The 53,921-nt window shown below is 61.5% G+C and carries 63 protein-coding genes (2 of these 63 cut by a window edge); 24 read left to right on the forward strand and 39 right to left on the reverse strand.

The window, feature by feature from the left end; all coding sequences use genetic code 11:
- The 11 genes from ACR0IR_RS07750 to ACR0IR_RS07800 form a co-directional block, all read right to left on the reverse strand.
- Positions 1-240, reverse strand: the 5' portion of a protein-coding gene (locus ACR0IR_RS07750; protein ID WP_170363238.1) for a phage tail tape measure protein. The gene continues 423 nt to the left of window position 1, outside the view; 240 of the gene's 663 nt are visible here — the first part of the coding sequence; its start codon is at positions 238-240; the stop codon falls past the left edge of the window.
- A complete protein-coding gene (locus ACR0IR_RS07755) occupies positions 218-436 on the reverse strand; it encodes a rcc01693 family protein (protein WP_170363237.1) in 219 nt (72 codons plus the stop codon). The genes ACR0IR_RS07750 and ACR0IR_RS07755 overlap by 23 nt, the downstream gene beginning before the upstream one ends.
- A complete protein-coding gene (locus ACR0IR_RS07760) occupies positions 433-753 on the reverse strand; it encodes a gene transfer agent family protein (protein ID WP_170363236.1) in 321 nt (106 codons plus the stop codon). Before ACR0IR_RS07760 ends, ACR0IR_RS07755 begins: the two co-directional genes overlap by 4 nt.
- Complete coding sequence (locus ACR0IR_RS07765; RefSeq protein ID WP_170363235.1) at positions 753-1,166, reverse strand: phage major tail protein, TP901-1 family; 414 nt, start codon at positions 1,164-1,166, stop codon at positions 753-755. Before ACR0IR_RS07765 ends, ACR0IR_RS07760 begins: the two co-directional genes overlap by 1 nt.
- Before the next feature lie 20 nt (positions 1,167-1,186).
- The gene (locus tag ACR0IR_RS07770; RefSeq protein ID WP_170363234.1) at positions 1,187-1,600 is read right to left on the reverse strand and encodes a DUF3168 domain-containing protein; all 414 of its coding nucleotides are present in this window, start codon (positions 1,598-1,600) and stop codon (positions 1,187-1,189) included.
- Positions 1,597-1,935 (reverse strand): head-tail adaptor protein, encoded by a 339-nt coding sequence (locus ACR0IR_RS07775; protein WP_170363233.1) that lies wholly within the window; start codon positions 1,933-1,935, stop codon positions 1,597-1,599. The genes ACR0IR_RS07770 and ACR0IR_RS07775 overlap by 4 nt, the downstream gene beginning before the upstream one ends.
- A complete protein-coding gene (locus ACR0IR_RS07780; protein ID WP_170363232.1) occupies positions 1,932-2,531 on the reverse strand; it encodes a head-tail connector protein in 600 nt (199 codons plus the stop codon). The genes ACR0IR_RS07775 and ACR0IR_RS07780 overlap by 4 nt, the downstream gene beginning before the upstream one ends.
- 177 nt (positions 2,532-2,708) lie before the next feature.
- Positions 2,709-3,887 (reverse strand): phage major capsid protein, encoded by a 1,179-nt coding sequence (locus ACR0IR_RS07785; protein WP_170363231.1) that lies wholly within the window; start codon positions 3,885-3,887, stop codon positions 2,709-2,711.
- 34 nt (positions 3,888-3,921) lie between these two features.
- Positions 3,922-4,467 carry an HK97 family phage prohead protease gene (locus ACR0IR_RS07790; protein WP_170363230.1) on the reverse strand — a complete coding sequence of 182 codons (546 nt, stop codon included), beginning with the start codon at positions 4,465-4,467 and terminating at the stop codon, positions 3,922-3,924.
- Positions 4,468-4,493: 26 nt separating this feature from the next.
- Positions 4,494-4,718 carry a GTA head formation protein, RCAP_rcc01685 family gene (locus tag ACR0IR_RS07795; RefSeq protein WP_170363229.1) on the reverse strand — a complete coding sequence of 75 codons (225 nt, stop codon included), beginning with the start codon at positions 4,716-4,718 and terminating at the stop codon, positions 4,494-4,496.
- Positions 4,711-5,883 (reverse strand): phage portal protein, encoded by a 1,173-nt coding sequence (locus ACR0IR_RS07800; protein WP_170363228.1) that lies wholly within the window; start codon positions 5,881-5,883, stop codon positions 4,711-4,713. The genes ACR0IR_RS07795 and ACR0IR_RS07800 overlap by 8 nt, the downstream gene beginning before the upstream one ends.
- Positions 5,884-6,075: 192 nt before the next feature.
- Between ACR0IR_RS07800 and ACR0IR_RS07805 the strand changes: the two genes are divergently transcribed.
- A complete protein-coding gene (locus ACR0IR_RS07805; protein WP_170363227.1) occupies positions 6,076-6,918 on the forward strand; it encodes an SDR family NAD(P)-dependent oxidoreductase in 843 nt (280 codons plus the stop codon).
- Here ACR0IR_RS07805 and ACR0IR_RS07810 read toward each other — a convergent pair whose 3' ends face one another.
- Positions 6,919-8,289, reverse strand: a complete 1,371-nt coding sequence (locus tag ACR0IR_RS07810) for a DNA-packaging protein (RefSeq protein ID WP_170363226.1) — start codon at positions 8,287-8,289, stop codon at positions 6,919-6,921.
- Between the two features lie 593 nt (positions 8,290-8,882).
- Here ACR0IR_RS07810 and ACR0IR_RS07815 point away from each other — a divergent pair.
- Positions 8,883-9,182, forward strand: coding sequence for a hypothetical protein (locus tag ACR0IR_RS07815; protein WP_170363224.1), 300 nt, complete (start codon positions 8,883-8,885; stop codon positions 9,180-9,182).
- 309 nt (positions 9,183-9,491) lie between these two features.
- Complete coding sequence (locus tag ACR0IR_RS07820; RefSeq protein ID WP_170363223.1) at positions 9,492-10,742, forward strand: DEAD/DEAH box helicase; 1,251 nt, start codon at positions 9,492-9,494, stop codon at positions 10,740-10,742.
- A 116-nt stretch (positions 10,743-10,858) separates the two neighbouring features.
- Here the strand turns inward: ACR0IR_RS07820 and mltG are convergent, their stop codons facing one another.
- The 7 genes from mltG to fabD all read right to left on the reverse strand — a co-directional run bounded on the left by mltG (position 10,859) and on the right by fabD (position 17,187).
- On the reverse strand, positions 10,859-12,019 hold the full coding sequence (gene mltG / locus ACR0IR_RS07825) for an endolytic transglycosylase MltG (RefSeq protein ID WP_170363222.1): 1,161 nt from the start codon (positions 12,017-12,019) through the stop codon (positions 10,859-10,861).
- Positions 12,020-13,285 carry a beta-ketoacyl-ACP synthase II gene (gene fabF, locus ACR0IR_RS07830; protein ID WP_170338075.1) on the reverse strand — a complete coding sequence of 422 codons (1,266 nt, stop codon included), beginning with the start codon at positions 13,283-13,285 and terminating at the stop codon, positions 12,020-12,022.
- Between the two features lie 195 nt (positions 13,286-13,480).
- Positions 13,481-14,224, reverse strand: a complete 744-nt coding sequence (locus ACR0IR_RS07835) for a 1-(5-phosphoribosyl)-5-[(5-phosphoribosylamino)methylideneamino]imidazole-4-carboxamide isomerase (RefSeq protein WP_170363221.1) — start codon at positions 14,222-14,224, stop codon at positions 13,481-13,483.
- A 123-nt stretch (positions 14,225-14,347) separates the two neighbouring features.
- The gene (locus tag ACR0IR_RS07840) at positions 14,348-14,887 is read right to left on the reverse strand and encodes a GNAT family N-acetyltransferase (RefSeq protein WP_093962408.1); all 540 of its coding nucleotides are present in this window, start codon (positions 14,885-14,887) and stop codon (positions 14,348-14,350) included.
- Positions 14,888-15,025: 138 nt separating this feature from the next.
- Positions 15,026-15,259 carry an acyl carrier protein gene (locus tag ACR0IR_RS07845; protein WP_005982462.1) on the reverse strand — a complete coding sequence of 78 codons (234 nt, stop codon included), beginning with the start codon at positions 15,257-15,259 and terminating at the stop codon, positions 15,026-15,028.
- A gap of 210 nt (positions 15,260-15,469) precedes the next feature.
- Positions 15,470-16,207 carry a 3-oxoacyl-[acyl-carrier-protein] reductase gene (gene fabG, locus ACR0IR_RS07850; protein ID WP_170338567.1) on the reverse strand — a complete coding sequence of 246 codons (738 nt, stop codon included), beginning with the start codon at positions 16,205-16,207 and terminating at the stop codon, positions 15,470-15,472.
- Positions 16,208-16,248: 41 nt separating this feature from the next.
- On the reverse strand, positions 16,249-17,187 hold the full coding sequence (fabD, locus tag ACR0IR_RS07855) for an ACP S-malonyltransferase (protein ID WP_170363220.1): 939 nt from the start codon (positions 17,185-17,187) through the stop codon (positions 16,249-16,251).
- Positions 17,188-17,359: 172 nt separating this feature from the next.
- Here fabD and ACR0IR_RS07860 point away from each other — a divergent pair, with 172 nt between their 5' ends.
- Complete coding sequence (locus tag ACR0IR_RS07860; protein WP_170363219.1) at positions 17,360-18,589, forward strand: cytochrome b/b6 domain-containing protein; 1,230 nt, start codon at positions 17,360-17,362, stop codon at positions 18,587-18,589.
- A 66-nt stretch (positions 18,590-18,655) separates the two neighbouring features.
- On the opposite strand, the gene ACR0IR_RS07865 is transcribed toward ACR0IR_RS07860, so the two are convergent.
- Positions 18,656-19,228 carry a YceI family protein gene (locus ACR0IR_RS07865; RefSeq protein ID WP_093962996.1) on the reverse strand — a complete coding sequence of 191 codons (573 nt, stop codon included), beginning with the start codon at positions 19,226-19,228 and terminating at the stop codon, positions 18,656-18,658.
- Positions 19,229-19,355: 127 nt separating this feature from the next.
- Complete coding sequence (locus ACR0IR_RS07870) at positions 19,356-19,865, reverse strand: hypothetical protein (RefSeq protein ID WP_244952357.1); 510 nt, start codon at positions 19,863-19,865, stop codon at positions 19,356-19,358.
- 280 nt (positions 19,866-20,145) lie between these two features.
- On the opposite strand from ACR0IR_RS07870, the gene rpsF reads away from it, so the two are divergent.
- The 6 genes from rpsF (at position 20,146) to ACR0IR_RS07900 (ending at position 23,907) form a co-directional block, all read left to right on the forward strand.
- Positions 20,146-20,499 carry a 30S ribosomal protein S6 gene (rpsF, locus tag ACR0IR_RS07875; protein WP_093962413.1) on the forward strand — a complete coding sequence of 118 codons (354 nt, stop codon included), beginning with the start codon at positions 20,146-20,148 and terminating at the stop codon, positions 20,497-20,499.
- A 28-nt stretch (positions 20,500-20,527) separates the two neighbouring features.
- On the forward strand, positions 20,528-20,755 hold the full coding sequence (gene rpsR / locus ACR0IR_RS07880) for a 30S ribosomal protein S18 (protein WP_005608650.1): 228 nt from the start codon (positions 20,528-20,530) through the stop codon (positions 20,753-20,755).
- A 12-nt stretch (positions 20,756-20,767) separates the two neighbouring features.
- Positions 20,768-21,388: a 50S ribosomal protein L9 gene (rplI, locus tag ACR0IR_RS07885; protein ID WP_170338059.1), complete on the forward strand. Its 621-nt coding sequence runs from the start codon at positions 20,768-20,770 to the stop codon at positions 21,386-21,388.
- 149 nt (positions 21,389-21,537) lie between these two features.
- Positions 21,538-22,020, forward strand: coding sequence for a lytic transglycosylase domain-containing protein (locus ACR0IR_RS07890; RefSeq protein ID WP_170363218.1), 483 nt, complete (start codon positions 21,538-21,540; stop codon positions 22,018-22,020).
- 226 nt (positions 22,021-22,246) lie between these two features.
- Complete coding sequence (locus ACR0IR_RS07895; protein ID WP_170338055.1) at positions 22,247-22,948, forward strand: helix-turn-helix transcriptional regulator; 702 nt, start codon at positions 22,247-22,249, stop codon at positions 22,946-22,948.
- A 95-nt stretch (positions 22,949-23,043) separates the two neighbouring features.
- Positions 23,044-23,907, forward strand: coding sequence for an acyl-homoserine-lactone synthase (locus ACR0IR_RS07900; protein WP_170363217.1), 864 nt, complete (start codon positions 23,044-23,046; stop codon positions 23,905-23,907).
- 227 nt (positions 23,908-24,134) lie between these two features.
- Here ACR0IR_RS07900 and tig read toward each other — a convergent pair whose 3' ends face one another.
- From tig to ACR0IR_RS07915, 3 genes are all read right to left on the reverse strand, one after another.
- Positions 24,135-25,466 (reverse strand): trigger factor, encoded by a 1,332-nt coding sequence (gene tig / locus ACR0IR_RS07905; protein WP_170340026.1) that lies wholly within the window; start codon positions 25,464-25,466, stop codon positions 24,135-24,137.
- Between the two features lie 186 nt (positions 25,467-25,652).
- Positions 25,653-26,774, reverse strand: a complete 1,122-nt coding sequence (locus tag ACR0IR_RS07910; RefSeq protein WP_170363216.1) for a porin — start codon at positions 26,772-26,774, stop codon at positions 25,653-25,655.
- A 308-nt stretch (positions 26,775-27,082) separates the two neighbouring features.
- Positions 27,083-28,675, reverse strand: coding sequence for an NAD(P)H-hydrate dehydratase (locus ACR0IR_RS07915; protein WP_170363215.1), 1,593 nt, complete (start codon positions 28,673-28,675; stop codon positions 27,083-27,085).
- A 169-nt stretch (positions 28,676-28,844) separates the two neighbouring features.
- Here ACR0IR_RS07915 and ACR0IR_RS07920 point away from each other — a divergent pair, with 169 nt between their 5' ends.
- From ACR0IR_RS07920 to ACR0IR_RS07940, 5 genes are all read left to right on the forward strand, one after another.
- Positions 28,845-29,183, forward strand: coding sequence for a P-II family nitrogen regulator (locus ACR0IR_RS07920; protein ID WP_093962420.1), 339 nt, complete (start codon positions 28,845-28,847; stop codon positions 29,181-29,183).
- 31 nt (positions 29,184-29,214) lie between these two features.
- The gene (gene glnA / locus ACR0IR_RS07925) at positions 29,215-30,621 is read left to right on the forward strand and encodes a type I glutamate--ammonia ligase (RefSeq protein WP_170363214.1); all 1,407 of its coding nucleotides are present in this window, start codon (positions 29,215-29,217) and stop codon (positions 30,619-30,621) included.
- Positions 30,622-30,763: 142 nt separating this feature from the next.
- A complete protein-coding gene (locus tag ACR0IR_RS07930) occupies positions 30,764-31,600 on the forward strand; it encodes an amino acid ABC transporter substrate-binding protein (RefSeq protein ID WP_170363213.1) in 837 nt (278 codons plus the stop codon).
- Positions 31,601-31,616: 16 nt separating this feature from the next.
- Positions 31,617-32,411 carry a lytic murein transglycosylase gene (locus tag ACR0IR_RS07935; RefSeq protein WP_093962423.1) on the forward strand — a complete coding sequence of 265 codons (795 nt, stop codon included), beginning with the start codon at positions 31,617-31,619 and terminating at the stop codon, positions 32,409-32,411.
- A 198-nt stretch (positions 32,412-32,609) separates the two neighbouring features.
- Positions 32,610-33,518: a hypothetical protein gene (locus tag ACR0IR_RS07940; RefSeq protein WP_367647646.1), complete on the forward strand. Its 909-nt coding sequence runs from the start codon at positions 32,610-32,612 to the stop codon at positions 33,516-33,518.
- Between the two features lie 37 nt (positions 33,519-33,555).
- Here ACR0IR_RS07940 and ACR0IR_RS07945 read toward each other — a convergent pair whose 3' ends face one another.
- Positions 33,556-34,299, reverse strand: a complete 744-nt coding sequence (locus ACR0IR_RS07945) for a heme-dependent oxidative N-demethylase family protein (RefSeq protein ID WP_170363212.1) — start codon at positions 34,297-34,299, stop codon at positions 33,556-33,558.
- A 123-nt stretch (positions 34,300-34,422) separates the two neighbouring features.
- Between ACR0IR_RS07945 and dddP the strand changes: the two genes are divergently transcribed.
- Positions 34,423-35,766, forward strand: coding sequence for a dimethylsulfonioproprionate lyase DddP (dddP, locus tag ACR0IR_RS07950; protein ID WP_170363211.1), 1,344 nt, complete (start codon positions 34,423-34,425; stop codon positions 35,764-35,766).
- A gap of 3 nt (positions 35,767-35,769) precedes the next feature.
- Here dddP and ACR0IR_RS07955 read toward each other — a convergent pair whose 3' ends face one another.
- Positions 35,770-35,964, reverse strand: coding sequence for a hypothetical protein (locus tag ACR0IR_RS07955; protein WP_170363210.1), 195 nt, complete (start codon positions 35,962-35,964; stop codon positions 35,770-35,772).
- Between the two features lie 236 nt (positions 35,965-36,200).
- Here ACR0IR_RS07955 and ACR0IR_RS07960 point away from each other — a divergent pair, with 236 nt between their 5' ends.
- Complete coding sequence (locus ACR0IR_RS07960; RefSeq protein ID WP_170363209.1) at positions 36,201-37,439, forward strand: bifunctional alpha/beta hydrolase/OsmC family protein; 1,239 nt, start codon at positions 36,201-36,203, stop codon at positions 37,437-37,439.
- A 22-nt stretch (positions 37,440-37,461) separates the two neighbouring features.
- On the opposite strand, the gene ACR0IR_RS07965 is transcribed toward ACR0IR_RS07960, so the two are convergent.
- The 3 genes from ACR0IR_RS07965 to ACR0IR_RS07975 form a co-directional block, all read right to left on the reverse strand.
- Positions 37,462-37,821, reverse strand: a complete 360-nt coding sequence (locus tag ACR0IR_RS07965) for a hypothetical protein (RefSeq protein WP_170338034.1) — start codon at positions 37,819-37,821, stop codon at positions 37,462-37,464.
- Between the two features lie 10 nt (positions 37,822-37,831).
- Positions 37,832-38,386 carry a hypothetical protein gene (locus tag ACR0IR_RS07970; protein WP_254428878.1) on the reverse strand — a complete coding sequence of 185 codons (555 nt, stop codon included), beginning with the start codon at positions 38,384-38,386 and terminating at the stop codon, positions 37,832-37,834.
- A gap of 111 nt (positions 38,387-38,497) precedes the next feature.
- Complete coding sequence (locus ACR0IR_RS07975; protein WP_170363208.1) at positions 38,498-38,830, reverse strand: hypothetical protein; 333 nt, start codon at positions 38,828-38,830, stop codon at positions 38,498-38,500.
- Positions 38,831-38,917: 87 nt separating this feature from the next.
- On the opposite strand from ACR0IR_RS07975, the gene purB reads away from it, so the two are divergent.
- From purB to ACR0IR_RS08000, 5 genes are all read left to right on the forward strand, one after another.
- Positions 38,918-40,222 (forward strand): adenylosuccinate lyase, encoded by a 1,305-nt coding sequence (purB, locus tag ACR0IR_RS07980; RefSeq protein WP_170338031.1) that lies wholly within the window; start codon positions 38,918-38,920, stop codon positions 40,220-40,222.
- A gap of 127 nt (positions 40,223-40,349) precedes the next feature.
- Positions 40,350-40,502: an adenylosuccinate lyase gene (locus tag ACR0IR_RS07985; RefSeq protein ID WP_141138470.1), complete on the forward strand. Its 153-nt coding sequence runs from the start codon at positions 40,350-40,352 to the stop codon at positions 40,500-40,502.
- A gap of 101 nt (positions 40,503-40,603) precedes the next feature.
- On the forward strand, positions 40,604-41,143 hold the full coding sequence (locus ACR0IR_RS07990; protein WP_170363207.1) for a tetratricopeptide repeat protein: 540 nt from the start codon (positions 40,604-40,606) through the stop codon (positions 41,141-41,143).
- 66 nt (positions 41,144-41,209) lie between these two features.
- Positions 41,210-42,310 (forward strand): flagellar motor switch protein FliG, encoded by a 1,101-nt coding sequence (locus ACR0IR_RS07995; protein WP_170363206.1) that lies wholly within the window; start codon positions 41,210-41,212, stop codon positions 42,308-42,310.
- A gap of 118 nt (positions 42,311-42,428) precedes the next feature.
- Positions 42,429-43,352: a lysophospholipid acyltransferase family protein gene (locus tag ACR0IR_RS08000; RefSeq protein ID WP_170363205.1), complete on the forward strand. Its 924-nt coding sequence runs from the start codon at positions 42,429-42,431 to the stop codon at positions 43,350-43,352.
- A gap of 8 nt (positions 43,353-43,360) precedes the next feature.
- On the opposite strand, the gene ACR0IR_RS08005 is transcribed toward ACR0IR_RS08000, so the two are convergent.
- A complete protein-coding gene (locus tag ACR0IR_RS08005) occupies positions 43,361-44,062 on the reverse strand; it encodes a DUF1223 domain-containing protein (RefSeq protein ID WP_170358715.1) in 702 nt (233 codons plus the stop codon).
- 226 nt (positions 44,063-44,288) lie between these two features.
- On the opposite strand from ACR0IR_RS08005, the gene acnA reads away from it, so the two are divergent.
- Both acnA and ACR0IR_RS08015 read left to right on the forward strand, forming a co-directional pair.
- On the forward strand, positions 44,289-46,979 hold the full coding sequence (acnA, locus tag ACR0IR_RS08010) for an aconitate hydratase AcnA (protein WP_170358713.1): 2,691 nt from the start codon (positions 44,289-44,291) through the stop codon (positions 46,977-46,979).
- A gap of 110 nt (positions 46,980-47,089) precedes the next feature.
- Positions 47,090-47,791 (forward strand): SDR family NAD(P)-dependent oxidoreductase, encoded by a 702-nt coding sequence (locus ACR0IR_RS08015; RefSeq protein WP_170363204.1) that lies wholly within the window; start codon positions 47,090-47,092, stop codon positions 47,789-47,791.
- Between the two features lie 8 nt (positions 47,792-47,799).
- On the opposite strand, the gene ACR0IR_RS08020 is transcribed toward ACR0IR_RS08015, so the two are convergent.
- From ACR0IR_RS08020 to secD, 9 genes are all read right to left on the reverse strand, one after another.
- Positions 47,800-48,339: a DsbE family thiol:disulfide interchange protein gene (locus ACR0IR_RS08020; RefSeq protein WP_170338525.1), complete on the reverse strand. Its 540-nt coding sequence runs from the start codon at positions 48,337-48,339 to the stop codon at positions 47,800-47,802.
- Complete coding sequence (ccmD, locus tag ACR0IR_RS08025) at positions 48,332-48,490, reverse strand: heme exporter protein CcmD (protein ID WP_170363203.1); 159 nt, start codon at positions 48,488-48,490, stop codon at positions 48,332-48,334. The genes ACR0IR_RS08020 and ccmD overlap by 8 nt, the downstream gene beginning before the upstream one ends.
- Positions 48,487-49,260, reverse strand: a complete 774-nt coding sequence (locus tag ACR0IR_RS08030) for a heme ABC transporter permease (RefSeq protein WP_170363202.1) — start codon at positions 49,258-49,260, stop codon at positions 48,487-48,489. The genes ccmD and ACR0IR_RS08030 overlap by 4 nt, the downstream gene beginning before the upstream one ends.
- A 59-nt stretch (positions 49,261-49,319) precedes the next feature.
- On the reverse strand, positions 49,320-49,976 hold the full coding sequence (ccmB, locus tag ACR0IR_RS08035; protein WP_093962439.1) for a heme exporter protein CcmB: 657 nt from the start codon (positions 49,974-49,976) through the stop codon (positions 49,320-49,322).
- Complete coding sequence (gene ccmA / locus ACR0IR_RS08040; RefSeq protein WP_170363201.1) at positions 49,973-50,587, reverse strand: heme ABC exporter ATP-binding protein CcmA; 615 nt, start codon at positions 50,585-50,587, stop codon at positions 49,973-49,975. Before ccmA ends, ccmB begins: the two co-directional genes overlap by 4 nt.
- A gap of 94 nt (positions 50,588-50,681) precedes the next feature.
- Positions 50,682-51,035 (reverse strand): Mth938-like domain-containing protein, encoded by a 354-nt coding sequence (locus tag ACR0IR_RS08045; RefSeq protein ID WP_170338015.1) that lies wholly within the window; start codon positions 51,033-51,035, stop codon positions 50,682-50,684.
- A gap of 8 nt (positions 51,036-51,043) precedes the next feature.
- Positions 51,044-51,790 (reverse strand): sulfite exporter TauE/SafE family protein, encoded by a 747-nt coding sequence (locus tag ACR0IR_RS08050; RefSeq protein ID WP_170338013.1) that lies wholly within the window; start codon positions 51,788-51,790, stop codon positions 51,044-51,046.
- A complete protein-coding gene (secF, locus tag ACR0IR_RS08055) occupies positions 51,783-52,751 on the reverse strand; it encodes a protein translocase subunit SecF (RefSeq protein WP_170358702.1) in 969 nt (322 codons plus the stop codon). Before secF ends, ACR0IR_RS08050 begins: the two co-directional genes overlap by 8 nt.
- A 1-nt stretch (position 52,752) precedes the next feature.
- On the reverse strand, positions 52,753-53,921 hold the 3' portion of the coding sequence (gene secD / locus ACR0IR_RS08060; RefSeq protein WP_480779048.1) for a protein translocase subunit SecD. It continues 493 nt past the right edge of the window; 1,169 of the gene's 1,662 nt are visible here — the last part of the coding sequence; its start codon lies off the right edge, out of view — the gene reads right to left on this strand; its stop codon occupies positions 52,753-52,755.

Consider the following 53,921-nt stretch of genomic DNA (forward strand, 5'->3'; position numbering starts at 1 on the left):
CACGTCCAGCGCATCCGACAGGTTCTTTCCGTCCAGAACCACGCCGTCGAAGGCCTTGCGAAGCCCGCTCGACATGCCGCGTTCCAGGGTGGCGACATCCTTGCCGGTCTCCTCAAAAGCGGCGCTGATCCGCTTCATCTGGGCGTCGAAGGCCGCCGCCATCGTGGCGGCATCGCCCAGGGCGTCGCCCAGCGCCTCGCCGCGCTCCTGCAGGTCGTCAAACCCGTCCCGATCCGTCATCACGCTCTCCTTGTTTCTTGTCGGGCCAGGCGGCCAGCAGCTTGTCCAGCCGCGCCCGGTTCATCGCCGGCATCCCGCGGCCCTGCCCCAGCATCAGCCGCAGTTCGGCCGGGGTCAGACGCCAGAACTGATCCGGCGTCAGCCGCAGCCCGTGCAGCCCGGCCCGCATCAGGCCGGGCCAGTCAAAGCCGCTCATGACTCACCCGGCACCATGAAGGCCCGCGCCAGCAGCTCGGCCGCCGCCCGCGCCGCGGCCATCGGGCCGCCCTCGATCTCGGCCCGCAGCATGTCGGCGCGGGTCACATCCGTGCCGCCTCCGCGCAGCCCCGCCAGGATCAGCGCCAGCACGTCACCGCTGGAATAGGCGCCGCCCTCGAACCGCTGCACCAGCTCCACCAGCGACCCTGCGCCCAGCTCCTGCTCCAGCTCGGCCAACGTGCCCAGCGTCAGCTTGAGCACCCGGCGCTGGCCATCGATCACCAGCGCCACCTCGCCCGTCCACGGATTGACCATCACAGCGCCGTAAAGGTCAGGGCGCCGGCGCTGGCCAGGCTCATCTCATAGGTCGCCTCGCCATTGTGCGAGCCCGAATACTCGATCCCGGTCACCTGGAACGGTCCTTCGACGATGCCGAAATCGGGGATGATCACCTGGAAGGCGGGTGTTTCACCATCAAAGAACAACTGCCGCGCGCGTTCATCCGTGCCGGCGTCCTTGAACACGCCCGATCCGGAAATCGAGGCCGACTTGACCCCCGCCCCCGACAGCAGCTCGCGCCAGCCGCCTTGGCTCTCCAACGAGGTGACATCCACGCTTTCCGCGTTGAAACTGATCCGCGTGGCCCGCAGCCCCGCGATGGTCTGGAACAGACCCGTGCCGTTCATGTCCACCTTGACCAGCAGGTCCTTACCGTTCTGGGCACCCATTTGCTCTCTCCATTGATTGCTTAGTTGTCTTCCACGCGGGCGCGGAATCTCAGGTCGATCTGCCGGATCGCGCCACCGGTCCCGGTGCGCCGGGCCGAGGCCCGCTCGAACCACAGCCCCACCAGCCGCCCCCGATCCAGCGTCAGCGCGGCCCCGTCCAGCGCGTCGCACACGGCCCCGGCCAGGGTCTTGGCCGCGCCGAACCCGGCCGCCTCGGACACCACCGACACCGCGAAGCGATGCAAAGTGCCCTGCCCCGTCTTGTCCGAAGCCTCGCGCACGTCCTCGGGGCCAAGCGTCACGTAGGTCTGCGGAACCGTCCCCGAAGGCACCTCGTCATAGATCGCGCCGCCGCTCAGCGCGCCCACCTGGGCATCCGCCACCAATTGCTGGAACACCGCCGCCTGCAGCGCCGCCGAAACGCCATAGCTCATGCCGCCACCTCCTCATCCGCGAAACAGGTCAGATAGCGCCCGGCCGGGTCGTATTCGGCCACGGCGCGGATTACGAAAACCCGGTTGCCATCGCGAAACCTCTGATCGGGTGCCGGGCGCATCGACGACCCCTCGGGCGCGCCGCGCACCACGATGCGGTAACTCACGCGCGACACCGGAACATTCGCGACCGCGCGCTCGGTGCCAGTCCGGGCGGTCACCTCGGCCCACAGCGTGCCCAGCGGCGCCCATGTCTCGGCATAGCCGCCCGCACCATCGGCCACCCGCACAGGGGCCTCCAGCAACAGCTGCCGGTTCAGACGGGGCGCGCTCATTGCATCACCCCCGCGCCGAAACGCACCATGCGATAGCGCTGGATCAGGCTGGTCACACCGAAGGGCATGCAGCCGTCGCCCAGGCTGGTCTCGTCGCGATACTCGTAGTAATGAGCCGCCAGCAGCAGCACCGCCTGCCCCAGATCCGCCGGCAGCCCGCCCCAGTCCGCGGCCATCCCGGCGGTGAAGGCGATGGTCACCTCTCCACCTGTGGGAATGGCGGGCAGGCAGGCCCTCATCGGCCGTAGGCAGGGGCGCTGGCTGTCGCGCTCCAGGCGGTAGGTCCCGGGCGCCACCACCTGCTGGGCACCCTGCGCATCGGTCAGCGTGACCGCGTCGATGCTGGTCACCGGCGCGACCGGCAGAACCTCGCCCGCGTCGTTCCGCCAGCGGCTCAGGATCCAGGTGAAACTGCGCGATATCAGCACCTTGCCCGTGCGCGCCTCGATCGCGGCCATCGCCGCCCTCAGGAACCCTTTCAACACGTCATCCTGCAGGCTGGTCTCGGCAAATCCCGTGCCCAGCCGCAGATGCGCCTTGAACTGATCCACAGGCAGCGCCGCATCCGCGATGGCGGTTTCTTCGATCAACATCATCCATTCACTCCGCAATCTCGGACCCCTCCGGGGGCCGCATCCTTGGAAAATGGCGGGCACGTGCCGCCCCACGTTGCTCGGACGGAGGGGAGCAGCTAGACAACGCGGGGGATCTCACCCCGGCCCGCGCCCGCCGCCCGAGGGGCCGGCCCACCGGCCCCCCGGATCCGTCACCGCTTAGGCGGTGCCGAATTTCACCAGCTTGATCGCGGCAAAGTCGTTGATGTCGCCGCCCACGCGCTTGGTTGCATAGAACAGGACATGTGGCTTGGCGCTGAACGGATCGCGCAGCACGCGCAGGTCGGGGCGCTCGGCGATGGTATAGCCGGCCGAGAAGTCACCGAAGGCGATCGAGAAGCTGTCGGTGCCGGGATCGGGCATGTCCTCGGCGATCAGCACCGGATAGCCCATCAGGCGCGCGGGCTCACCCGCGGCTAGGCCGTCCGACCACAGGAAGCGGCCGTCGGCATCCTTCAGCTTGCGGATCACGCCGGCGGTTTTTGAGTTCATCACGAAGGTGCCGTTCACGCGGTACTGCGCGCCCAGCGCATAGACCACGTCCACGATCGCATCCGGGTCGATGCCGCCCGCGACACCGGTGGGCACATAGCCCAGGTTGCCCCAGGTCCAGACATCATTGTCCACCGCCGGATGGCTCAGGATGCCCTTGGGCTTGTCGATGCCGTCACCGTTGATGAAGGCCGCCGCCTCGGCGCGGGCGAACTTGTCGGCGATACGGCCGGCCAGCCAGCCCTCGACGTCAAAGGCACTGTCATCCAGCAGCCGCTGCGAAGCCTTGGGCAGCGCGCTTAGCTCGTGCAGCGGGATCGAGATGCGGTCGATCGACGGGGTGCCGGTCTCGGCGGCGGTGGCGTTCTCGGCAGCCCAGCCCGCGCCTACATCGGTATGATCGATCAGCACGTCGAACGAATTGGCCTCGACATTCACGACCGACGCGATCGAGCGGATCGAGGCGGTGGATTTCAGTACCGACTTGATCATCTCGGCGGTCTGTGGATCGACCAGGTAGCCGCCATCGCTGTTGACGGCCGTCGACAGCGACTTGGCCTCGATTTCCAGCCCACGCAGGGCATCGTCATCGCCCGAGCGTACATAGGCGTCAAAGGCCTTCTGGTGCGGCGCTTCCTCCAGGGTCGAGGCCGCAAGATGCGGGCGCGCCGCGATGGTTGATTTACGATCCAGCATGGTCAGTCGCTCTTCTGTTTGTTGCATTTTCTGTTGAACTTCAGCCTTCAGGCCCTTGAATTCACTCACGAAGCCAGCCATCGCCTGCTTCACCTCCTGAACCAGGGGCACACCCTCTCCGGTCAAGGCCGCGATCTCGGTCTTGCTCATCAGCACTTCCTTTCTGGGTGGGGGTTGAGGCGCGCTAGGGTCGCGCCAGCTCCTGCCGGGCGCTCTGGAACACCTCGGCAATACTGCGCCAGGTGTCCTCGGCATCGGGGTCCGTCCCCTTTGCCGCCACCCGCGCACTGGGCAGCATCGGGAAGGTCACCAGCGACACCTCCCACAGCTCCAGTTCCGTCAAGAGCCGCCGGCCCTTGTCATCCTTCACGGCCCGCTTGGTGCGATAGCCGATCGACAGCCCGTCCAGCGCACCCGCGCGGATCAGCTCGGCCGCTTCGCGCCCCTTCTGGGTGCTCTGCAGCAACCGCCCCTTGACCCACAGGCCGCGCTCATCCTCGCGCACCTCGTCCCACACGCCGATGGGCTGGGCCGGGTCGTGCTGCCACAACATCTTGACCCGCTGACCGGCCGCCTTAAGCCCGGCCAGCGACGCGGCATAGGCACCTTTCTGCACCACGTCGCGGCCCTGATCGACCTGGCCGAACAGGCTGGCATAGCCCTCGATCACCGCGTCTTCGGTCACCGACAGCCCATCGCCGAACCGCGCGAACTTGCGTTCCAAATCCATGAACAACTCCTCGTAAGCCACTGAATTCATGGCGCCACCGTCAGGAAAGCCTGGAACGCCTGCGCCAGGATCACCGCCGCCACGCCATAGACCGTCAGCCACAACCGCCGCTCCAGCCGTTCCATCATTTCCTCGATCTGATCCAGTCGCCTGCACAGATGCGCATGCTGGATCTCGGCCACCCTCTCGTGCGCGGCCAGACGCAGGCCCGGCGCGCAGTCAAAGGGCGGGTATCCCGGCGTGTCAGCCATCCGCCGTCTCCGCCAGCGCCGGCAGGCCCAGCAGAGCACGCTTTTCGGCATCCGTCAGGAAATCGGCGTTGGCCACCCGCGCCCATTGCGCGTCACGCTCCGCCGCCAGCGCCGACACCTGGTCCAGATCGGGCTTCAGCACCAGATCCTCGCCAGTAAAGCCCGACAGCCAGTCCGACAACGCCGCCGCCACCCGCGTCACCAGGGGCAGAACGGTCAGGCGATAGAACGCCCGGTTGGCCTCCTGATAGTTCGAATAGGTCGCGTCACCTTGGATCCCCAGCAGCATCGGCGGGACACCGAAGGCCAGCGCGATCTCGCGGGCGGCGGCTTCCTTGGTCTTCTGAAACTCCATGTCCGATGGGGAAAAGCCCATCGGCTTCCAATCCAGCCCCCCTTCCAGAACCATCGGACGCCCGGCATTCCGCGCCCCGCGATAGTTCGCCTCGATCTCATCGCTCAGGCGGCGGAACTGCTCTTCGGCCATCACGCCCTGCCCGTCGCCGCCCTTCCACACCAGCGCCCCCGAGGGCCGCGCGGCGTTGTCCAACAGCGATTTCGACCAGCGCGAGGCGCTGTTGTGCACGTCGATCGCCATCGCCGCCGCCTGCAAGGGCGAGAAGCCGTAATGGTCATCCTGCGGATGGAACGACTTGATATGGCAGATGGCTTCGGCCGGGAACCGGTGCGTCTTGCCCCCGGCGGTGTAGTCATAGGCCCTGGGCCAGCCATCCGCCCCCGGCACCACGCTCATCCGGTCCGAGCGCAGCACATGCAGCTCGACCGGCAGTCCGCCCTCGGCCTGCACCGCCTCGACATAGGCGTTGCCCGACAACAGCAGCTGCCCGAACAGCGCTTCCAGCAGCTCGGCCTTGCCCTGCGCCGCGTTCGGACGGCGCATCAGGCGCAGAACCGGGTGCGTCTCGTACCGCTGCGCATCGTCCTGCAGGACCAGAGGCAGCGCCGCCGCGGCCTCGGCAATCAGCTTGACCGACCGGAACCCCACCGGGTTGCCCGAAAACCCCGTGCGCGTCAGCGAGGCTGTGTCCCGCGGGCTCCAGGCAACGCGGCCGCCGGTCTGCCAGGCCACCACCGGCCCGGCTGCGCTTGCTTTTGCCTCGGGGGCTTTCTCAGCCGATCCACGACGCAAGAAATCGAATACCATGTCCAGATGCTCCTTTATGCCGCCGCTCTGCCCGGCTTGTTGAAAGGAGTTATGACGGAAAGATCTTTAAGCCTCGGGAATGGGGCGTACGGCGGTTGAGCAACGGCTTGGGAACGTGTGCCCGCAGGATAAACCTCGGCATCCGACAGAAATGCGCTACCCTCTGCATCTGAGCATCACGAGGGAAAAGCCATGTATGAAAGCGCAGTAAAAACCGGAGGGATCGCCGTCGTGACCGGCGCCGCCAGCGGAGTCGGTCGCGTCGCGGCACAGCGTTTTGCCCAGGCCGGGCTGGACGTCATACTGGCCGATCTTCCGGGACAGGCGCTGGACGAAACGACGCAAGACCTGAAGGCAGGCTTTGACGTGGTCAACATCACCGCGGTGCCGACGGATGTGACCTCTCACGCCGACATGGAAAACCTGGCCGACACAGCTTTCGCCGCAGGGCAGGTTGCCGTCTTGATGAACAATGCAGGGATCGGCCTGCCGACGAAAACATGGGAGTCATTCGACAACTGGCAGAAAATTCTCGACGTGAACTTTCTGGGTGTCCTGCGCGGCATCCACGCCTTCCTGCCTCGCATGATCGAGGCTGACCGCCCGGCCGTCGTCATCAACACCGGGTCAAAACAGGGGATCACCTCCCCGCCGGGCAACCCCGGCTACAACGTGTCCAAGGCCGCCGTCAAAACGCTGACCGAACAACTCGCGCACGAGCTGCGCGAGGCCGGCGCGCCCATCACCGCGCATCTCTTTGTTCCGGGCTTCACCTATACAGGAATGATCGCGTCATTCCTGCCTGAAAAACCGGCCGCCGCCTGGACTAGCGAGCAGACCGTTGACTATTTCCTGGACCGCATGGCCCAGGGCGATTTCTACATCCTCTGCCCCGACAACGACGTCGATGCCGAACGCGACCGCCGTCGCGTTCAATGGGCTGCCGAGGACATCATCCACAACCGCCCCGCCCTATCGCGCTGGCACCCCGACTATGCCGAGGCTTTCGCAAAGTTCGAAAAGCCCGAGGGCTGATCACAAAACCCGCACACGCGGCCGCCGGTAAGCCGCCGCCGGCCCCACCACCAGCTCATGCAGTCCCCAGACCAGCGCATCGACCCGGTCGGGCGAGCCCTGCCCCTCAAACCCCCGCGCGGTCATCTGGCACATCTGTTCCTCCAGCGCGTCCAGCCCGGCGACATGGAACACCCGCCCCTGCTCATACAGCGCCGCCACCGGCTCGGCCCGCGCCACCTTCCCGCGCGAGGCCCGCACCGCCCGGAACGGGACCAGAGGGTCCACCTGCCGCACCACCTCTTCGACCAACTGCCCGCCCTGGTTGACCTCGGCCACCAGCCGCTCGGCCCCGAATTCGTCCATCGCGTCAATCGCCGCCCGCGCCCAGCCCGCCGGGCCGACACCCTGCACCGTCCAGTCGGCCAGCACATAGGCGCGCCAGTCCTCGGGCGCCCCCTGCACCTGCGCGCCGACCACCACGATCCCGCAGGCATCCGCACCCGAACCGCCCGTCACCGCCGGGTCTAGCGCCACCACCACGCGGTCCAGTTCGGGCACCGCCTTGACCCGCGCCGCATCCAGCATCGAGCCGGTCCACAACGCCCCCTCGGCATCGGCCAATAGCACCCCGTCCAACTCCTGCCGCCCCAGCCGCGTGCCCGCATAACGCGCGCGCACCTCCTCCAGAAAGGACTCCGCCAGGTTGGCCCGGTTCGCCTCGGTCGGCGCATGGGTCATCACCGTCGACGGCGCCGCCAGCAGATCCTTCAAAGCCTTCACATTGCGCGGCGTCGTAGTCACGCAGACCCGAGGCCGCTCGCCCAGCCGCAGCGCGAATTGCAGCATGTCCCAGGTCTCGCCCGCCTTTTTCCACTTGGCCAGCTCATCCACCCAGGCCGCGTCGAACTGCGGCCCCCGCAGCCCCTCGGGGTCATGCGCCGAAAAGGCCTGCGCCTCGGCCCCGTTGGGCCAGACCAGCTTGCGTTCCGATGTCTTCCACCGCGGCCGCCGGTCGGGGGGAGAGCACTGCAGAATCCCGCTGTCGCCAAAGATCATCACGTCGCGCACCTGGTCAAAGGTCTCGCCCACCAGCGCCACGCGCCGAGCCTCGCCCTCATCAAACGGCGTGGCCCCCTCGACCATCGACCGCACCCATTCGGCCCCTGCGCGCGTCTTGCCCGCGCCACGTCCACCCATGATGACCCAGGACCGCCAGTCGCCCTCGGGCGGCAACTGATGCGGCAGCGCCCAGAACTCGAACAGGAAAGGGAGGGCACACAGCCCCCCCTCCCCGATCTCACTCAGAAATCTGTCCCGCACCGCAGCAGGCGCGGAGGCGAGCCAATCGGCACCCGATCTCAGATCGGGCCCGTTCCAAGTCGAGCGCATAGCCCCCTCGGGCAATTCCCGCTTGTCTGTGACATTGTTCGACAAAGCTTGTCTCCACTTTCTGGCAACTTCGGATCAGCCCCTCTAGCTGCCCGAGTTGTCTGGCTGAACTGGCCAGGTCTGCATCCTCCCCGGTCTCGATCCGCTTGCGCAGGTCTTCCGCCGCTTGCCGCAAACCGCGAATGGACACCTCCAGCGACTGCAACAGCTCGGCCGTCCGGGACATCCGCTCTTCCGGGGTAATCAAAGTCATGTTTGCCTTTTGACCTCATGCGTGAGTGATCTCCGCACGAGAGAAATGAAAAACGGCCGCCGGGTCGCCCCGGGGCCGTTGCCCACTTCTTCTAGCATGACACACCTTATACGCGAAACCGGTCGCTCAGTCAAGCTCCGGCGCAACAGCACGCAACAAGTAACGCACTGCCAGTGTTAACAAAATCCTAATCCAGCTCAGGGACCGCAACCAATTCTGTGATCGGAAAGATTTCCGCGACGGAGTAATTCTCGTCGTGCTTTTCAAAAACGGATTGCACACGCAATCTGCATCAAAACCAAAAACCACAAGCATGCGAAAAACTACTGAAGGACAAAAAATGTACCATCCCCTCAGCTATGTCTCGGTAATCTGTCTGGGCGGCCTGATGCTCTTGGGCACAGTGGCGCAGGCTCAGACAGGGCCGCGTGGGCCTGATCTTGGAAAGACCTCCAGCGAGATTGGCGTTCCGCAATCTGCGCTCCAAAGTTGCCTGGGCGATCGGCCCAAGCCCGGCAAGCGACCCGAGCGCCCGGACGCGGGTAAAATTGCTTCGTGCCTGTCCGAGGCCGGTCACCCCTCCACTGCACAGGCAGTCGAAAAGGCGCTGGCTGCCGCCGCCCGGACGCCTCATCGTTGAACATCCATTTGCAACGAATAGGACACCGGCAGCCTTGACTGCCGGTGTTGGCTTGACATTCACATCAGCAGCGCTCATCTACGCCACAGCGCTGCCGCGTGAGCACGCGGACCGAACCGAGGTCCGAGATAGCGCCCAATTTTCCCAGTTCCCATTCACGCAGGGTTCTTGACGCAAAAGCCGGATGTTGCGGGACTCGCCCGTAAATCCTGAGGCTGCGCACACTCCCTGCCGGTCGTGCAATACGCACGGCCAGCTACTCTTGTTCGCGCACGGCCAATGCCGGCGCGGATCACAAAGGAAGACGACTTGTTCGATTTCGACATGCTCGGCCTCGCGCCGGCACTGAACGACGCGCTCGAACGCGCAAATTTCACTCAACCCACACCGATCCAGAACCAGGCCATCCCGCTGGCCATGGAAGGGCATGACATCCTGGGCCTGGCCCAGACCGGCACCGGCAAGACTCTGGCCTTCGGCCTGCCGCTGATCGACCACCTGCTGGCCCAGCCCGGCAAACCGGCGCCAAAAACCGCCAAGGCCCTGATCCTCGCCCCCACCCGCGAACTGGTGAACCAGATCGCTGAAAGCCTCCGCACGCTTACCAAAAAGACGAAACTGCGCGTGGCCACAGTTGTTGGCGGACAGTCGATCAACAAACAGATCATGTTCCTGTCGCGAGGGACTGATATTCTTGTAGCGACCCCCGGTCGTTTGATCGACCTGATGGAACGTGGCGCGGTCGATCTCGGCTCGGTTCGGCACCTAGTTCTGGATGAGGCTGACCAGATGCTGGACCTCGGCTTCATCCACGCTCTGCGCAAAATCGCGCCGCAACTGGGTACACCGCGCCAGACTATGCTGTTCTCGGCCACCATGCCGAAGCAGATGGAGGAACTCAGCCGCGCCTACCTGACCAACCCGCAACGGGTACAGGTCTCGCCTCCGGGCAAGGCGGCCGACAAGATAACCCAGTCGGTGCATTTCGTTGAAAAGCCGGGAAAACCCACCAAGCTGCGCGAGATCCTTTCGCGTGATACCGACGCCCTGACGCTTGTGTTCTCCCGGACCAAACATGGTGCGGAAAAGCTGATGAAAGGATTGGTGGCTGACGGCTACAACGCAGCATCGATCCATGGCAACAAGAGCCAGGGCCAGCGGGATCGCGCCATCAAGGCCTTCCGCGCCGGCGAGATCACAGTTCTGGTTGCCACCGACGTGGCAGCCCGTGGCATCGACATTCCTGGGGTGGCATATGTCATCAACTACGACCTGCCGGACGTTCCCGACAACTATGTGCACCGCATTGGCCGCACCGCTCGGGCCGGTCGCGAAGGTGAGGCCATCGCCTTCTGCGCACCGGATGAATTTGATCTGCTGCGTCAGATTCAGAAATTGATGAAGATCGAGATCCCGGTCGCCAGCGGAGCGGCACCCGAAGCCGCAGAGGCCGCCAAGCCCGGCAATCGCCAGCGCAATCGACGCCGTGGCCCGAAACCGCAGGGCACAAATGGCCCCGCCAACCGTCGGCGCCGTCCGCGCCGCAAATCGGCCGCATAAAAAAACTGCGCGCATGTCTCCATGCGCGCAGTTTTTTTCCAGGATTTTGACTTTTCATTTCTCAGGCGGGTTGTCCGCCTGATTTATGCCGGCTCTGCTCTCGACCAGCGAGCGGATCAGTTACCCGAATTGTTCCGCTCGGCTTCGATCTCACGCCATTTGGCAACGTTTCGGTTGTGTTCCTGCAGCGTCTTGGCGAAGGCATGGCCGCCGGTTCCATCTGCGACGAAGAACACGAAATCGGTCTCGTCTGGCGCCACGGCAGCTTGCAAGCTGGCCAGACCCGGGTTGGCAATCGGTGTGGGCGGCAACCCATCGATCAAATACGTGTTCCACGGCGTATTCCGCCGAAGCTCGCTGCGGCGAAGGCCTCGACCCAGCGTGCCCTGACCCTTGGTCACGCCGTAGATCACCGTGGGATCTGTCTGCAGCTTCATGCCTTGCTTCAGGCGGTTCACAAAGACGCTGGCAACCTGACCGCGCTCTTCCGGAATGCCTGTCTCCTTCTCGATGATCGAGGCGAGGATCAGCATTTCTTCGGGGCTGGACAGGGGCAACCCGTCTTGACGCGTCTCCCAAACCCGCGCAATCCGCTCTTGCTGCCGGTCCTGCATCTTTTGCAGCAAAGCCGTTCTCTCATCACCCGGTGAGATTTCGTAGCTGTCCGGGGCCAACATGCCTTCAGGCGGAATTTCCGAGACCTCTCCGGTCAGGGCATCCACGGCCTTCAGCCCCTCGACGACCTGCCAACTGGTGACACCTTCGGCCAAGGAAACGCGGTATCGCGTATCAGCTTGGTTCCGCTTTTCCTGATAGACTTCAGGGACTTCGTCCTCACCAACGATAAAAGATGCAACCTCGACGAAATTCAATGTTGCAGGGTCCAGCTCGCGAACCCGTGTCTGAGTTCGGGTCACACCGATGCGGTACTCGACCTCGGTTCCACAGGTGCTGGCGCCGCTGCGGGTGACTTCGTCGATGATTTCCGCCATCGAAGCGCCTTCGGAGATCAGAAAACTACCCGCTTTCAGCTGCTGCGACTTGTCGGTGTAGTCTGCCGCCATACGAAAGATCGTTGCGCTGCTGATCGCGCCCTGATCTTCAAGATCACGGCTAACTTTGTTCATGTTCGAACCACCCTTCACCCGAAGGCAAATGGCGGTATCGAGCGGGCCCTCGGCCTTGTACTGCGACTGCCCCCAAAGGATCAGACCGCCAAGAAGAAACATGGCGACCACAAGAAAGGTCAGCGCATTGGATGCCAGAGCCCGCCACATTTACGATGCTTTCCCGAAAATCACGCTGGCATTGGTGCCACCGAAGCCGAATGAATTCGACAGCGCGACGTTGATTTCCCGCTCGCGCTTGGCATTCGGCGCAAGGTCGATCGGCGTTTCCACCGCCGGGTTGTCCAGATTGATCGTCGGCGGGGCGACCTGATCGCGGATCGCAAGGATCGAGAAGATCGCCTCGATCGCGCCCGCGGCCCCCAGCAAGTGCCCGGTGGCCGATTTGGTCGAACTCATCGTCGCCTTGCTGGCATGTTCGCCCAGCAGCCGTTCAACGGCCCCCAGTTCGATCGTGTCCGCCATGGTCGATGTGCCATGCGCGTTGATATAGTCCAGATCCTTCGGCTCGAGCCCTGCGCTGCGCAGTGCCGCCTTCATCGAGCGTTCCGCCCCGTCGCCATCCTCGGCCGGCGCCGTGATGTGATAGGCATCGCCCGACATCCCATAGCCCAGAACCTCGGCATAGATTTTGGCGCCGCGGGCCACGGCATGCTCGTATTCCTCCAGAACCACGATGCCGGCGCCCTCGCCCATCACGAAACCGTCGCGGTCGACGTCATAGGGGCGGCTGGCGGCCTTGGGGTTGTCGGCATATTTGGTAGACAGCGCCTTGCAGGCGTTGAAACCGGCAATCCCGATCTCGCAGATGCAGCCTTCGCCGCCGCCGGCGATCATCACGTCGGCATCGCCCGATCGGATAATGCGGCTGGCATCGCCGATCGCGTGGGCACCGGTCGAACAGGCGGTCACCACCGAGTGGTTCGGCCCTTTGAAGCCAAAGCGGATCGAAACCTGACCCGAGGCCAGGTTGATCAGCGCGCCCGGGATGAAGAACGGCGACACGCGGCGCGGGCCCTTGTCACGGATCAGGTTGGCGGTTTCCGCGATCGAGCCCAGACCACCGATGCCCGACCCGATCAGAACGCCGGTGCGCAGACGCTCTTCCTCGTCCTCGGGCAACCAGTTCGCGTCCTTGCAGGCCATCTCGGCAGCAGCAATCGAATACAGGATGAAATCCTCGATCTTGCGTTGTTCCTTGGGCGGCATCCAGTCATCGGGGTTGAAGGTCCCGTTGGTCCCGTCACCGCGGGGCACCTCGCAGGCATAGGTCGTGGTGACCCCTGCGGCTTCGGCATCGAACAAGGTGATCGGGCCGGCACCTGACTCTCCGGCCAGCAGCCGCGACCAGGTTTCCTCGACCCCACTGGCCAGTGGAGTGACCAATCCCAGACCGGTTACAACGACTCTGCGCATGAAATGCCTCTTGCCTGCTTCCTGTTTGAGAAACGCTCATACCCCGGCCCGGGGTCCGGGGGCAAGAGCAACAGCGTATTCCGCACCGGCAGCTTGCCGCCTGCCCCCGCGCCATACGCCGCGCTCGGCCAGAGGAGAACTACGCGGGTCGCCCCCGACGACCTGTCAGGGGCGGCTCGGATGGATTAGGCTGCGTTACTGGAACTGTGCCACTGGTTCATGGGCGGTTTTGGCCACTGCCAATGCCTCGGACAGGTCGACCGTCTTACGGAACAGCGCCCGCCCGACCAACGCGCCCGAGATATTGGGAATGTAGGCCAGACGCGAGATGTCGTCGCTGCTGCGCACGACGCCGCTGGCGATCACCGGTGTGCGCGAATGCGCGGCCAGCCCCGAAATCAGGCCCAGCTGCGCCTCGACATCCACCATGTCGCTGTCGATATCGGTGACCAGAATGGCAGCCAGCGGAGCATCGGCAAACGCTTCGATGAAAGCCTCCGGGGTGAACGCACTTTGGGTACGCCAGCCGTCGGTCATCACGTAGCCCTGCCACACGTCCACGGCCAACACGATCTGGTCTGGGTATAGCTTGGCCAACTCTTTGAACAGATGAGGATCACGCGCCGCCAGGGTGCCGATCACGATGCGGCCTGCCCCTTTGTCGATCCAACGCTCGACCTGCTCGCGCGAGCGGAACCCGCCCGCCAACTGAACAGGCAGCTCGGCGCTGCGGATGATCTGTTCGACCAGCGCAGAGTTCGTGTCCCGCCCCTCGATCGCATCGAAATCGGTCAGGTGCATCCACTCGGCACCTGCGGCGGCCCAGCCTTGGGCCGTTTCCACCGGATCGACATGCCAGATCATCGGTTCGTCCAGACGGCCCTTGTCCAGCGTGACACAGCGGCCGTTCTGCAGTTCCATAGTAGGATAAACCCTCATGAGCACACTCCTCCGCTCAATCGTTCCGGATATCCACAATAGCATACTGGTCGCGCGCAGGTTCGCGTTTCTCAGTTTCGGCAAACGACGATCCGTTTGCGGCACCGCAAAAAAAGAAGCGTTTCAGTTCCGGGCCGGAGGGCCGTCGCGTCGAAACAGTTTCACCGGGCTGTCCCGATACTCTGTTTCGCGCAGCAATTTATATCCAAGCTTAGCCGCCAACTTTTGCGAGGCCTCATGATCCGCGTCAATCATCGACACCAAGGGCCCGGGCATGATCCGGTCGAACCAGTCATGCGCGGCCTGAACGGCCTCGTGCCCGTATCCCAGGCCATGCGCCTCGGGCGCCAACACCCAACCGGCCTCGGGGAAGGTGTCGAAATCCTCTCCCAGACAGCGGTTGCCGTAAAAGAACCCGGCCTGACCTATCAATTTGCGATTCGCCTGCAAGAACACGGCCCATTGCCCGAACCCAGCCATCTGCCAGTGTCCCGCATTGCGCAGGAACGCGTCCCACGCCTCGCCACGGGTACGGGGTTTGCCGCCGATATGGCGCACCACGCAGGGGTCGCGCCAAATCTCCGCGAACCTTTCAAAGTCCTCGGGACGCATTGCGCACATCATCAGGCGCGCGGTGTTGATCATCGGGGCGGATCTTTTCATGCCCTTACCCGGTGTTTTGTTGCCTCATCGCAAACAGTGCAAACCGATTTTCCACGAGGCAAGCGGGAATTCGAGCGGGCAAAAAAAAATGGCGCTTCCGTTGCCCGGAAGCGCCGTTTTCGGTCAAATTCAAAGCGATCAGGAAGCTTCGCTGATGAACTTCACGGCGTCGCCGAAGGTTTGGATGGTCTCGGCGGCATCATCGGGGATCTCGATGCCGAACTCTTCTTCGAAAGCCATGACCAGCTCAACGGTGTCCAGGCTGTCCGCGCCCAGATCGTCGATGAAGGACGCGTTCTCGGTGACTTTGTCCTCTTCAACACCCAGGTGCTCAACAACGATCTTTTTAACGCGATCTGCGACGTCGCTCATGTCTATTCCTCATTCCATTTCAGGGCGGTCTGCCCGGTTCTGCCCTTGCCCGCTCGGGGTGGCCTTGGTTTGCCCGATCCGGGCGGTTTGGGTCCCGGGTCTCCGGGAAAGTAGAAGGCCGACCTGAACGACCGGCCCCTGATTACATGCGCCGCCTATAGCACAGACGACGCAAGAGGCAAACGCTTTCGCATCTGCCCCTGGCTGCGCCTACAACATGGCCATGCCGCCGTTCACATGCAAGGTGGTTCCGGTAACATAGCCCGCTTCGGGGCTTGCAAGGTACAGAACGGCCGCCGCAATTTCAGATGGCTCGCCCATCCGACCGGCGGGAACTTGCGTCAGGATGCCGGATTTCTGCTCATCGGTCAGCTTGTCTGTCATCGCGGTCGTAATGAAACCCGGCGCGACGGCATTGGCGGTGATGCCACGGCTCGCGACCTCGTAGGCCAGCGACTTGGTCATGCCGACCATGCCCGCCTTGGACGCGGCATAGTTCACCTGACCCGGGTTGCCGGTTGCACCTACAACGGACGAGATGTTGATGATGCGGCCCCAGCGCGCTTTCATCATGCCCCGCAGCACACCCTTGCACAGCTTGGCGGTAGCGGTCAGGTTCACGTCGATCACGCTCTGCCATTCCTCGTCGGACATGCGCATGAAGATGTTGTCGCGGGTGATGCCTGCATTGTTGACCAGAATATCAACGGACCCCATGGCATCGGCGGCCTGTTTCGGCAACGCGGCCACGGCCTCGGGATCACCCAGATTGCACGGCAGGACATGAGCGCGCTCGCCCAGTTCATCCGCCAGCTTCTGCAGCGGTTCGACGCGCGTGCCGGACAGACCAACGGTAGCCCCTGCGGCGTGCAAGGTGCGTGCGATCTCACCCCCGATCCCGCCCGAAGCCCCGGTGATAAGGGCGCATTTTCCAGTCAAATCAAACATACCGGTATCCTTTTCGAGTGTCCTGTCGGACCAGCTTTGAGTTAATCGCCTGCCTGCAGCGCTTTTTGAACGTCTTCCGGCGTACCAACGGCGGAGCAGGCAATGGACCGGTCGATTTTGCGGATCATGCCCGACAGAGCCTTGCCCGCACCGATCTCCCACGCTTCGGTCACACCCTGCGCCACCATGTACTGAACGGATTCGCGCCACCGGACCGAACCGGTGACCTGTTCGACCAGCAATTGCCGGATCAAGTCGGGGTCGGTCACCGCCTCGGCGCGGACATTGGCAACCAGTGGAACCTCCGGCGCCTTGATTTCGACTCCCGTCAGAGCTTCGGCCATCACGTCGGCGGCAGGCTGCATCAGGGCACAATGGAACGGAGCGCTGACCGGCAGCATCACAGCGCGCTTCGCGCCCTTTTCCTTGGCGATTTCAGCGGCGCGTTCAACGGCGGCTTTGGCACCTGAAACCACGACCTGCGTAGGGTCATTGTCATTGGCAGCCTGGCACACCTCGCCCTGTGCGGCCTCTTCGGCCACGGCGCGAACGGCGTCGAGGTCCAGTCCCAGGATCGCGGCCATCGCGCCCTCGCCCACCGGAACGGCGCTCTGCATGGCTTGACCGCGGGTGCGCAGCAGGCGAGCAGTGTCCGCGACACTCAGCGCGCCGGCTGCGGCAAGGGCCGAGTATTCGCCCAGCGAATGACCGGCCACGAAGGCGGCCCGTGTCACATCGACCCCTTCGGCCTCAAGCGCGCGCATCGCCGCCATCGATGTGGCCATCAACGCCGGCTGCGCGTTCTGCGTCAGAGTCAGGGTCTCGATGTCGCCATCCCAGATCAGGCTGCTGAGGCTTTCGCCCAGCGCTTCGTCCACCTCGTCAAACACGGCCTTGGCGGTCGGATAAGCGTCGGCCAGCGCCTTGCCCATGCCGACGGTCTGGGCGCCCTGCCCCGGAAAAACGAATGCAAGTGTCATTGCAACCTCTTGGATGACGTTAGGTTGCGCCGGGGTGTAAACCGAGTGAGGGTCCGGCACAAGCACTGCCTGCACTCTGCGTGACGGCACCGGGTCTGTGCGCCACACGCTATTGTCTATGTGCGTCACACGGTTACCTTGGCCACAGCAGAAAACCCGGAGCGCAAGATCAATGTCCCTAACCAACACCAATGTCAGCTATGGCAGCGTGACCAAGACATTCCACTGGCTGACCGCATTGTTGATCTTCACCGCCTTGCCCTTGGGGTGGTTCGCCAACAACCTGGCCCATGCAATCTATGACCCGACCATCCCCACCACCGAGGCCGATCTTGCTCAAGCCGCACGGCTGTTTTCCCTGCACAAAACCGTTGGGATCACCGTCTTCTTCGTTGCGCTGGCACGCATTCTCTGGTCGCTCACCCAAACCAAGCCTGGACTGCTGAACGCCGACAACAAGCCCGAGGCCTTTGCGGCCGAGACGGTCCATTGGCTGCTGTACGGGTCCTTGGTTTTGGTTCCGCTGTCTGGTTGGATCGACCACGCTGCTACCGAAGGCTTCGCGCCCATCCTTTGGCCATTTGGGCAGAACCTGCCACTGGTGCCGAAGTCCGAGCATCTGGCCGAGGTGATGGCAACGCTGCACTGGCTTTTCATGCTGGTTCTCGTCGCAGCTTTGACCCTGCACATCGCCGGAGCACTGAAACACCACGTCATCGACAAGGACAGTACTTTGCGGCGAATGTTGCCCGGGGCGTCCTCTGCGCCGGTTCCGCCGGAACAGAAGCACTCGATGGTTCCCGCCGCAGCTGCTGGGCTTGTCTGGGTTGGCGTTCTGTCAGCCGGCCTGCTGACCGGCAGTTTTTCAGACAAGCCTGATGCCGAGGTTGAAACGGCCGAGTTGGCGGCCGTTCAATCGGATTGGCAGGTGGAAGAAGGCACGCTTACCATCACGATCACTCAGTTGGGCAACCCTGTTACCGGTCAGTTTTCAGACTGGACCGCCGCAATCACCTTTGACGACCCCGTCGAACCCGGTCCGGCCGGGTCGGTAGAGGTCACGGTCTCCATCGGGTCTTTAAGTCTGGGTACGGTAACCGATCAGGCCATGGGAGCTGATTTCTTCGACAAGTCGCAATTCCCGACGGCCCAGTTCGATGCCGAGATCTACAAAACCGAAACGGGGTATGAAGCAAGGGGTCCGCTGACCATCCGCGATCAAACACTAGACGTTGTATTGCCCTTCTCTTTGGACATCAAAGGCGAGACTGCCAAAATGTCCGGCAGGATGGACCTCAACCGCCTCGACTTCGGGGTTGGCCAATCGATGCCGAAAGAGGATTCGTTGGCCTTCGCCGTCACCGTTTCGGTCGAGTTGACGGCAACACGCAACGCTCAGTAAGCCGACGACACGAAAAAACCGCCGGGGCATCGGCCACCGGCGGTTTCTCTAGTTCTGAAGCCCGGATCAGTCGGCCTTCTGCGCCTCGATCGAAATCGCGATGGCAACTTCATCTCCGACGAAAGGCGCGAACTTGCCCAGTTCGAAATCGCTGCGCACCAGGGTGGTGGTGGCATCGAACCCGGCCCAAGGCTTGCCCGCCATCGGATGCTCGCCGACCTGATTCAGCTTGGCGTCCAGAACCACTGGCTTGGTCACACCATTCAAGGTCAGGTCCCCGGTGATCTTTGCGGTGTTCTCACCCGTCACCTCGATCGAGGTCGAGGTAAATGTCACCATTTCCTCGGCAGTCGCCGCGAAGAAATCTTCGGACATGAAATGATCTTCACGGGGTTTCCAGCCGGTGATCATCTCGACCACGGGCATCGAAACCGTCACGCTCGACGCTGCTGGATCTTCCTGATCAAACATGATTTCGCCCTCGAAACCCGAGAACATGCCGGTGGTGGTCGAAAAGCCAAGATGGTTGTAGCTGAAAACAACCTGGCTGTGGCTCGGGTCCAGAACGTATTTTTCCGGGGCCGCGATGGCCGAGGTCGCCGCCGTGGCAAGTGCTGCTGCAATAAGGGTGGATTTCATGACAATCTCCGAAAGTTTTCAAAGCGCAAACCGGTTGGGTTGCTCCAAAACAAAGATGTGCCGCCCATGGGCGGCACACAACCTTCATTCTCTCACAAATTCTGTTCCTCAATGAACAGAATAAAATTCAGGCGAAAATTGTTACGCTTCCGCTGAGTTGCCCTTTCAGCGCTCGGCTGACATCCGCCGATTCCAGCGGCAGCTTCATCAGAAGGCTGCCATCGACTTCAAAGAGTTCAACCTGGTCGTCCACGAACCGCGCTCCGCCCAACGTATCGTAGCTGCGGCGCAGTACGGTCTGCGGACGCCCGTTTTCGTTCTTCTGCAGCACCCGAACCTCGCGGCGGATCGGGTCAAAATATGCGTCGGGGCGCGGATCCAGAACCTCGATGGTCAGCAGGCTCACCCCGAGGATCAGGAACATCAGCGACGCGACCAGCTTGATGGTCCAGACGTCGGCCCCGATGACCGAACCCGGCATCAGCCACATCGAAAAGGCCGATACGATCAGAAATGCACCCAGCACACGGAACAGGACCAACCGGGCCTTCCAATTCGGTGCAAAGGAAATAAGCACGGGCACGGATTTGTCGTATGCTGCGCCGGCTGCGGACTGTTGAAATGTGTTCGTGTTCATGACGGCCATCGCTTTTGCCCTGTCCAAGTTTCTTGAGACCCCCCGGGTAACGCCGGGCTTGCAAACAACCTCAAGCCGAAAAGCGTCAGGATTTGGGCGGCCCAAAGGTAATTGGGCGGCGTGAGAAAGGCATTCATGGCAGGGCTTGCCCCCCATCCAGAAACGTGTATACGGGGCCATCCTTCGCAATACGCATGAACCGCGCAGCCTCTCGTGGCAGGGTCGCGAAGGGTTGCTGGCCCCGCCTATGAAATGCGCCTTGATATAAACAGGAGTGAACATGCCACTGTATGAGCATGTAATGATCGCGCGTCAGGATCTGTCCAACGCGCAGGCCGAGGGCCTGATCGAACACTTTGGCACCGTATTGGCTGACAACGGCGGCAAGATCGTCGACAGCGAGTACTGGGGCGTCAAAACGATGGCCTACAAAATCAACAAAAACCGCAAGGGCCACTATGCCTTCCTGAAGACCGACGCTCCGTCGGGCGCCGTTCAGGAAATGGAGCGCCTGATGCGCCTGCATGAAGACGTGATGCGCGTTCTGACCATCAAGGTCGACGAACATCCCGAGGGCCCCTCGGTCCAGATGCAGAAGCGCGATGAGCGCGATGGCCGCCGCGAGCGCCGTTGATCAACGCCTGAGGAAAGGACACCAAACCATGGCCGCAAAACCGTTTTTCCGCCGCCGCAAGGTCTGCCCGTTCTCGGGCGAGAACGCGCCGAAGATCGACTACAAAGACACCCGTCTGCTGCAGCGCTACATTTCCGAGCGCGGCAAGATCGTGCCTTCGCGCATCACCGCCGTTTCGGCAAAGAAGCAGCGTGAACTGGCCCGCGCCATCAAGCGCGCCCGCTTCCTCGCCCTGCTGCCCTACGCCGTGAAGTAAGGAGAGACTGACATGCAAGTTATCCTGCTGGAACGCGTTGCGAAACTGGGTCAGATGGGCGATGTCGTCGACGTCAAGCCCGGCTACGCCCGCAACTTCCTGCTGCCGCAAGGCAAAGCGCTGAGCGCGTCCGAGGCCAACATCGCCTCGTTCGAAGCCCAGAAAGCACAGCTGGAAGCCCGCAACCTGGAAACCAAGAAAGAAGCTGAAGCTCTGGCTGAAAAGCTGGACGGTCAGCAGTTCATCGTGATTCGCTCGGCATCGGACGCCGGCGCGCTGTACGGCTCGGTCACTCCGCGTGACGCAGCCGATGCTGCAACCGCTGCTGGCTTCACCGTTGACAAGAAGCAGGTCGTTCTGGTCTCGCCGATCAAAGAGCTGGGTCTGCACACGGTTTCCGTCAAGCTGCACCCCGAAGTCGAGGTCGAAATCAAACTGAACGTGGCCCGCTCGGAAGAAGAAGCCGAACTTCAGGCATCGGGCAAGTCGATCCAGGAACTGGCCGCTGAAGAAGAGGCCGCCGCAGATTTTGAAATCGCGGAACTGTTCGACGACATCGGCTCGGCCGCTTCGGAAGACGAAGAACTGGTTGCCGCCGATGCTACGACCGAGGAAGACGAACCCAAAGCCTGATCCGATCAGGTCGGTTTATCTTAAAGGCCGCGTTGCATTGCGCGGCCTTTTTCTTTCTACTGGCAATTTTTGGCCACCGCAGCGCGCCGGACTTGCGACCCGGGGCCACTTTCGTATCATCCAGCCGCGTAACAACCCGGAGAAGTTGCATGGCAAAGGTCCTGCGTCGAATATTGCTTTCAGTGCTTCTGGCTGCCCCGATTGCCGCCTGCAGCGACCCATCCGGCAAAGCGACGAAGGAACAGGCATTCGAACCGCCGCTCCACCCAAACGAAACGCCCGAATTGCGCGAGTCGATCAACAAATGGGCTGATCACTATGAACTGCCGCGGGAACTGGTCCACAAGTTGGCGATCCGCGAAAGCACACATCGCCCCTGGGCTACAAACCGGCCATATTACGGCCTGCTGCAGATCCTTCCCGCCACCGCTCGTTCGATGGGCTACAAGGGCGACGCCAAGGGGCTTCTGGATGCGGATACCAATCTGGAATATGCGGGCAAGTATCTTCGCGGGGCCTGGATGCTGGCCGACGGCGACCAGCAGCGCGCGATCTTCCTCTATGCAAAGGGGTACTACCCCGAAGCCAAGGCTCGCGGAATGCTGGTTGAAACCGGCTTGCGGTCCGAATAGCGTGAAAGGGGCAATCGACACCGGTCTAGACAGTGTTCAATTTGACCGAGAATACCTCACAGGATGAAATAATCCGGAGGTTGTCTGTTGCCATTAGCACTCAATAACTCCATGTGATATGCACAAATGGGTTGCGCAATCTGTTCAGATTGACGCAACGTAGGCTGTGATACGGACAGATACGGCATTTTTCGGGGGAAATGCCGATGGGACAAAGGTTGGACGAGTGAAACTTATTGACTTGGCCACAATTGATCATGATGAACGGTCGGCTTACGACATCATCAATTCTGTCTGCAACGAACTTGGGTTCGACTATGCGTCCTATGCGACGACCCATCCTGTGAATGGTGACGTCCAAGGTTACGCGAACTACCCGGACGAGTGGAAGATCCACTACGCCACGCAAGGCTACCATCACCTTGATCCCACCCTGTATCAGTCGGCGCTCAGCATCGCGCCGGTGGACTGGGGCCGTTTCAATCACGACGACAAGTTCAACGCGGTGTTCCGTGACGCTCATGATTTCGGGATCACCGACCGCGGCCTGACGGTTCCGGTTCGGGGACCTTATGGCGAAACTGGCTTGCTCAGCGTGACCAAGGATTGCACGGACGAGGAATGGAAAAAGCTTAAAAAGCACGTGATGGGTGACCTGCAGATGGCCGCGGTTCACGCACATGACACCGTCATGCAATCTGGCCTTCTGGCCAAGGCTCTATACCTTCCGACCCTGTCTTCGCGCGAAAAAGAAATCCTGCAATGGGTCGCCGAGGGCAAGTCCCAGCAGGATATCGGTGATATTCTGTGCATTTCGCACCGGACGGTCGAGGTGCATATGCGTTCCGGGCGAGAGAAACTGGGCGCACTTACGACCGCCCAGGCGATCGGCCGTGCCATTGGTCTGGGGTTAATTTACCCCGGTTAACAATTAAGGCAGAAAAATACGGGATATCCCCAATAGTCTTGTTTCGAAACTTGGTTAATCTGCTCCTTACGGTAACCAAACTGTAGGGGGATGGAATGATCATCGTTATTGATGGCATCAACCAGCATAAGTTCAAAGACGTCTTGGATGAGATGTTCAAGCTGCGAGCACGCGTGTTCGGGGATCGCTTGGGCTGGGAAGTGAACATCCAGGACGGGCGCGAATTCGATCAGTTCGACTCGCTCAATCCTGCACACGTGGTCAGCATCAACGACGAGGGGGACGTCGTTGGGTGCATGCGCCTCTTGCAGACGACCGGCCCGCACATGCTGGCCGACGTTTTCAGCTCAATCCTTGATGGCGAGCCGCCAATCCGCAGCGCCCAGGTGTGGGAAGCCACGCGGTTCTGCGTCGACACGAAACGGCTCGGCCGGGGACGTGGCAAGAATTCCGTATCCTACGTGACCAGCGAGGTCATGATTGGGTCATTCGAATACGCCCAGGAAGCTGGAGTTCTCGACTCGGTCGCGGTCATTGATCCGGTTATGAACCGGGTGCTGCAGCGGTCCGGAAATGCTCCGTACGACTATGTCGGAACGGCCAAGCCGATGGGCAAAGTGGTCGCAATGGCCGCTCTGATGGATTGTTCGGACGAGCGTATTCAATCGATCCGCGAGTATTCGAGCATCGACTACGACGTGTTCCTGACCGACGATCAGGCGATCGAACTGTTCAATTCGGGTCAGCAAGCCAAGCTTGCACAGGCCGGTGCCGCAAATCTTGACCACCAGCCACTGACCGATCTTGAGAAATACTTCGTCGAGCAGATGCACGCTGCGACGACGAAAGAAGAAGTCCAGGCCGTACTCAAATTGATCGAGGGCCTGTCGGACCGCTTCACCCCAGAGCAGAAAACCGCTCTGTTGCAAACCCCCCGTGCTTTTGCTCATGAGGCCTGACCCCCTCACCTCATAAGTCCAAAAGCCACCCATGCGGAGCCGTCTCATTCCAGGCGGCTCCGCTCTAATTTCGGCAACCGATCCGCCGCTGGCGCCATACGTTCCGGTTCTCGGCAGCAACAAAAAAGGCCCTCCGAAGAGGGCCTGATTTCATTTCTTTCTGTCCGGACAATCGCCGTTTGACCGGCCCGGGTGCAGCGGCACCCGGGCCGACCTGAAAACGCGGCTTATTCCTCTTCGAGGGCTTCGATTGCCTTCTGCAGCTCTTCCTTGCTGACTTCCTTTTCGGTCACTTTGGCCAGCTCGACCACGTAGTCCACAACCTTGTCCTCAAAGATCGGCGCGCGCAGTTGCTGCTGCATCTGAGCGTTCTGCTGAACGAACTCGAAGAACTGACGCTCCTGACCCGGGTACTGGCGAGCCTGGTTCATGATCGCCTGGGTCATCTCGGCGTCGGTGACTTCGACTTCAGCCTTCTGGCCCAGCTCGGCCAGCAACAGGCCCAGACGCACGCGGCGCTCAGCCAGTTTGTTGTGCTCTTCGGTCGGCTCGATCTCATCGTGGTTGTGATCGGTCACCTCGGGGTTTTCTTCGTGCCACAGCTGATGTGCGATCTGCTTGGCTTCGGCTTCGACCAGGGTCGGCGGCAGGTCGAACGACACTTTCTCGTCCAGCGCGTCCAGCAGTGCGCGCTTCATCACCGCGCGCGACGCACCCGCGTATTCGGCTTCCAGACGTTCGGCAATCTGTGCCTTCAAAGCAGCCAGATCCTCAGCGCCGAACTTCTGTGCCAGTTCGTCGTTGATCTCGGCGGCAACAGGTTCCTTCACCTCTTTGATTGTGCAGGTAAACACGGCCTCTTTGCCGGCCAGGTGCTCGGCACCGTATTCTTCAGGGAAGGTAACGGTGACGTCTTTGACTTCCTCGGCCTTCACGCCAACCAGCTGATCCTCGAAACCGGGGATGAAGCTGTTCGAGCCCAGCACCAGCGGGTAATCCTCGGCCGAACCGCCTTCGAAGGCCTCGCCGTCAACCTTGCCGACGAAATCGATGACGACCTGATCGCCCTCTTTCGCCTTTGATCCCTTGCGGCGGGCTTTGAAGTCCTGAGCGGTTTCAGCCAGGTTCTGCAGGGCTTCTTCCACGGCAGCGTCGTCCGCCTTGACGACCAGCTTTTCCAGCTCGACCGATTTCAGATCAACTTCGGGGATTTCCGGCAGGGCTTCATAGGACATTTCGACGTGAACGTCGTCGCCTTCTTTCCAGTCTTCGTTGGTCATTTTGACCTGAGGCTGAAGCGCCGGACGATCACCACTGTCTTCGAAGTGCTTGTTCATCGCACCATCGATGGTTTCCTGCATTGCTTCGCCCAACAGGCGCTGGCCAAACTGCTTTTTCAGCAGTGCCATGGGAACCTTGCCCTTGCGGAAGCCTTTCATCTCGATTTCCGGCTGAGCTTCGATCAGTTTCTCATTGACCTTCTCGTCCAGCTCGGCGGCGGTAACAACGATGTTGTAGCCGCGTTTCAGACCCTCGTTCAGCGTCTCGGTAACCTGCATTCTGGTAGTCCCCATAGGATTCGGGGCGCGCAAAACGGGCGCGCCGGGCAAATTTGACGCCTTCTATTTGCCTAGCCGCCGAAGGGCAAGGGGCAAGGTGCCAGATTGGCCTTGTTTTGCCACCCTGCCGTACAAAAAACGCCCCGGACAGAGCCGGGGCGCCATGAATTCACAACAACATCAGGATCAGAACTTCCAGCGGGCCCCCAGGACCCAAGCTTCGTTCTTGTCAAAAGACGTTCCGTCGTTGAAGTCGTGGTTGCGATACTTCAGGTAGGCATCGGTGTTGATGCTGTCGATGCGCTGCACCACTGCGATACCCCAAGACTCGGTGCTGGACCCGTCCGTGTTGAAATCGGAACCATCATAGTAGTCGATGCCGATACCAGTCTTACCCCAGGACACCCAATTATCCTCGTAGGCGATCTTGGTGTACCAGAAGTTGGGATCGCTTTCGCCCGACACGTTGTTTCGAGTACCGGCAGCAGCGGTGAAGCTGAAGCCGCTGGGCAGCAGCACCGATGCCGAGCCGATCGTGTCTTCACGGTCGCCGGAACCATCGTCGAAATCACGCACTGCATAGGCCACGCTTGCCGCGAACTCGACGCCACCGGCAAAGGTGTTGTTGTAGTTCAGAGCAACGTCGTAATAGTCGTCGTCATCACTGCTGGACAGGATGTTCTGACCATAGGCGAAGCTTGCCGAAAAGCCGCTGAAATCCGGCGTGTCATACCGCACGCGGCCACGACGCGCGCCGTCAAAGTTGCTGCTGGAGTCGCCGACGGTGATGTCGCTGAGGGTTCCGTCGGTTCCGCGGTAGAAGAAGCCCGAGTTTTCATCGTTGGTGAACGAATACAGCGCGGTGCCGACATAAGACAGGTCAGTTTCCGCTGCACCGTCAGACGCCATGCTGCCCTGACCGGCCGAGAATTTACCCCAGCCACCTTTCAGCGCAAAATCCACGTGACGAATGTCTTCCCGGGTCCAGCCGCTGAAATCGGTGCCCAACTGGTTCCACTCACTGGAGTTAGGCAGACCCAGCGCGGTTTCAAAGCGGAAGGTGAACTCGTTCTGGCCAAACGGCTGCATCAGGCTCAGGCCGACGCGGCTGTTGGACAGGTCGTTGTCCAGCAGGCGGGTATCGGTCTCTTGGCCGTCGTCAACCGAGATGATTGCCGGGTTGAACTGCCCATACAGCAGAACATAGCCACCGCTGTTGTTCTCGTATTTCAGCTCTGCCGCGGCGGGGACGGCCGTGGTGGCCGCCAGAACAGCGGCGACTGAGGAGAGTTTGATATTCAATGTCATAGCACTCACCATGAAAGGTTCGGGTTTCAGGTACTGCCCAGATGTTCAGTGGAACTGTCCGGTTCCAGAGGCCCCTACGCCATTCAGCTCGATCATTGCAAATCCGCCACAAAGACAGAGTGGCAGCAAAGCAAAATGTCCGTGTTATCAATATTTTAACAACAAACGTGTGCAGGCTTCAGACGGCCCACAAGAGAATTCTGCCATCCGGCCATGCGTTTGGCAAACACTCGCTATGCATTTGCGCGGTCTTGACAGCAAAAACCCGCCGATATTTTAGCCTTGCGCCTTGGGAACACGCAAGAACTTCAGACCTGAAACCGCTTGAGCACACCGGGCAGTTGCTCGGGAAGGTCTTCCGCGATCAATCCCGGGCCAAAAGCGCGCGCGCACTCCACGTGAAGCCAGACGGCGGTTTCGGCGGCTTTCAGCGGGTGTAATCCACGTGCCAGTAGCCCGGTCAAAAAACCCGCCAACACGTCGCCCGCGCCTGCAGTCGCCAGCCACGGCGCGGCCCGATCATAGTGGGCTGAATGGATCGAGCACCGACCGTCCGGACCCGCAATCACGGTGTCCGGTCCCTTGAAAAGAACCACGCACCCTGCCCTGCCGGCCGCCTCGCGCACGGCATCAACCTTTGAGAAAGCTGGTCCATCCTTGGGATGTAAGGAAAGCTTTGCCGAGATGTCGGGGAACAGACGGGCGAATTCACCGCCGTGAGGTGTCAGGACGCAGTTTTCATGCAGGATCGCCATCAGTGACGCTGGATCCTCGGCAAATGCTGAAAGAGCGTCGGCATCCAGCACGGTTGCCCTTCCGGACTCCAATGCCACGGGGACCAGCGATCGTGCCTTGTGCAGGCCCAATCCGGGCCCCAGGCACAGCGCGTTCAGGCGTTGGTCCCGCAATGCAATGGCCAGCCCATCCGCGCCTGCGATCTGCTCAATCATGACCGCGGTGACTTGGCTGGCGACTTCCCGCAATGCGGCGGGAGTGACACCCAGCGTGACAAGACCGGCGCCCACGCGCAACGCTCCGCGGGCAGCCAATCGCGCGGCACCTGTTCTACCTGTGTCGCCTGTCAGGATCAGCGCATGACCGTGACCGTATTTGTGATCGAAAGCCGATTTCCGCAGATCAGGCAGATTTTCGGGGCCCAACAACACGCTCGGCCGTTGATCTGGCGTTTCTTCAACTGACAGAGCCGGCAGACCGATATCGACAATGGATACCCTGTCACAGCACTCTGGTCCCTCGGCCAGATAATGGCCCGGCTTTGCGGTATGAAACGTCACCGTCAGGTTGGCCGACACGGCGCAGTCCTCGGGGGCAAATCCCTCTGACACCAGACGCCGACCACTGTCCGCGCATAGGCCGCTGGGAATGTCCACACAAACGACACGTGGGCAACCACCTTCCGACAGTGACGCTTTCCACTGGCCCAATTTACGCATTGTGCGGGGCAGCCCGGCTACCGGTCTCGTCAGCCCGGTTCCGAACAAGGCATCAACCGCCAGAACAGTATCCGAACAGGCCGCGCCGTAGGCATCGAGCGCGTCATCAGACAGCACATGGCACGAACCCATCGCGCACCAACGCTTGTAGTTCGCCCGCGCGTCTGCAGGCAACTTCTCGGGGTCGCCCAACAGGAAAAGGTCCACGGTCCACCCCCACTCTTTCAGAATGCGCGCCACTACAAAACCGTCGCCGCCATTGTTGCCCGGCCCGCAGAACACAACGGCCCGGCCGGACCCGGCCGCGAGGTCAGGCCAGGTTTCAAAGACGGCCTCGACCACACCGCGACCTGCGCGCTCCATCAGTTCCAGGCCGGTGACAAGGCCGGATTCAATTGCGGCGCGTTCAGCCGCCCTCATCTGGGACGAACTCAACAGTTTTGGCATCCGAAACCCTCGCGCGATTCAAATCTGATTACTTTTTGTGCAACTTGCCTAAAAATTGGCCCGCCGCCCAGAATCCCTTCACCAGCAGACGGTCAATTCGGCAATCGCATTGCCGCCCGATCTTAGACGTGATCACTGCCATTCTGACAACCATGCGAGGTGAGCCCGGATGAAAAAGATCGAAGCGATCATCAAGCCGTTCAAATTGGACGAAGTGAAAGAGGCCCTGCAGGACGTTGGTGTCCAGGGCCTCAGCGTGATCGAAGTCAAGGGCTTCGGACGCCAGAAAGGACACACCGAACTGTACCGCGGCGCGGAATATGTGGTGGACTTTCTGCCCAAGGTCAAAGTCGAGGTCGTTCTGGATGCCGATCAGGTCGATGCGGCCATCGAAGCCATCGTGTCGGCCGCCAAGACCGACAAGATCGGGGACGGCAAGATCTTTGTCTCGTCCGTTGAACAAGCCATTCGCATCCGGACCGGCGAGACCGGCTCGGACGCGCTGTAAAACCAATTCTGCAATCTAGAGGAACATAGTAATGAGCAAGGACGCAGTTCTTCAGCTGATCAAAGACGAGGGTGCCGAGTATGTCGACATCCGCTTCACCGATCCGCGTGGCAAGCTTCAGCACGTGACCGTCATGGCCGACCAGGTCGACGAAGACTTCCTTGAGGAAGGCTTCATGTTCGACGGCTCGTCCATCGCCGGCTGGAAGTCGATCGAAGCATCGGACATGAAACTGATGCCCGATACCGAAAGCGCATATGTCGATCCCTTCTATGCGGAAAAGACAATCTGCCTGCACTGCTCGGTCGTGGAACCCGATACCGGCGAAGCCTATGAGCGTGACCCGCGCGGCACCGCGCAGAAGGCCGAAGCCTACCTGAAGTCTTCGGGTGTTGGCGACGTGGCTTACATGGGCCCCGAGGCCGAGTTCTTCCTGTTCGACGACGTGCGTTTCTCGAACAGCATCAACAAGGTGTCCTACGAAGTTGATGCAACCGATGCATCCTGGAACACCGACACCGAATACGAGATGGGCAACATGGGCCATCGTCCGGGCGTCAAGGGTGGCTACTTCCCGGTCAACCCGATCGACGAGGCGCAGGACCTGCGCTCGGAAATGCTGTCGACCATGAAGCGTCTGGGCATGAAGGTGGACAAGCACCACCACGAAGTGGCCTCGTGCCAGCACGAGCTGGGCCTGATCTTCGACAGCCTGACCAAGCAGGCCGACGAGCTGCAGAAATACAAGTACATCATCCACAACGTCGCGCACGCCTACGGCAAGTCGGCCACTTTCATGCCGAAGCCGATCGCGGGTGACAACGGCACCGGTATGCACGTCAACATGTCGATCTGGAAGGACGGCAAGCCGCTGTTTGCAGGCGACAAATATGCCGATCTTTCCGACGAAGCCCTGTGGTTCATCGGCGGTATCCTCAAGCACGCCAAGACCCTTAACGCTTTCACCAACCCGTCGACGAACAGCTACAAGCGCCTGATCCCGGGCTTCGAAGCGCCGGTTCTGCGCGCCTACTCGGCCCGCAACCGCTCGGGCTGCGTCCGTATTCCATGGACGGAATCGCCGAAAGCCAAGCGCGTCGAGGCCCGTTTCCCCGACCCGTCGGCAAACCCCTACCTGGCGTTTGCGGCCCTGCTGATGGCCGGTCTGGACGGCATCAAGAACAAGATCGATCCGGGCGAAGCCATGGACAAGAACCTGTACGATCTGCCCGCCGAGGAACTGGCCGGTATCCCGACCGTCTGCGGCAGCCTGCGCGAGGCGCTGGAATGCCTGGCGGCCGATCACGACTTCCTGCTGCAGGGCGACGTGTTCACCAAGGACCAGATCGACGGCTACATCGCACTGAAGATGGAAGAGGTCGAAACCTACGAGCACACTCCGCACCCGGTCGAATACGGCATGTACTACAGCTGCTGACCCCGGTCGGAAGTCCAATGAAAAGACCTTGGGGGCGTCCTGTCGGGCGCCCCTTTTCAGTGCCGCAGGGTCCCCATATTTCCCTTTGTGACAGGCGCCTTTGCCGCTAGGCTGAAGATCAATTCAATTATCAGGATTATTCATGCGCCTTCTCGCCCTTACCCTTTCCGCTGCACTTCTTGTTTCGGGCGCTGCTGCGCAGACGATCGACCGGATCAAAGAAACGCGCGAAATCCGATTTGGGTTTCGCACGGATGCTGCCCCGCTTTCGTTCATCAACGACAAGGAGCGTCCGGACGGGCTGTCCGTGATGATCTGCGACCAGGTTGCCCGAGCCATCGCCAGCCGACTGGGTGCGGATGACCTGACCGCACAATTCGTTCCGGTGCAGTCGGATACGCGCTTTGACATGGTCGCCTCTGGCCAGATCGACCTGTTATGCGGCGCGGCGACAATAACCCTGTCGCGGCGGGAAACCGTCGATTTTTCGATCCCGATCTTCGTAGACGGAACATCGGTTTTGCTGCCTATAGATGCGGAAGTTACGATGGCGTCGCTTTCCGGCAAGAAAGTCGGCATGCGCAGCAGCACGACCACAGAAGAAGCCGTGTTCAACTCATTCGGATCAGCGGGGATCGAGGCAAAGCTCGTTCGGTTCGCCTCGCATCCCGACGGGATCAAGGCTTTGAGGGACGGAGAGATCGACGCCTATTTCGCCGACCAATCCATTCTTTTGGTCAACTATTTGGCAGCCGGATTGAAAGACGACTTCAAAATCTCGCAAGAGATTCTGACGATTGAAAAGCAAGGTCTGGCCCTTGCGCGCGGCGACGATGACTTTCGCCTGATGGTCGATGAGATCCTGTCGCAGATGTATGCCCAAGGCACGATGGAAGAGATCTTTCGCGCCGCACTGCCCGGGATTGAACCCAGCGAGGCCCTGAAAGCCCTGTACGTTATCGCACCCACCCTGCCCTGATTTCCAGGAGGTCCCCATGCGCCTTACGGTCCTGTCCGTTTTCATTGCACTGAGTGCCCCCGTGGCGGCGCAGTCCGCTCCTTGCGGGAACACAGGCGCTGGTTTTGAAGCCTGGAAGGCCGACTTTGCCAAGCAGGCGCGCAAAGCCGGAGTAAAGAAGAAAGGGCTGCAGGCTCTGGCGCAAACCCAATACGCCACACGGACCATCGCTGCGGATCGGGGGCAGAAAAGCTTCAAATACTCCCTCGACAAGTTCATGAAGGTTCGAGGGGCGGATACGATCGTGGCTCAGGGGCGCAAGCGCAAGGCCCGAAACCCGGAATTCTACGCGGCGCTGGAGCGTCAGTACGGTGTCCCGGCCGGCGTACTGATTGCCATTCACGGCATGGAAACCGGGTTCGGAAACTTCATGGGCGACAGCCAGGTTGTTTCCGCAATCACAACATTGGCCTACGATTGTCGACGGTCCGACTTCTTTGTTCCCCATGCCATCGGAGCGCTGAAACTGGTCGATCAGGGGGCGATCACGGTGGCAACAAAAGGGGCAAAACATGGCGAGTTGGGCCACACCCAGTTTCTGCCCGGCAATGCTCTGACCTATGGCGTGGACGCCACGGGTGACGGGCGCGTGGACTTCTACAACATGACGGATGCGTTGGCCTCAACCGCAAATTTTCTTCGGCAGAAAGGGTGGAAACCCGGCCGGGGCTATCAACCCGGCGAACCGAATTTTGCGGTGATCCAGCAATGGAACGCCGCCTCGGTTTACCAAAAATCGATAGCGATCATGGCAGCTCGAATCGACAACTGAGGCTTTGTCAGCAACCTGACCGCCGCACTCAATTCCGCCACATTGCTGCCACAGTGTCGGGCGGAAAGCTCTAGTTTCTTGGTTTCCAAAGCGTAATCAATCGTCGCAAAAATTCATTTTTTTGCAATATGGTCAAAATTTAACCCTCATCACCAACTAGAGTGTTGGTTCAGTATTCGTACGGCAGAGGGCAAGACTGTGACCACGAAGCACAGATACCACGGTGGCTTGCAATTCAACGGCGACACGAACGGCGCGTTGGAGCGGTTCGGCCATATCGTGGTGGCAACTCTTGAGGACTACGGGCATCTTGTGGAACGCAAGACCCTGCTGAGCCAGACCGAGGCAACCATCGTGTCCAGCCAGTACCTTGTCCGTTTGACCCTCGAGTCCGAACCCCGGGAGACAAGCGACCGCTATGGGCGCCTGGACCGGACGGTTGGCCTGAAGACCATGGTGCGCCCATCGGCGGCACGACCGCGCAGCCGATTGGTGATCTCGGTCTCGCCTGTTTCCGGCCTGGTTGATGACCCCGAGATCTCCGAGTTGATGCTTGTCGTCATGCTGTATCGGATGGTCGACATCTGCTCGACGCAACGAGTGGAATGGCTGTCGCCGAAAACCGTTTTGACGATCGAACAGTTCATGGGCGCGTTTGACTCGTTGATGCCACGCAAGCAGCGGAACCGCCGCGAGGCGTTCGAGGCGGTCAGCGGACCCTTCGCGGGCCTTGAAGCCGCAGAAACTGACGACTGCGAGGCAGTCAAAGCACCGGCAAAGCCGCCGCGCCCGATTCAGTTGACCGATGAGCAATTGCTCAGCATCGCTTTCCGTTCCGACGAGGCCGACGCACCCGTTTCCGATGCACCGGCCGCTACGGATGGCGATGAAGACCGGCCCAGTGACGCGTTGCGACTGACCAGCTGGGCCCTGACCGGTGCCGTTGCCAGCCTGTCGGCGCCGATCGCTCTGTCGATGGCCGCTGTGAACCTCATCCGGGGCGAAGACTTTCGCCTTAACACTCAGGTCCTGGCCTACACGGTCGCCATCGTGTCGCTGAACTCAAGTGGCGCCTTTGCCGATGTCGCCAATGCGATCGGACTGTAACTGAATTACCAGAAGACCCTCCTTGGAGGCCCCGCCATCAGGCGGGGTTTTCCATTTCTGGCAGGTGCTCGACCGGCACGACATAGGTGTGGATCGAGAACACCACGGCCCGTGTCTCGGGCAACCGCAAAAGCGTTTGCCGCTCGCTGCGCAGATACCGGGTGGTACCACGGTCGCGGATCTCGCGCGGGGCGCTGGCACTGCGGGGCTGGTGCAGTTCGGGGTCGTCATAACACAGCGCGTTGAACCGCCACAAAGGCCGGCCGACCTGAATCCCGTCGAACAGGCGCTGAACCCGGCGAGCGATGTTGGGATCATAGCTGTCGACCGGCGCGTGAATGGCGATCAGCGGTCGCATGAATTTCTCGGACAGACGCCAGCTGGCGGGAAAGCACAGGATGGCGCCGGTCAGCACATGCTCGTCGCCCCGTTTCTGCAGGATGCAGAAATCCTCCTGCGCCAGCAGGCAAAGCGTATCCAGAGGGTTGTCGCGGTCAATCGGAACGGCCACGCCATCCGGGCGCTGCGCGGTGTTGGTCGCCTCGGGATAGCCCTGCGCCAGAACCACATCCAGCAGTTCGACGGCGGCCGGGTGGGCCTGCGGGTCCAGCGCCAGAACGTCGTCCCGGCGGGTTTCAAGCAGGTGCTGGCGGTGGCGCATCTGCGCGGCGAAGGCATCATCTCGATGCAGCCATTCGTCCATCGTAGTCGGCGCGATCCCCGGCAGCGGTCGCTGTTGGGTCGGATCATAGGGCAGAGTCTGTTGCAGAATGGCTGTCATGGCACTGGGTTAGCACCCCAAACGAACCTTGTCGGTCAAAAAGCGACTGGCAAATCGTCGCAATTCACCCAGACAGGGCCGCCCTGCCCCTTCAGGCTGAACCGGTAAGCAGGGAGGCGCGCCGTGAACCACCACTACCGAGACACCCGCAAGATCGACCCCAGCCGCGGCGCGACGCTGGGCGACGGCACGCCGAACGACAATGACCGGATCGAGATCGGCCCCACCCAACTTGCATTCAGCGAATGGGCCGCCGCCGGGTTGCAACTGCCCAACCTGAACCGCATGCGCGACTATCGCTGGAAACGGCTGACCCAGGCGATCGTCGACCGGGGCTATGGCGGGCTGTTGATGTTCGACCCGCTCAACATCCGCTATGCGACCGACAGCACCAACATGCAGCTTTGGAACACGCACAACCCGTTCCGGGCGGTGCTGCTGTGCGCCGATGGCTACATGGTGATCTGGGACTACAAGAACTCGCCCTTCCTGTCGAAATTCAACCCGCTGGTGCGCGAGCAGCGCTCGGGCGCGGACCTGTTCTATTTCGACCGGGGCGACAAGGTGGACGTACAGGCGGACGTGTTCGCCAACGAGGTGCGCGTGCTGATGCAGGACCACGCCCCCGGCCACACCCGGCTGGCGGTGGACAAGATCATGCTGCACGGCCTCCGCGCGCTCGAGGCGCAGGGCTTCGAGATCATGGAGGGCGAAGAGGTCACCGAAAAGACCCGCGCCATCAAGGGCCCCGACGAGATCCTGGCCATGCGCTGCGCCAGCCACGCCTGCGAAACCGCCGTGGCCGAGATGGAGAAGTTCGCCCGCGCCCATGTGGGCGACGGCAAGACCTCCGAAGATGACATCTGGGCCGTTCTACACGCCGAGAACATCAAGCGCGGCGGCGAGTGGATCGAAACCCGTCTGCTGGCCTCAGGCCAGCGTACCAACCCGTGGTTTCAGGAATGCGGGCCGCGGATTACTCAGAAGAACGAGATCATCGCCTTTGATACCGATCTGATCGGCAGCTACGGCATTTGCGTCGACATCTCGCGCACCTGGTGGATCGGGGATGAAAAACCCCGCCCCGACATGGTCTATGCCATGCAGCACGCGCACGAGCACATCATGGCCAACATGGAGATGTTGAAACCCGGCGTGATGATCCCCGACCTGACCGCCAATTGCCACAGGCTGGACGACAAGTTCCAGGCGCAGAAATACGGCTGCCTGATGCATGGCGTGGGCCTGTGCGACGAGTGGCCTTTGGTGGCCTATCCGGACAAGGCAGTGCCAGGCTCATATGATTATCCGCTGGAACCCGGCATGGTTCTGTGCGTCGAGGCCGCCGTGGGCGAAGTCGGCGGCGATTTCTCGATCAAGCTGGAAGATCAGGTTCTGATCACCGAAGACGGCTACGAGAACCTGACCCGCTATCCGTTCGATTCCGCGCTTATGGGGCTCGACTAGGTCTCAATCCGCCCAGTGAGAGCGACGCACATTTCCGTGCCAGTCCTCAAGCACCGGCTCTGCCGATGCGCCCGGCGAAAACGCGTCTTGGGGCCAGTGCAGTCCGGCGGCAAATCCGATGGCCGTGGCCAGAAAGACGGCAACCGCCGTACCGACCTGTGCAACTTCGAAATGCGCTGCGTTTGTCGAGTGTGTCATCTCCGGGCTCCTTGATCCTTTGTTTCGGTTAGGCCGAACATGGGATCTCCTGACTCATAATTAAAAAGAATTGTTGTTCGCTTAGACTTCACAAATTGTGATCAATGCCCTGACAAAGGGCGGCTCACGATCACCGCCTGCGCTCTCACCTTCCCGTGACGGTCCTGTCACAAGGGTTGAGACCGCACTGCCTTGTTTACAGTATTGCGCCTAGCATCACAGCCTGAGGACCCGACATGCCCACAGAACGCGTCACATTTTCCGGTCACGATGGTGGCCAACTGGCTGCTCGGCTGGATCTCCCCGATGGGCCGGTGCTGGCAACTGCGTTGTTTGCGCATTGCTTTACCTGCTCCAAGGACATTCCTGCGGCCCGGCGCATCAGCGCGCGGCTGGCCGCGATGGGATTTGCCGTTCTCCGGTTCGACTTCACGGGCCTTGGCCATTCCGAAGGCGAGTTCGCCAACACGACGTTCACTTCGAACGTTGAGGATCTGATCGCCGCTGCGCAGTTTCTTGCGGGCCGGAACATGGCGCCCGACCTGCTTGTCGGGCACTCTTTGGGCGGGGCCGCAGTCTTGAGGGCGCGCGCCGGAATCCCATCTGTCAAAGCGGTGGTCACGATCGGCGCCCCGGCCGACCCCGGCCATGTGGCTCATCACTTTGAAGACGCGCGGGGCCAGATCGAACAGGATGGCAGCGCGGAAGTTCTGCTGGGTGGGCGCCCCATCCGCATCGGCCGAGAGTTTGTGCGCGACATCTCTGAATCCGAACTGACACCCTCGATTGCCGAGTTGAAGGCCGCGCTGCTGATCCTGCATGCGCCGCGCGACGAAACCGTCAGCATCGACAATGCCAGCACGATCTTTCTGGCCGCCAAGCACCCCAAAAGCTTTGTCACGCTGGACGACGCAGACCACCTGATCACCCGTCCGAAGGATGCAGAATACGCCGCCGACGTCATCACGGCCTGGGTATCGCGCTATGTGCCACTGTCGCCGCCCGCCCCGCCGCCGGGCGCCCCCGAAGGCGTGGTGCGCGTGACCGAAGTGGACCCGGGCGGATTTCTTCAGGACATTCAATCAGGTCCCAGCCATCATGCCGTGGCGGATGAGCCGGCCTCTTACGGCGGGACCGATCGCGGCATGTCGCCTTATGGCTTCGTTTCTGCCGGGCTTGGGGCGTGCACTTCGATGACCATCCGTATGTATGCGCGACGCAAGCAATGGCCCCTGACCGGGATCAGCGTGGATGTCTGCCACAATAAGGTGCACGCGCAGGACGCGGGGCTGGCGGGGGATGGAAAGGTCGACCAGTTCCGCCGCAAGATCCGACTGGACGGACCGCTGGACAATGACCAGCGGACCAAGCTTCTTGAGATCGCCGACAAATGCCCGGTGCACCGCACGCTTGAAAATTCGGCGCATATCACCACCGAACTGCTGCCGCCGGAACCTGTTGCGGCTCCGGCGTGAACCGATACCGGTCCCGGAAGACCTATCGCCGTGGCGCAGGCCTGTGGATCGGGGGCCGTGCCGCTGGTGGGCGGGCCACGGGCGGTCGAGGACGCGCCGGCGGCTTGGCGATCGGAGGTTTCGGCCGCGCGGGCGGTTTCGCAATTGGCGGCTTGGGTTTGGGCGGCGGTTTTCCACCCGGCGGTTTACCCGGCGGCGGTGGGCGGTCCACGTCAATGTCGACATTCACGTTGCGGTAATAGTCGTTCCACAGCATCGAGTCATAGAACGGGTCATATCCGTATCCTACACCGACCGTGACGCCTTCACAGCCCGAGAGGGTGAATCCCCCGGCCCCAAGCCCCAGAACGATGACGGATCGCTTCAAAAAGGTTCCTGCCATTTTCACGCCCTCACTGCACTGACCGGAATGACGCGAAGATGGCATTCAGATCCTCGACATAGCCAGGATCTGCACCGTCGCGCAGGATGGTCACTACAACCGCAACACGGTTGCGCGGCAGGTCGATCACCGTCGCGGTGAAGTTGATCCCACGCCCGTCACGGGTGCCGGTGCCGCGAATGACCCGGGCCGGCAAACCGCCGATGCGCATGTTCGCATCACTTGTCACCTCTGGGTTTTTGACCAGAAACTTGTCGACATCCTGCAAGTAACGGACCCCGTCCTCGATGCTGGCAACGCCGAACGGCGAAACGAATCCGATCCAGACCGAGTCATCTGTGACCGGGCGCGCGGCCATCACCCGGCTTACGGACCGGGTATCGCCCAGTTGTGTATCCTCAAGATCGCGTGGGCCGCCCGTGCGCAGCATCCAGAAATCCGGGACATCGAACTGAAACAGCGCACGCCCCCCTTCGGTGTAGGTGACCGGCGTATCGCTCAGCCCCGCACCCGCCATCCCGACCCAAAAAGCCGCGCCGATGGCAAAAAGGTTTTTCTTAAACAAGCTGATATCTCTATTTGTTGGTGTCATCGTCCCGAGGATGAGCGATGCAACCCGCGCTTGTCCAGTTTTTAAAGAGTTTTGCTCAGGGGCTCGCCCGACCTGCATTGCCGCCTAGTCTGCATATACGCCGACTGTCGCATCGCCGGCCTCTCCCACAAATCGGATCCGCGTACCGTCCGACTGAACATCGTAACAGGCCCAAAAGTCAGACGGTGGCCAGATCGAACAATATCTGTCATCCCGCACGGCCCAGCGCCCCGAGCTGGGTCGACCCGAGAAATACTGCGTGGCCATGGACGGCTCGAAGACCTGTGTGGCTCCATTGTCATAAGCCAGCGTCCGGCCCGACAGAGCGTCAAGAATCTGCGCGCCCGTCAGCGGTAGGAACGTGTCGGCCGCCAGAATTCCGGGCCAAACCAACAAAATCAGGGCAAACCGTCTCATCCCGCGTCTCCTGCCTTGTCCCAACGGTCCGGCGAGTCTATCACCCGCGCCAACACCCATTGCCAACCGAAAAAGGTGCCGCCGCCCATGATTCCCCGCTATTCCCGCCCCGAAATGGTTGCCGTCTGGTCGCCCGAGACCAAGTTCCGCATCTGGTACGAGATCGAGGCCCATGCCTGCGACGCGATGGCCGATCTGGGCGTCATCCCGCGCGAAAACGCCGAGGCCGTCTGGAAAGCCAAGGACGTGGAATTCGACGTGGCCCGCATCGACGAGATCGAGGCCGTGACCAAGCATGACGTCATCGCCTTTCTGACCCATCTGGCCGAGCATGTCGGCAGCGATGAGGCCCGCTTTGTCCACCAGGGCATGACCAGCTCGGACGTGCTGGATACCTGCTTCAACGTGCAACTGACCCGCGCCGCCGACATCCTGATCGCCGATCTCGAAGGCTTGCTGGCCGCGCTCAAGCGCCGCGCCTACGAGCACAAGGACACTGTCCGCATCGGCCGCAGCCACGGCATTCATGCCGAACCCACCACCATGGGCCTGACCTTCGCGCGCTTCTACGCCGAGATGGACCGCAACCTGTCGCGGATGCGCGACGCCCGCGCCGAGATCGCCACCGGCGCCATCAGCGGCGCGGTCGGCACCTTCGCCAATATCGACCCCCGCGTCGAAGAGCATGTCTGCGAAAAGCTGGGCCTGGTGCCCGAGCCGATCAGCACGCAGGTCATCCCGCGCGATCGCCACGCGGCCTTCTTTGCCACGCTGGGCGTGATCGCCAGCAGCATCGAGAACATCGCGATCGAAATCCGCCACATGCAGCGCACCGAGGTTCTGGAGGCCGAGGAGTTCTTCTCGAAAGGCCAGAAGGGCTCGTCGGCGATGCCGCACAAGCGCAACCCGGTGCTGACCGAGAACCTGACCGGCCTGGCCCGGTTGGTGCGCATGACCGTGATCCCGGCGATGGAGAACGTGGCCCTATGGCACGAGCGCGACATCAGCCACAGCTCGGTCGAGCGCAACATCGGCCCCGACGCCACCGTGACCCTGGATTTCGCCCTGTCGCGCCTGACCGGGGTGATCGACAAGCTGGTGGTCTATCCGGACAACATGCTGGCCAACATGAACAAGTTCCGCGGTCTGGTCATGAGCCAGCGCGTGCTGCTGGCCCTGACTCAGGCCGGCGTCAGCCGCGAGGACGCCTATCGCCTGGTGCAGCGCAACGCGATGAAGGTCTGGGAAGAAGGCAAGGACTTCAAGACCGAGCTGCTGGCCGACCCGGACGTGACCGCGGCGCTGAGCAAGGAAGAGATCGAAGAAAAATTCGACCTTGGTTATCACACCAAGCATGTCGACACGATCTTCGAGCGGGTGTTCGGCGAGTAACCCTCGACGCAGGAACGGCTTTTTTCGGGGCCCGGGTCGCACAGCGTGATCCGGGCCCCTGTCTTTTGCGGAAGCGTCCGAAATCGGCTATGCTGAGTGGGCAATTTCCGTTCAAGGAGAGCCCACCATGATCCGCACGACCCTCTGCGCACTGGCCCTTGCCCTGTCCGCCTCGTCCGCTTTCGCATGCCAAGGCCACAGCAAGCAATCGCAATCCTGTGCGCCCGGTACGACTTGGGATTCGGCCTCGGAAAGCTGCGTGAAAAACGCCAGCAGCTGAATTCTTGTCCTACTTGTGAATAAAAGCGAGCCATTGGCTGTTAGCTTTTTTGAAGAACGCACTATGCTTCTTGCGAGCAGCCCTTGGAACGGAGTAGGACAATGCGCCTTTTGATGGCCACGGCACTAGCCCTTCAGACCTTTGCCTTTGCCCCCGCGGTCAGTGCCGCCGGCGGTGACAGCAGCCCCCCAAAACCGACGAATACCACCAAGAAATGCCTGTTCGGCCGCGTCTATGACGAAGCAGCCGGCCGTTGCGTCAAGCCGAACAAGACCAATTTCAGCGAAGAGCAATTGTATCAGGCCGTGCGCGAGCTTGCTTATGACGGCCAGTTCGAAAATGCGCAGAACGTGTTGCGGGTCATGGATCAAGACGATGATCGCGTTTTGACGTATTGGGGTTTCACCTACCGCAAAATGGGCGAAGCCGAGCTGGCCGAAACCTATTACCAACGCGCAATCGAAACCAATCCTGACAACATTCTGGCCCGCAGCTACATGGGTCAGGGATATGTCACCGAAGGGAAAACCGAACTTGCCATCGCGCAATGGCGCGAGATCAAGGCACGCGGAGGAGAAGGCACCTGGGCCGAAGCGTCTCTGCGCGAGGCGATCCGCACGGGGCTGACTTACAGCTACTAGGTTCAGTCTTTCTTTACTCGACTCTCGCTAATCTGCCTGCGGAACAAAAATTGACACCGCAGGCAGATGCAAGATTCACATGCTTTGGTACAGACCGCGCCGGGCAATTCTGCTCCGGCCGAGAAACAGACGGATGACGCCCCTCGCGTCGTTCCTCGTCAACTCACGCCCGGCCAGAAGGCCGCCATCATCGTACGCCTGCTGTTGAACGAGGGGGCCGATCTTCCGTTGGAGGAGTTGCCCGACGAACTGCAGGAACGGCTGACCCTCCAACTGGGCCGGATGGGGCTGGTTGACCGTGTAACCCTCGCTGCGGTCGCGCAAGAATTCGCAGATGCGCTGGACAGCGTCGGACTTGCCTTTCCGCACGGCTTGGCCGGGGCGCTGGACGCGGTAAATGGCAAGATTGCCCCGGCGACCGCTGCCCGGCTGCGCAAGGTCGCGGGTGTGCGGCAGGTCGGCGATCCATGGCTGCGCCTGCGTGACACCCCTGCAGAAGACCTCGCGCGTATGGCTCAGGCAGAAAGCACCGAAGTTGCAGCCGTCATGCTATCCAAGCTCGATACGGCGAAGGCAGCACAGTTGTTGGCGCAGTTGCCCGGGCCGGTGGCCAGACGCATAACCTATGCCGTGTCAAAAACCGCCAACGTGACGCCCGAGGCGGTGGAGCGGATCGGCTGGTCCCTGGCCGCGCAACTCGATCAACGCCCAGTTCCGGCCTTCACCGATTCACCCGACACGCGCGTCGGGGCGATCTTGAACCAATCCCCCCCATCCACGCGTGACGGACTGCTGGACGCGCTCGATGAGGAGGATTCTGAGTTCGCCAGCGCTGTTCGAAAGTCCATCTTCACCTTTGCGCACATCGCCACGCGCATCGCTGCACGGGATGTGCCTGCCATCCTGCGCGAAGTCGATCAGCCAATTCTGATAGCCGCTCTGGCTGGCGCAAGAACCGAGGATGACAAGGCCTCGGTCGACCATCTGCTGTCCAATATATCCGCACGGATGGCCGACAACCTGCGCGAAGAAATTGCTGAACGCGGCAAGGTCAAGCAGGCCGAAGCAGAGGAAGCCATGACCCAGATTGTCGGGGCGATCCGCACACTCGTGGACGCAGGCACAATTGCCCTGGTCGAAGCGGATGCCGACGGCAACGACGACTAAGGGCTGGTCGTCGTCGGCTCGGATGCCGCGGAACCCGGGCTCGGGACAATGCTTGTGGTTGTTGCGCGCCGGCTGTATGTCTGAATCCGCAATTCACAACACCCGGTGAGATCCCCCGATGCCCGTCGAAAAGTCGGAACTGAGCCGCTTTGAGCTTGGTCAATACTATGTCGCCAACCTGTTCCTGAAAGGCATGATCGGCGCAATGCGTCTTTTGCCCTATGAACGGCGCATTGCGACGATGGGGGCGATCGTGCGCGGGTTGGCCCCGGCGGTTGGGTTCACCAAACGTGTGCGAAGCAACCTGAAACTGACCTGCCCTGACCTACCTGAAACCGAAGTCAAACGCATTTGCCGTGCAGTGCCCGACAACGCGGGCCGCGCGATCATGGAACACTTCTCGCCCGAGGATTTCACTGAACGGCAGAAGAACGCAAAAGTATCAGGTTCAGGAATCGCCGCCTTTGAACAAGCGGTGGCCGAAGGTCGGCCGGTGATGATGATCACCGCACATTTTGGCCACTACCTTGCTGCGCGGATCGCTTTGCAGGCGCGCAGCGGCAAGCCGATTGGCTGCCTGTACCGCCGCATGGCCAATCCGTCTTTCAACGAGATGTATGTCGACGCCTTCCACAAAACCGGCGAGCCGATGTTCGAACAAGGCCGGCGCGGCATGGTGGAAATGGTTCGATCCCTCAAGAAGGGCGGCATCATCGCCATCGTATCTGACCTGCACGCCCATGGCGGTGAAGAGCTGACGTTTTTTGGCAAACCCGCTGTCACGTCTGTTTTGAACGCGGAATTGGCGATGAAATACGATGCCGTTCTCATTCCTTGTTATGCGGTGCGCCAAGCCAACGGTATCGATTTCGAGATCGTTTTGCATGATCCGGTGCCGCATACGGACCCCAAGACCATGACCCAATTCATCAACGATGACCTCGAAGGCATGGTGCGGAAACACATGGGCCAATGGTTCTGGATTCACCGACGGTGGAAAGCCTGGAATGGGCTGGGTGTGCAGCCTCAGGACATGCCCTGAGCCGCCCTCTACTTCACCCTTGTTGAGGCGATGATCGGGCCACTGCCGGTGCCCTGAATCAGAACCACCGCGGGCAGGTCCGAAGACAGTTCGATCTGAAAATCCTGTTCAGCCGACCCGTTCCATCGGCCCGCTTCGTGCCATTCCTCAACGACATTCGCGTAGTCCAGATCGTGTCCGGCCAGCTCGCCCCGTCGAATCGACGCGTGGCGCAGGGGCGTGTATTGCACGACCACGACGTCATAGTTTTTCGCGTCGACGAGGTCGACCGGGGCAACGCGGACCGTAACCGTGTTCCCGGACCTCTGCGCCGAAACCGACGCGGTGGGCGCAGCGGTCAAATGCGCGTCGATCAATCGGTTCAAGTCACGGGATTTGGCACCGACGACATCCTGCTGTCCGTTGATCACCATCTGAGGGGTATAGATCATCGAACGGCCGCCGCGCCGCGCATAGGCGCGTTGACGGTCCGTATGCGCCGGATCGGCATACTCGTCCTTCCAACCGATGTAGTCCCAATAGTCCACGTGCAGCGCCAAGCCGATCACGTCATCGCGCTTGGCGAGATCGTGCATGATCGCATCTGCCGGCGGGCAGGACGAACACCCCTGCGAGGTAAACAATTCGACCACCACCGGGCTGTCCGCCCAGGCCGAAGACGCCGACAGAAATACGGACGCAAGAACTGTGGTCAGGGCTGATCTTTTCATTTCACTCTCGGTTTGAGGAGCCTGCAAGCACCGGTGTACTCCGCCACCGGTTCAAGCGCCAATCAAGGTTTCTTGAGACAGGTTTCGGCGGCAATCCGCAAAAATGTGTGCAATGGTATACAAAAATTGCCGCACCCGCCCTGTTGGACCTTGAACCGCAGGCCTTGGTGATGCAGATACCGCTCAGCGAATCCCAATTCCACGTCATTTGAGAGGGAGGCCACAGATGCCCATCAAAGTCGGACAGGATACCGCCAAGACACGCCGCAGCCTGAGCGTGAATGGCAAGTCCATCTCGTATTACTCGATCCCTGCCGCGCAAGAGGCCGGCCTGGGCGATTTCTCCAAGCTTCCTGCCGCGCTGAAAGTGGTGCTGGAAAACATGCTGCGGTTCGAGGACGGCGGTTTTTCGGTTTCCGTCGATGACATCAAGGCCTTTGCCGAATGGGGTGCCAACAACGGGAAGAACCCGCGCGAGATCGCTTACCGCCCTGCCCGCGTGCTGATGCAGGACTTCACCGGCGTTCCGGCCGTTGTCGACCTGGCCGCGATGCGCGACGGCATCAAGGCGCTGGGGGGCGATCCGCAGAAAATCAACCCGCTGAACCCGGTTGACCTAGTCATCGACCACTCGGTCATGATCGACGAATTCGGCAACCCGCGCGCCTTCCAGATGAACGTGGATCGCGAATATGAACGCAACATGGAGCGCTACCAGTTCCTGAAATGGGGCCAGAGCGCGTTCAACAACTTCCGCGTGGTACCGCCGGGCACCGGCATCTGCCACCAGGTGAACCTGGAATACCTGGCCCAGACCGTCTGGACCGATACCGACCAGAACGGCGAAGAAGTCGCCTACCCCGACACGCTGGTCGGCACCGACAGCCACACCACCATGGTCAACGGCATGGCCGTTCTGGGCTGGGGCGTCGGCGGGATCGAGGCCGAGGCCGCGATGCTGGGTCAGCCGATCTCGATGCTGATCCCCGAAGTGATCGGGTTCGAACTGACCGGCGAGATGGTCGAAGGCACCACCGGCACCGACCTTGTTCTGAAGGTCGTCGAGATGCTGCGCGCCAAGGGCGTGGTGGGCAAGTTCGTCGAATTCTACGGCGAAGGCCTGGATCGTCTGCCGCTGGCCGACCGGGCAACCATCGCCAACATGGCGCCCGAATACGGCGCGACGTGCGGCTTCTTCCCCATCGACAACGAAACCCTGCGCTACCTGCGCAATACCGGCCGTGACGAGGACCGCATCGCGCTGGTCGAAGCCTATGCCAAGGAAAACGGGTTCTGGCGTGGTGCGGACTACGCTCCGGTCTACACCGACACGCTGTCCCTGGACATGAGCACGATCGTTCCCGCGATCTCGGGCCCCAAGCGTCCGCAGGACTATGTGCCGCTGACCAACGCCAAGGCCGCCTTCCGCCAGGAGATGGAAAACACTTTCAAGCGCCCGATGGGCAAGGAAGTGCCGGTCAAAGGCGAAGACTACACCATGGAATCGGGCAAGGTCGTGATCGCTTCGATTACGTCGTGCACCAACACCTCGAACCCCTATGTGATGATCGGTGCGGGCCTTGTCGCACGCAAGGCGGCGGCTTTGGGCCTGGACCGCAAACCGTGGGTGAAAACCTCGCTGGCCCCAGGATCGCAGGTCGTATCCGCATATCTTGAGGCCGCTGGCCTGCAGGAAGATCTGGACAAGGTCGGCTTCAACCTCGTTGGTTACGGCTGCACCACCTGCATCGGCAACTCGGGCCCGATCCAGAAAGAGATCTCGGAAGCCATCGCCGAGGGCGACCTTGTGGCGACCTCGGTCCTGTCGGGCAACCGTAACTTCGAAGGCCGGATCTCGCCGGACGTGCGCGCCAACTACCTGGCTTCGCCGCCGCTGGTGGTGGTCTATGCGCTGGCCGGTACGCTGGACATCGACCTAACCTCGGAACCGATCGGTCAGGACAAGGACGGCAACGACGTCTACATGAAGGACATCTGGCCGACCCAGAAAGAGATCGCCGAACTGGTCGAGGCAACCGTAACCCGCGAGGCATTCCAGTCGAAATACGCCGATGTCTTCAAGGGCGACGAGAAATGGCAATCGGTCGAAACCACCGATGCCGAGACCTATGACTGGCCGCCGACGTCGACCTACATCCAGAACCCGCCCTACTTCCAGGGTATGGGGGCACAGCCGGGCACCATCTCGAACATTGAAGGCGCCAAGGTTCTGGCCATTCTGGGCGACATGGTCACCACCGACCACATCTCGCCGGCTGGTTCGTTTGCAACCACCAGCCCCGCGGGCAAATACCTGCTGGAGCGCCAGGTGCAACCGCGCGAGTTCAACTCGTACGGATCGCGCCGTGGCAACCACGAGGTCATGATGCGCGGCACCTTCGCCAACATCCGCATCAAGAACGAGATGCTGGACGGCGTCGAGGGTGGTTACACTAAAGGCCCCGATGGTCAGCAGACCTCGATCTATGACGCATCGATGGCCTATCAGGCGGAAGGCACTCCGCTGGTCGTGATCGGCGGCGAGCAGTATGGCGCCGGTTCCTCGCGGGACTGGGCGGCCAAGGGCACCGCACTGCTGGGCGTCAAAGCCGTGATCGCAGAAAGCTTCGAGCGTATCCACCGCTCGAACCTGGTGGGCATGGGCGTTATCCCGTTCGAGTTCACCGCCGGCGACAACCGCAAGACGCTGGGCTTGAAAGGCGACGAGACCTTCTCGATCCACGGTCTGGACACGATCCAGCCGCTGCAAGAGGTGCCCTGCACCATCACCTACGCAGACGGGACCGAGAAGACCATCACACTCAAGTGCCGCATCGATACCGCGCCCGAGATCGAATACATCGAAAACGGCGGCGTGCTGCACTATGTGCTGCGGAACCTGGCCAAGGCCAGCTAAGCCGGCACAAAGCCAAGAACGCAAGGGCGCCCCGACCGGGCGCCCTTTTTCGTTTCAGGTCTGGCCACTATCGCGTTGTGTTCCGTGCAGATAAGCGGTCTGCTGGGGGCATGGAAAAAGTTGCCTTGATAACTGGTGGTGCTCGCGGAATTGGCCGGGCCATCGCGGTTGATCTGGCCGTGGATCATCGCGTCGCCCTGACGTGGCACAAGACCGAACCGCAGCCCTTGCCCGATGACCGAACGGCCCTGACCCTGCAAAGCAATCTGACGCAAGAAGGTCAGCCCGAAGACGTGGTGCGCCGCGTCATCGACAGGTTCGGCCGGCTGGATGTGATCATCAACAATGCCGGGTTGGTTCAGGCCACGCCGAAGGACAGCTTCAGCCGAAAGGACCACACGGCTATTCTTGATCTCAACCTGCTGGTACCGGCCGCGCTGCTGGCTGCCGCGTTGCCTCACCTGCAGCGGGGAGCGTCGATCGTCAGTATCTCGTCAGTCAACGCCGAACTTCCCCCGCGCGACGCCGCAACCTATGGGGCCAGCAAGGCCGCGCTGAACTTGTGGACCCGCGCCATGGCGAAAGAATTGGGCCCGAACGGCATTCGCGTCAACGCGGTGGCACCCGGAGCGATCAACATCCCCGAAGCCCCAAGGCCCGACGATCTGACCGACCTGTTCGTTCAGAACACGGCGCTGGGGCGTGTTGGGATACCCGAGGACATAGCGCGCGCAGTTCGCTTTCTCGCATCCGAAGACGCGTCCTTCATCACCGGAGAGGTGCTGACCGTCTCTGGCGGGTATCGCCTTTAACCCCGGCGTTACTGCGCGGCGGCTTTTTCCAGTGCGGGTCGGATAGTGCTCTCGATCACGCGCTGGGTGATCGGGCCGGCAAACCGCAGGATGATCGTGCCGTCACCATCGATCACGTAGGTCTCGGGCACGCCGTAGACGCCCCAGTCCAACCCCATGCGGCCATTTTCATCACGCCCGATGGCGGCATAAGGATCACCCAGTTCGCTCAGGAAAGCGTCGGCGTTGGCCAGTTTGTCTTTGTAGTTGATGCCGTAGACCGGAATACCTTCCTGCGCCAGCTTCTCGAGGTTCGGATGCTCGGCGCGGCAGGGAGCACACCAGCTGGCCCAATAGTTCACCAGCTTGACCTGGCCGTCGCGCAGGGTTGCGTCGTCGAACCCCTGTTTGCCTGGAAACTCGGCCAGAACAACGGGCGGCGCTGGCTGGCCTTCGCGGGCCGAGGGCAGCGCGTTGGGATCTTCGCGGAACATGCCGATGGCCGCCAGCACTGCAAAGGCTCCGAAAATCAGTGGTGGAGCAATCATCAACGGCGAGATCTTAGCCATTGCGCGACATCCTCTGTTCGATCTTTTCCATCTCGGCCCGGACCTTGCGACCACGCAGGATGCTGAAAACCACCAGCGCTACCAGCAGGACGATCGAGGCCGCGTAGGAAGACATAACCGTTTCGGCGTATTTTCCCAGATCAGGCATCATCCGTTTACCCTTTCCCGTGCCAGCAGCGCCTTGATGCGCCGCGCGCGGATTTCGGTGCCGGTCCGGTACAGGACCAGCGCGATGAACAGCAGCACGAAGCCGATGATGCAGGTCAGCAGCGGGTAGAAGAACTCGTTGCTGACCTTCTCGGTGGTGTCCGTGCCGGTGATCGCCCCTGCGCGCATCACCGATGCGCCCTGATGCAGACCCTGGTTCCAGAAATTCACCGCATAGCGGCTGAGAATGGCAAAGACCGAGCCCACGATGCACAGGACCGAGGTCAGGTCGGCCGCCGTGTCGGGGTCTTCGATCGCCTCCCAAAGGGCGATGTAGCCCAGATAGAACAGGAACAGGATCAGGAACGAGGTCAGGCGCGGATCCCAAGCCCACCAGGTGCCCCACATGGGCTGCCCCCAGATGGCGCCGGTGGCCAGCGCGATCAGGGTCATCACGATGCCGATCGGCGCTGCGGCGCGTGCAGCAAGGGCGCTGACATGGTGGCGGCGCACCAGCCAGACCAGCGAGGTGGCCAGCATCATCAGCCAGCAATTGATGGCCATCAGCGCCGATGGCACATGCAGATAGATGATCTTGACGGTCGACCCCTGCTTGTAGTCATCCGGCGTGAAGAAGAACCCCCACACCAGCCCGACTACCAGAAACAGGGCCGAGCTGATCCAGAAGAACGGCAGGACCCGCTCGCTGGTGGCGAGGAACTTGCGCGGGTTGGCGTATTCCCACAGGGCGTTGGCTTTGGCTGCTATCGACATGGGCCTTATCTAGTCCGAGTCGGGGGCGTTCTCAATTGACATCGGTCAACGTGCCCCAATCATCTGAGGTTGATGCGCAGCACCGCCGCGCTGGCAAAAGGCAGAAGGGCGACCGTGGCGGCGGTGATCCCGGCCAGCATCAGCAGCGGGGTCTGGACCTCCATCCCGGTGGCACCACGGCGCGCGACCTCGGCCCCGAAGATCAGCGTGGGCACGTAAAGCGGCAGCACCAGCAGCGACAGCAGCAGGCCTCCGCGTTTGAGCCCAACGGTCAGGGCTGCGCCGAAAGTGCCGATCACGCTGAGCGCGGGCGTGCCGATCAGCAGCGAGACGACCAGCCAGCCAAAGCCGGGGCCGGGCAGGTTCAGCAGCACACCCAGCACCGGCGCGGCCAGCACCAGCGGCAGGCCGGTGGTGATCCAATGCGCCAGCGCCTTGATCGTGACCACCGATTCCAGCGGCAGCGGCGCGGTGGCCAGCAGATCGAGCGACCCATCCTCCCAATCCAGTGCCAGCAGGCGATCCAGCGACAGCAGGCAGGCCAGCAATGCGCCCAGCCACAGCACCCCCGGCGCGATGGTCGCCAACAGCGAGGATTGCGGACCCACCGAAAACGGCACCAGAACGGTGACGATCAGGAAGAAGGCCAGCCCGAGGCCGAACCCTCCGCCCGCGCGGAAGGACAGTTTCAGGTCGCGCAACAGCAGGGCGATCACAGGAAGCCTCCGTCGAAGTCATCCAGCGCCTTGGGGCGCGCCTTGTTGAGGCCGACATCCAGGACTTCTCCATCGAGGCCCAGGTCGATATGAGTGGCAATCAGGGCCGAGCCGCCCTGCCCCAGATGCGCCCGCACCGCATCGGCGAACATTGCCACGGCGGTCTTGTCCAGTGACACGGTGGGTTCGTCCAGCATCCAGATCGGGCGGCCGGTCACCAGCATCCGCGCAAGGCCCAGCCGGCGTTTCTGACCCGCCGACAGGTTGCCTGCGTGACGATCGGCCAGTTCGTTCAGGGCAAAGGCCTCCAGCGCGGGCTGGATGTCGCGCGTGCCAAAGACCGAGGCCCAGAAGGTCAGGTTCTCGGTTACGGTCAGGGTGGGTTTCAGCCCGTCGGAATGGGCGGCATAGGCGATCCGGTCCTCGGCCCCCTCGATCCGGCCCGAGAGCGGCGGTTGCAGACCGGCCAGCGTGCGCAGAAGGGTGGTCTTGCCGATCCCGTTCGGGCCGCGCAGGATCAGCGCCTTGCCCGGGGGCAGCGCGAAACTGAGGCCTTCGAGCACGGGCACACCCCCTCGGGCGATGGCAAGGTCGGTCACGGTCAGTGTCATGAGACCCGCTTATCCGATTGGTTGCGGGGGAAAAAGGACGGATTTGCCGCAGGGCCTTTTGGCGGGGCGGGATGTGAGGGGCCAGATGAAGCGGTCAGACCGGCAACAGGGCCAGAGCGATGCGGCGCCCCTCGGACAAAAGCACGTTGTAGGTGCGGCAGGCGGCGGGCGAGTTCATGATCTCGACCCCGATGCCGGCCTCTTCGAGGGTCGACCGCAAATCAGATGGTATGTGAGAAAGATCAGCGCCGGTGCCGATGAACAGAACGTCAACCTGATTGGCCAGCCCTAGAAGGCTCTCGCTGTCCGCAAAACCGCCCCAAGGTCCGGTCCCTCCGGGGCCTGTCAGAACACTGCCTTCGTGAACCTCGCCGCCTATCCGGAAGAATCCCGGCCCATAGCCATCAATCGGAACTGCGTTGGTATATGTGATCTCGTTCAGACGCATGTGATCTTCTATCCCCAAAGCGGCAAGCCCGACAAGGCCGCAGCAGCGATGACTGCATACGCGATCACGCGGTAGACCCGTTCCCTGGCAGGCTGAAACATCCAGCCGCCCAGCCAATTTCCTGCCAGATTCGGAACGGCAAGCGCCAGCCCCAAGCCAACCGTTGACCAGGTCAATTGCCCGAACGCAGCGAGATATCCGAAGATCAGAAAATCAAAGGCCAGAAGGAACAGCAGGATCGTGGCCCGAACAACTGCCACAGGCAACGGGCGAGACATGTAGAACAGGATTACCGCCGGACCCGGGATGCCTGCAACGCCCCCCAAAAAGCCGGCCGCAGCGCCGATGGCAGTTACCATGTTGCGCCGGACTTCGCCGTTGTACCGCAGCCCCGAAATCAGCACGACCAGCATGAACAGGGTCACGAGGCTGACGGCGTAGCGAAAAACCTCAGGCTGGACTCGGGTCAATATCGACAGTCCGACCGGCAGCAAAAGTGCACACCCGACGACAAGTCGCACGAGATCGCGTTTGTCGACATCAACCCAGGCGCGGCGCAGATTGGGAAGTGGCCCGAAGACATCCATGCAGGTCAACGCGATCAAAGCCCCGAACGGACCAAGATAAGGCGTCGACAGCGGCAGAAAGATCAGCGCGGTGCCGAACCCGGAAAACCCTCGAACGATTCCACCCGCGAGGGCTGCAAAAATGATGACGGCCAATCCCGTTGGGGATTGGCCGAACACATCAGGCATCAATATTGGCAAACTGGTTGCCGGCCGTGTTCGATGGCTTGGACCAATCGCGTTTGACCCCCAGCCACAGCAGGATGGTCGAGGCCACGAAAACCGACGAATAGGTCCCTACGATCACGCCCCAGATCATCGCGAAGACGAACCCGCGGATCACGTCACCGCCGAGCACATACAGCGAGACAAGCGCCAGCAACGTGGTGACCGAGGTCATGACGGTTCGGCTGAGCGTTTCATTGATCGAGAGGTTCAGCACCTCTTTCAGGTCCTTCTTCTTGTATTTACGCAGGTTCTCACGCACCCGGTCGAATACGACCACGGTATCGTTCAGCGAGTAACCGACGATTGTCAGAAGCGCGGCGATAATCGCGAGGTCGAAGCGGATCTGCAGCTCGGAAAAAATACCGATCGTCAGCAACACGTCATGCACCAGCGCGGCGACCGCCCCCAACGCGAACTGCCATTCGAACCGCAGCCAGATGTAGACCAGCACCGCTCCGATCGCCAGAACCACAGCAATCACGGCTGTTTGGATCAACTCGCCCGATACTTTCGGGCCCACGGATTCCACCGAAACGAACTGGATATCTGGGATTACAGCCTGCAAGGCGCCTTCGACTGCCGCGATGGTTTCGGCCGTGACAGATTCGGCACCGTCCTGCGCTTGAATGCGGATCATTGCCACGTTCTCATCAGGCCCGAATGTCGGGTCGAAGATTTCGGTGATGGTGACATCCCCGAGGCCCAGCGGCGCAATGGCGTCGCGGTAAACACCGACATCCAATTCCTGCGTGCTCTGGGTCCGGATCGTGGTACCGCCCCGGAAGTCGATCCCGAAGTTCAAACCTTGGAGCATGAACGAAGCGAATGCGATGACCATCATCAGGCCCGAAATGCCCAGCCAGACCTTCCAGCGGCTGAAGAAATCGAACGAGGTGTTTTCGGGTACGAGTTTCAGTCTCATGTCAAACCTCGATCGTTTTCGGGCGGCGCCGTTCGAACCACATGATGATCATCAGTCGCGTCACGAAGATCGCGGTGAAGACCGACGTCAAAATGCCCAGGCCAAGCGTGATGGCAAAGCCGCGAACCGGGCCACTGCCGATGGCGAACAGGATAACGGCGGTGATGAAGGTCGTGATGTTGGCATCCAGAATGGCCGACAGGGCCTTTTCATAGCCCAGGTCGATTGCCCGAGCGGGGCCTTTGGCCGATTTCAGCTCTTCTCGAATACGTTCGAAGATCAGCACATTGGCATCCACCGCCATACCGACCGTCAACACGATCCCGGCAATGCCCGGCAACGTCAATGTCGCGCCAATCAGTGACAACAGCCCAAAGATCAGCCCGACGTTAATCAGCAAAGCGATGTTGGCGAAGATGCCAAAAAGACCATAGCTGAGCGCCATGAAGATCAAGACTGCTGCAAAAGCGACGGTGGTGGCGACCTTACCCGCGTCGATGCTGTCCTGGCCCAGCTCGGGGCCGATCGTACGTTCTTCGAGGAACTCAAGACCCGCCGGCAGCGCACCTGCACGCAGCAGAACAGCAAGGTTCGTGCTTTCTTCGACGGTGAAGTTGCCGGTGATGATGCCGGATCCGCCGGGGATATGGCTTTGGATCACCGGGGCCGAGATCACCTCGTCATCCAGCACGATCGCAAACGGAGCACCGATATTGTCGCGGGTGTAATCGCCGAATTTACGGGCGCCGGATGTGTTGAACCGGAAGCTGACCGCCGGGCGTCCGTTCTGATCGAAGGAAGGCTGCGCGTCGACCAATTCCTCGCCCGTCACGACGGGTGCGGATTCGATGGTATAGTACACGCCGTTTTCGTCGATCGACGGCACGACCTCTTCACCGACGCCAGGCACGACGTCCGGATCGGTGCCGCGGGCCACGACCGGATTGAAGGTTAGTTGCGCCGTGGTACCGATAATGTCCTTCAACTCGCTGGCGCTGCCGATCCCGGGCACCTGAATCAGGATCCGGTCGGTGCCCTGACGCTGGATGGTCGGCTCACGAGTGCCAACCTCGTCGATCCGACGGCGCACGATTTCCAGAGCCTGACGCACCGTGCGATCATCCGAGGCCAGTTTTTCCGCCTCGGACAGCTTTACGATCAGGGTGTCGC

The sequence above is a fragment of the Ruegeria sp. CF2 genome, assembly GCF_056537385.1.

What these genes read in the sequence shown, in the direction of transcription:
- ACR0IR_RS07755 (WP_170363237.1), bottom strand. Translation starts at nt 436, where the DNA reads ATGAGCGGCTTTGACTGGCCCGGCCTGATGCGGGCCGGGCTGCACGGG.
- ACR0IR_RS07760 (WP_170363236.1), bottom strand. Translation starts at nt 753, where the DNA reads ATGGTCAATCCGTGGACGGGCGAGGTGGCGCTGGTGATCGATGGCCAG.
- ACR0IR_RS07765 (WP_170363235.1), bottom strand. Translation starts at nt 1,166, where the DNA reads ATGGGTGCCCAGAACGGTAAGGACCTGCTGGTCAAGGTGGACATGAAC.
- ACR0IR_RS07770 (WP_170363234.1), bottom strand. Translation starts at nt 1,600, where the DNA reads ATGAGCTATGGCGTTTCGGCGGCGCTGCAGGCGGCGGTGTTCCAGCAA.
- ACR0IR_RS07775 (WP_170363233.1), bottom strand. Translation starts at nt 1,935, where the DNA reads ATGAGCGCGCCCCGTCTGAACCGGCAGCTGTTGCTGGAGGCCCCTGTG.
- ACR0IR_RS07780 (WP_170363232.1), bottom strand. Translation starts at nt 2,531, where the DNA reads ATGATGTTGATCGAAGAAACCGCCATCGCGGATGCGGCGCTGCCTGTG.
- ACR0IR_RS07785 (WP_170363231.1), bottom strand. Translation starts at nt 3,887, where the DNA reads ATGAGCAAGACCGAGATCGCGGCCTTGACCGGAGAGGGTGTGCCCCTG.
- ACR0IR_RS07790 (WP_170363230.1), bottom strand. Translation starts at nt 4,467, where the DNA reads ATGGATTTGGAACGCAAGTTCGCGCGGTTCGGCGATGGGCTGTCGGTG.
- ACR0IR_RS07795 (WP_170363229.1), bottom strand. Translation starts at nt 4,718, where the DNA reads ATGGCTGACACGCCGGGATACCCGCCCTTTGACTGCGCGCCGGGCCTG.
- ACR0IR_RS07800 (WP_170363228.1), bottom strand. Translation starts at nt 5,883, where the DNA reads ATGGTATTCGATTTCTTGCGTCGTGGATCGGCTGAGAAAGCCCCCGAG.
- ACR0IR_RS07805 (WP_170363227.1), top strand. Translation starts at nt 6,076, where the DNA reads ATGTATGAAAGCGCAGTAAAAACCGGAGGGATCGCCGTCGTGACCGGC.
- ACR0IR_RS07810 (WP_170363226.1), bottom strand. Translation starts at nt 8,289, where the DNA reads ATGCGCTCGACTTGGAACGGGCCCGATCTGAGATCGGGTGCCGATTGG.
- ACR0IR_RS07815 (WP_170363224.1), top strand. Translation starts at nt 8,883, where the DNA reads ATGTACCATCCCCTCAGCTATGTCTCGGTAATCTGTCTGGGCGGCCTG.
- mltG (WP_170363222.1), bottom strand. Translation starts at nt 12,019, where the DNA reads ATGTGGCGGGCTCTGGCATCCAATGCGCTGACCTTTCTTGTGGTCGCC.
- fabF (WP_170338075.1), bottom strand. Translation starts at nt 13,285, where the DNA reads ATGCGCAGAGTCGTTGTAACCGGTCTGGGATTGGTCACTCCACTGGCC.
- ACR0IR_RS07835 (WP_170363221.1), bottom strand. Translation starts at nt 14,224, where the DNA reads ATGAGGGTTTATCCTACTATGGAACTGCAGAACGGCCGCTGTGTCACG.
- ACR0IR_RS07840 (WP_093962408.1), bottom strand. Translation starts at nt 14,887, where the DNA reads ATGAAAAGATCCGCCCCGATGATCAACACCGCGCGCCTGATGATGTGC.
- ACR0IR_RS07845 (WP_005982462.1), bottom strand. Translation starts at nt 15,259, where the DNA reads ATGAGCGACGTCGCAGATCGCGTTAAAAAGATCGTTGTTGAGCACCTG.
- fabG (WP_170338567.1), bottom strand. Translation starts at nt 16,207, where the DNA reads ATGTTTGATTTGACTGGAAAATGCGCCCTTATCACCGGGGCTTCGGGC.
- fabD (WP_170363220.1), bottom strand. Translation starts at nt 17,187, where the DNA reads ATGACACTTGCATTCGTTTTTCCGGGGCAGGGCGCCCAGACCGTCGGC.
- ACR0IR_RS07860 (WP_170363219.1), top strand. Translation starts at nt 17,360, where the DNA reads ATGTCCCTAACCAACACCAATGTCAGCTATGGCAGCGTGACCAAGACA.
- ACR0IR_RS07865 (WP_093962996.1), bottom strand. Translation starts at nt 19,228, where the DNA reads ATGAAATCCACCCTTATTGCAGCAGCACTTGCCACGGCGGCGACCTCG.
- ACR0IR_RS07870 (WP_244952357.1), bottom strand. Translation starts at nt 19,865, where the DNA reads ATGAACACGAACACATTTCAACAGTCCGCAGCCGGCGCAGCATACGAC.
- rpsF (WP_093962413.1), top strand. Translation starts at nt 20,146, where the DNA reads ATGCCACTGTATGAGCATGTAATGATCGCGCGTCAGGATCTGTCCAAC.
- rpsR (WP_005608650.1), top strand. Translation starts at nt 20,528, where the DNA reads ATGGCCGCAAAACCGTTTTTCCGCCGCCGCAAGGTCTGCCCGTTCTCG.
- rplI (WP_170338059.1), top strand. Translation starts at nt 20,768, where the DNA reads ATGCAAGTTATCCTGCTGGAACGCGTTGCGAAACTGGGTCAGATGGGC.
- ACR0IR_RS07890 (WP_170363218.1), top strand. Translation starts at nt 21,538, where the DNA reads ATGGCAAAGGTCCTGCGTCGAATATTGCTTTCAGTGCTTCTGGCTGCC.
- ACR0IR_RS07900 (WP_170363217.1), top strand. Translation starts at nt 23,044, where the DNA reads ATGATCATCGTTATTGATGGCATCAACCAGCATAAGTTCAAAGACGTC.
- tig (WP_170340026.1), bottom strand. Translation starts at nt 25,466, where the DNA reads ATGCAGGTTACCGAGACGCTGAACGAGGGTCTGAAACGCGGCTACAAC.
- ACR0IR_RS07910 (WP_170363216.1), bottom strand. Translation starts at nt 26,774, where the DNA reads ATGACATTGAATATCAAACTCTCCTCAGTCGCCGCTGTTCTGGCGGCC.
- ACR0IR_RS07915 (WP_170363215.1), bottom strand. Translation starts at nt 28,675, where the DNA reads ATGCCAAAACTGTTGAGTTCGTCCCAGATGAGGGCGGCTGAACGCGCC.
- ACR0IR_RS07920 (WP_093962420.1), top strand. Translation starts at nt 28,845, where the DNA reads ATGAAAAAGATCGAAGCGATCATCAAGCCGTTCAAATTGGACGAAGTG.
- glnA (WP_170363214.1), top strand. Translation starts at nt 29,215, where the DNA reads ATGAGCAAGGACGCAGTTCTTCAGCTGATCAAAGACGAGGGTGCCGAG.
- ACR0IR_RS07930 (WP_170363213.1), top strand. Translation starts at nt 30,764, where the DNA reads ATGCGCCTTCTCGCCCTTACCCTTTCCGCTGCACTTCTTGTTTCGGGC.
- ACR0IR_RS07935 (WP_093962423.1), top strand. Translation starts at nt 31,617, where the DNA reads ATGCGCCTTACGGTCCTGTCCGTTTTCATTGCACTGAGTGCCCCCGTG.
- ACR0IR_RS07945 (WP_170363212.1), bottom strand. Translation starts at nt 34,299, where the DNA reads ATGACAGCCATTCTGCAACAGACTCTGCCCTATGATCCGACCCAACAG.
- ACR0IR_RS07955 (WP_170363210.1), bottom strand. Translation starts at nt 35,964, where the DNA reads ATGACACACTCGACAAACGCAGCGCATTTCGAAGTTGCACAGGTCGGT.
- ACR0IR_RS07960 (WP_170363209.1), top strand. Translation starts at nt 36,201, where the DNA reads ATGCCCACAGAACGCGTCACATTTTCCGGTCACGATGGTGGCCAACTG.
- ACR0IR_RS07965 (WP_170338034.1), bottom strand. Translation starts at nt 37,821, where the DNA reads ATGGCAGGAACCTTTTTGAAGCGATCCGTCATCGTTCTGGGGCTTGGG.
- ACR0IR_RS07975 (WP_170363208.1), bottom strand. Translation starts at nt 38,830, where the DNA reads ATGAGACGGTTTGCCCTGATTTTGTTGGTTTGGCCCGGAATTCTGGCG.
- purB (WP_170338031.1), top strand. Translation starts at nt 38,918, where the DNA reads ATGATTCCCCGCTATTCCCGCCCCGAAATGGTTGCCGTCTGGTCGCCC.
- ACR0IR_RS07985 (WP_141138470.1), top strand. Translation starts at nt 40,350, where the DNA reads ATGATCCGCACGACCCTCTGCGCACTGGCCCTTGCCCTGTCCGCCTCG.
- ACR0IR_RS07990 (WP_170363207.1), top strand. Translation starts at nt 40,604, where the DNA reads ATGCGCCTTTTGATGGCCACGGCACTAGCCCTTCAGACCTTTGCCTTT.
- ACR0IR_RS07995 (WP_170363206.1), top strand. Translation starts at nt 41,210, where the DNA reads ATGCAAGATTCACATGCTTTGGTACAGACCGCGCCGGGCAATTCTGCT.
- ACR0IR_RS08000 (WP_170363205.1), top strand. Translation starts at nt 42,429, where the DNA reads ATGCCCGTCGAAAAGTCGGAACTGAGCCGCTTTGAGCTTGGTCAATAC.
- ACR0IR_RS08005 (WP_170358715.1), bottom strand. Translation starts at nt 44,062, where the DNA reads ATGAAAAGATCAGCCCTGACCACAGTTCTTGCGTCCGTATTTCTGTCG.
- acnA (WP_170358713.1), top strand. Translation starts at nt 44,289, where the DNA reads ATGCCCATCAAAGTCGGACAGGATACCGCCAAGACACGCCGCAGCCTG.
- ACR0IR_RS08015 (WP_170363204.1), top strand. Translation starts at nt 47,090, where the DNA reads ATGGAAAAAGTTGCCTTGATAACTGGTGGTGCTCGCGGAATTGGCCGG.
- ACR0IR_RS08020 (WP_170338525.1), bottom strand. Translation starts at nt 48,339, where the DNA reads ATGGCTAAGATCTCGCCGTTGATGATTGCTCCACCACTGATTTTCGGA.
- ccmD (WP_170363203.1), bottom strand. Translation starts at nt 48,490, where the DNA reads ATGATGCCTGATCTGGGAAAATACGCCGAAACGGTTATGTCTTCCTAC.
- ACR0IR_RS08030 (WP_170363202.1), bottom strand. Translation starts at nt 49,260, where the DNA reads ATGTCGATAGCAGCCAAAGCCAACGCCCTGTGGGAATACGCCAACCCG.
- ccmA (WP_170363201.1), bottom strand. Translation starts at nt 50,587, where the DNA reads ATGACACTGACCGTGACCGACCTTGCCATCGCCCGAGGGGGTGTGCCC.
- ACR0IR_RS08045 (WP_170338015.1), bottom strand. Translation starts at nt 51,035, where the DNA reads ATGCGTCTGAACGAGATCACATATACCAACGCAGTTCCGATTGATGGC.
- ACR0IR_RS08050 (WP_170338013.1), bottom strand. Translation starts at nt 51,790, where the DNA reads ATGCCTGATGTGTTCGGCCAATCCCCAACGGGATTGGCCGTCATCATT.
- secF (WP_170358702.1), bottom strand. Translation starts at nt 52,751, where the DNA reads ATGAGACTGAAACTCGTACCCGAAAACACCTCGTTCGATTTCTTCAGC.